Source organism: Paenibacillus sp. G2S3, assembly GCF_030123105.1.
Classification (GTDB): domain Bacteria; phylum Bacillota; class Bacilli; order Paenibacillales; family Paenibacillaceae; genus Paenibacillus_AQ.
On record NZ_CP126095.1, the window covers coordinates 6,457,093 to 6,514,763 of the forward strand.

The window sequence follows — 57,671 nt, forward strand, 5'->3', positions numbered from 1 at the left end:
TGAGAATACAGGCTTATTATAAGTAGGCAAAATATAGCGCGAGATCGTCTCTCGCTCATCCTTGTCGAATAGCAGGCCCAGCTCATACATTCCCCACACCGCTGCAACCAGCCCCTTGGACTGGAGCAATATACTGTGAGGGCCGTTAAAGAGCTGAAGATTCCCTTGCTCCACCGCATAGGCGAGGGCATCGCCGCCTTCATCCACAGCCATCCACTCTTTAGGATATAGAGCGAACATCCGCTCGATCACACGGTCCTCCCCATCCTTGAGAATTCCGTTGTCGACCCACAGATCAAGACAATCCACACACTGGATATCGAGACCACTGTGCTTCACTAATGCTTCTATTGTACCTGAATCTTCAAGATGAGATCCATAAGCCACACAAGCTGCGGTATCTGGACGTTCTACCTGCCAAGCTGCCGCAACTTGTTCCTTCATCCCTTGATTTGGACTCTGCACACCAGCTTGCTCACAGATCCAAGGTGTAGCTATCGATGCCTCCACATAACCTGTTGGGGTATCCGCATTCAGTTCGAGCAGCTTAATCGTCCCATCATGGGCTATGGCAAAGTCGAATCTGGCATACCGACTAATGAGTCCTTCTTCTGGCATTGGGCACCCATCAAGCATCTCCCAGAGCACAGAAGGAATTCCAAGCAGTTCATACAAATCACGCTTTAGATGTACATAGCGAACCGCTCTATCGAGGATAGCCCAGAGTTTTGATGAGGCTTCTTCAAGCTCCTTATAAGTGTCCCTGCGCATTACAGCAATAGCATCCAACCAGTACTCTTCATCCTCAAGATCCGCCCAAGTGAACCCAAGCTCATACAACGCTTTGACCCGCGGACCTCTCTCAAGCTCAGACTGATCTAGAATTTCAAATACACTCTGCTGCTCACTCATCCGCCAAAACCACTCTTGCTTGAGCCTGATCTCGAAGAGGATTTCGAGCCTGAGCTAGATTTAGAGTTCTTCGAAGAGTTTAATCCGCTGGAAGTGCCACCGATTCCGTTCTTTGAAGAAGAACCTCTTCTCGTAATGGAGCCTGTGGAGGAAGTCGATGTTTTGGGCTTTACAACAGAACCGGGAACCTTCTTATTCTGGAACTTCTCACTGCTATAGGTAGGCGGTTTATAAGTTGTTCTGGTGCCTCCATAATAAGTTGGACGGTCCTTAGACCATCCTCTGGAAGAGTAATTGCCACCACTGTTAAACAGCATGTGATACAGCAGCAAGTCATCCCAACCAAAGCCTGAATGATATCCACCATAGTTATTCACTACCGTCGTTCCATTATTGGTTACAACACCTTGCCCTTCCTCTTCTACCTCTTGTGCATCATCCGGATATGGAATATTCCAATCCACATTTTTATCAAAATAGGCTTTAACCTCTTCGGTAGACCAGGACACTAGCTGTGGTTCATCTCCAGAAGTATTTGCACTAGCCCCTGCGCCTCCAGGAATAAACATAGCATTCGCTAACAAAGCTATGCCTAGCGAAGTAGATAATACGCGAATGGGCTTACCATCAGAGGTGAATAATTTGGATACCGCTAATTCCTTATCCTTTTCATCTTTAGACATCGTAAGGTTCTCCTTCCCTTATCTCAATCATTCGTTGTGCATCGGAACAAGCAAAAGCTCCAGCTTGCCTTCATCTACATTCAGCCGTCCTTCAACCGTTTCATACTCAACACTGCCAACGACAATATAATTGACATGCTCTAGTGCTGCGATCATATTCATGCTCCAAGTGCGTTCCTCAATGACTCGCAGCCCGCCTTCCGGCATTTTTTCAAATAAGATTACATTCATCCCATTGTCCATTATTACCATTCCTTCCTTAGTTCTGCTATAGCATCTGATACGTCTTTAATACCTTTTCGTTTCAGTTCTAAGCATGCGTAGACTGCCCAGCTTTACTCTTGGCGTCAGAACGTCTATATAAGAGCAGAATTCCTAACGAACACAAGCTGACGAGGAGCAGTACGCCGTATACATGCTGATATGCTTTTGCAGGAGAGATATCACGCTGAGCATGTAGCAAAAGTCCGCAGACTGCGACTGATACAGAACCTCCAAAGAATTGAACCAGCTGTAAAAGTCCCATGCCAGAACCAATCCAAGTCCTTGGCAGAACTATAGAAGCTTCATTGTTTAAAGATGCCATTGTAGCTGAGAAGGCGGGAGAGAAGCATAGATAACCCAGCATTAGAACCACAGGTGATACAGAAAGATTCAGGGCAAACACAGCCATAACAGCTGCAAGGATACAATGTCCAATCACTAAGAAGCGTATATTACCGTACCGATCAATAAAACGCCCCACATAACGAGTCAAAAATGCAGATAATAGTGCTCCTGGTGCGATAAACAAACCAATCATCAGCGCTGATTTATCGAACAGATTTGCGAGTGCAAGCGGTATCAAGAACAAGTTCCCTAAGTTCAGCACCAGAATACAAAAGCCTATGGCAACCAGCTTCAAGTATCCCGGCATGGTAAGTAGCTGTGGATTAATAAATGATTCCTTGACCTTCTTCAGATGTACGGCATGCACGATAATAGACGCTACACCCAACGCTAGCCATATAAGCGACTGAGTAGTTACAGCTACCAGCAGACTTGCCGCATTTACAACAGTCAGCGCCGCTCCCAGGATGTCAAAGCTTGCAGGCTGTGGCTGTTCCTTAGGCAATAACCGTAGCAGTACGGGCAGCACGATAAGCACAAGGCAAGTAATGCCAAACAATCCGTTCCACCCAAAGTACTGACTGATAACACCTCCGACAATAGGACCCAAGCCAAAGGCCATTGCACTACCGGCCGAGATCATCGCAATAGCAGCGCCGCGTCTTTCAATCGGAACGTAGCGACTGGCGAGTACAAGCCCCAATCCAGCCATGGATCCGGCACCCGCAGATTGTAAGATTCTCGTAATCAATAGCATATTAAAGTCATGTGCGAACAATCCAACCACTGATGCTGTCCCAAGTGTAATTAAGCCGATGGTCAAGAGCTTACGAATCGGCACCAAGTCGGATAACCGGCTATAAATAACCGTCGATAATGCATATCCAATCGAATAGCTGGAAATGACCCATGAGCCTAGGTCAGCAGAAATTTGGAGATCCTGAATAATCGTTGGAAGCGATACATTAAACATTGTTGTGTTCATCACTACAATAAAGAGGCACATCGTCCATAATGGCATGACTATTTTATCATTCATTACTGCTTTCTCGTTCATTCCTGTTCCATCCCTGTCCTAATTTATCTATACGTTCCAAACTAATTTTATGCCTATAAAAAGAGGTTGGCAATTAGAATAAGGAATTACTTGCGCCACATCAATCCACATATCAGTTCGAACAACTCTATATAGTTGCGTGGATTTTTACCCGTCAATGTATGAATGCGGTTAAGTCGGTAGTTCAGTGTATTTCGGTGAATATTCAACTTTTGTACTGTTCGATTATGATCTCCATTCTCCGTAATAAATACTTGCAGTGTTTCAATCAGACCCGTCTTGTCTCCCGACTGATCCAGAAAAGCATAAATCACACCAGGCCGTTCATCGCCTTCATAGTCATAGGATAAATGTATTAGAAATCTCAGTTCTGCATAGGTGTATAGCTTTTTGAGTGGATCAACTCTACTGCCAATATGAATGGCCGCCTGTGCCTGTTCCAACGAATAAGCCGCTAGCTCCTCTGCCTCACCCGAGCCAATTCGTCCCACATCACTGCACGCACTAAGTTTTCCTATCAGCTCTTTATAGAGAAACCCGTCTGTGATGAAAAAAACTGCCTTATCATTCTCCAAATTCCAGTAATGCGGATAGGATCTAAATACGTTTCTGAACTCTTTCCCATTCACGTCTCCATCTACCAAGATGGCCCAGCATTTCTTCTTGAGATCAAGTCCATAGCTACTCGCCCGCTCTAGAAATTCAAGATCATATGCTCCTTTGCGATAAGACAATTCATGATAAAATTTCACACGCTTTACTCTGTCATCCTGTTCCTGCTTATTCCTTGCCTCCTGCTCTATAAGTAAAATGGTAGTAACCCTGACTAGCTTGCTAAACGGCCTAACCACATCCGGATGTCCCGTAATGCCTACCACACCCAAAACTTTATGGTCTATAATAATGGGTTCATTCACCCCTGGCTTCATGCCAATACCATCCTCGTACACTTCAAAGACATGCCCACTTTGAATAGCTATTCTCGCTCCCTCATGTAAGGTTCCAACCCGTTTCAGATCTCCACTCCCTACAATAAAGCCGTTCTCATCCATAACATTAATGTTATATGGAACTACGCTCATCATTTCCTGTGCAATTTGTCCTGCGAGTGATTTCGATATCTTCATCTCTTTACCTCCTGCTCCCGTATATTCTACTCAGAAATCCTCTTCCTTAAAAATAAACAAGAAGAAACGGTTGTCGTCCTTAAAAGACGATAACCGTTTCTCGTAGAATATAAGGATGATGCAATCTCTCCGTCGCTCTCTATAATGATCAGCCTTGTTTCAGCATGACTAACCGGGCCACGTTCTCAGCGGATCTTTCCAGATTCTCCTGCCCTTTCTTCAAGGCATCCTCCAATGTAGCCGCACCGGGCATAATGCCGAAAATAGCATCGATTCCTTTATCATACAGCACTTCTGTCTGGTCGCCGATCCGTCCCGCGAAGGCCAAAACGGGTTTATTATATTTCTTAGCGACCTGGGCAACGCCTAGCGGTGTCTTGCCATATTGGGTCTGGAAGTCGATGCTTCCTTCCCCGGTCCACACCATATCAGCCTGTTGCACCTTTTCTTCAAGTCCGGTGTAGTCAATGACAAGCTCAATGCCCTTTTTCAACACCCCGTTTAAGAACACTACCAGTCCTGCACCAAGTCCACCGGCTGCACCCGCTCCAGGCATATCCATAATATCGATTCCTAGCTGTTCCTTGATGACACTCGCATAATGCTGAAGATTACTGTCGAGCTGTTTGATCATCTCTGAAGATGCACCCTTTTGCGGACCAAATACGTTAGAAGCTCCCGTTGGACCACATAATGGATTCGTAACATCACAGGCCACTTCAACCTGCACATCCTTCAGGCGAGGGTCAAATTCACTCAAATCTATACTTGCTAATCTGCCAAGCTCACCGCCGCCAAATAACAGTTCATTCCCCTCTTCGTCCAGAAGTCTGCCGCCTAGCGCTTGAACCATCCCGGCGCCTCCATCATTAGTGGCACTACCACCGATGCCAATTAGCAGTTTGCTGACACCACGGTCGAGACAGGCCTTGATTAATTGTCCTGTTCCGTAAGTTGTTGTAATCATAGGGTTACGTTCCTCAGGCGATACCAGCTGAATGCCGCTCGCGCTGGCCATTTCCAGTACACCTGTCAATCCATCACCTGTAATTCCGTAGGATGCGCTAACTTCATTGCCGAGAGGGTCTTTAACTTTAGTAATATATACGGTACCCTCGGTTGCATCGACCAAGGACTGCATCGTTCCTTCGCCGCCGTCCGCCATAGGTACATGAATACAATTTATATTAGAATTCACTTTATGAATGCCTCTTTCCATGGCTTCACAAGCCTCTTTAGCTGTCATGCTTTCTTTGAAAGAATCCGGTGCCAGTACGATAACCAGGTCTTTTTTCATAGAATATCCGTCCCTTTCTAGTTAGAGATAATCATTATAGGATGAAGCCGTATAATATAGTAGCGACGATAGCCATCGTCAGACCCACGAGACTTTCATAAGGAATCAGTGACATCCGGTCCTTGATGTTCATCTTAACGGATTCTGCAGTGACGTGGAAGAAGTTACCATGTGGCAAATGGTCAATCACTGTAGCCCCGGTATGCACCATAATCGCCGCATTAAGTGGCGCTGTGCCCATAGATAGAATAGCGGGGCCGAACGATCCGGCAGCCACAATAGACGCCGTAGATGTGGACGCTGTAGCGGCCGCCATCAAGATACCTGCAATCGGAGCTAGGATGGTTCCGGAGATTCCCATAGCTGTAATTGCATCAACAACCGTAGCACTTAAGTCAGACTTTGAGATAATACCAGCGATGGCACCGGCACCAATCAGGATAATGGCTGTACCCGTCATTTTGTTCAGACCGGATGTTGTAAAGGAAATGATGTTCTTCGTCTGTTTCATAGCAATCAGTCCAATAATACCGGCAAGAGGCAAGATGATCATAGAATCGACTTTAAAGGATTTCAGCAATTCGATATTCAGAATGTTTCCGACTGGATTAATGGCCAGAAGCAAAATAGCGACAACCGGAGCGACGATAGCACGGCCAAAGCTTGGTTTAACCTTAGTAGCATCTTCCTCTTTCGTTACAACATCGCCGTCTGCGATTTTCACACCTTTGTTGACTAGGAGATTAGCAATAATAACAGTGACAATCAAACCCGCAATGGCTGGGATGAATCCATGGATCATGACCTGAGCCAAATCTACATCAAAGCCCTTCGCTACGGCGATCGTGTTTGGGTTTGGAGAAATAATATTACCTGCTTTACCGCCACCAACCAGAGCGAGCAGTAAGGCTGTTTTGGAAATACCGATTTTTTTACCCACCGACAAGGCAATTGGAGCGACGATAATGATCGCTACCGTGATGAATACACCAACTGCTGTAATAATCATAGTAGCTAATGCTATAGACAATAAGGCTTTCTTTTCGCCAAGCTTGTCTACAATAGTCTCGGCCATTCGTTCAGCTGCGCCTGATTCAATCAGTACCCCCGCCAGCACACCAGCCGCGAGTACACGTACAACTGCACCCATTACACTATTCGTTCCATCGATAATGTACTGCACCGTTTCTGCAATAGAAGCGCCGCCCAATATCCCACCGGCAATCGCGCCTAAAAAGAGTGCGTAAACCGGATTAACCTTTTTGAAAATCAATACTACGGCTATTATCAGTCCTGCAACAGCGCCCATCCAGTTAATTACTGTGCCTTCCATCTCTAGTTGCCCCCTTAATATAAAAGTATGACACTATAAAGTGTGTGTTTTGATAACGCTTTCTAAACTGAGTATACTGCGCTTACAAACTCAATTATATTGACGGGACAACCTATTTTTTTGTGCATATGCACAAGCTCTAAGTATGAAAAAAAAGGCCAAGCTTAGGTTTATACTTCACCCAGCTTGGCCTTTTATCATGAAACAAATACGTTTAGGAAACTTGAGATTCCTTAGCAAGAACAGGTACGGTGTTATCCTTCACCTGCACATCATCCTTTGTCTTGGAGAGGACAATGTTCAGCACAATCGCTGTAAGCGAACCGGATACGATACCGTTCTGCAGCAGCATCCGAGCAAATTCAGGCAGCTCTGCGAACATTGCAGGAAGTGTTGCTGAACCTAAGCCAACAGCGATACTGCATGCAGCAATCAGTAGATTACCGTCCTTACGCAGATCCACATCGGATAGAATGGATATTCCGGAAACAGCAACCGATCCGAACATAACAATCATCGCTCCACCAAGTACGGCATTCGGTACGATCGTCGTCAAAGCAGCCAGCTTAGGCAATAGTCCTAATACAATCATGATCCCGCCAGCGGCAAAAATAACGTTACGAGTCTTAATACGAGACAGCGAAATCAAACCCACATTTTGAGAAAAGGCCGTGTATGGGAAAGCATTAAAGATTCCGCCCAGCATAATGGCTACTCCCTCAGAACGTAGTCCGTTTACGATCTGCTTCTGTTCAACTTTTTGATCAATTACTTTACCTACTGCAAAATAAACCCCAGTAGACTCCACCATACTAACAATATTAACGATGATCATAGTGAAGATTGCAGTAAGACTGAACTCAGGCCATCCGAAGTAGAACGGCTGTGCGATGCTCACCCAAGAAGCGTCACCTACCGTAGAAAAGTTAACGATACCCATTCCATAAGCAATAGCCGTACCTACCACAAGACCTACCAAAACTGAGATCGAGCGCAGGAATCCAGTGGCGAAACGGTTAACTGCTAAAATGACAAGTAGTGTAATCAGTGCAAGCAACAAATTGCGGGGTTGTCCAAAATCAGCGCTGCCTTCTCCGCCAGCAACGTTATTCATGGCTACTGGAATCAGAGATAGCCCGATAATGGTCACGACAGAACCCGTTACAATGGTCGGGAAGAACTTCAGCAGCTTCCCATAAAGCGGGGCCGCAAGAACAACGAACAAACCGGAAATAATAATCGCACCGTACGCAGTCGCCAGATTATGTGTTGAGGCAATCGCAATAATCGGACCAACCGCTGTAAAGGTACATCCAAGAATAACTGGGAGTCTGCTACCAAAATACTTGGTGCCCATAATTTGCAGTAATGTAGCCAATCCGCAAGTGAACAAATCAGCTGCGATGAGGTAGGCCATTTGAGTCCCATTTAGCTTCAAGGCGCCCCCAACAATCAGCGGTACAATTACTGCTCCTGCATACATGGCTAGTACATGCTGAAGACCTAACGTAAATACCTTTTGCTTGCTTAACATCCCGCACTCTCCTTGATTTTCTCTAATGAGCTTTCGTTATCAATGAAGTGAATTTCACCTGGTGACATAGATGCAATACGGGCCAAGGCATGGACTTCTATGCCTCTGTTCTCCAGAAGGCTCCGACCTTCCTGGAAGCTCTTTTCAATGACACAACCGACGCCAAGGAGCTCTGCTCCCGCCTCTTTCACGATATCAACCAGTCCCACAAGTGCAGCACCGGTAGCGAGGAAATCATCCACAATAAGCACTTTGTCATCCGGTCCAAGATATTTCTGAGAGACACTGACCAGATAATCCTCTTGGCGAGTAAAGGAATGTACAGGCGCTGAGTAGACAGCCTCTGAGAGCGTTACTGCTTTCTTTTTCTTCGCATAAACAAACGGTACACCTAATGCAATCGCAGTAGCCATGGCGAACTGAATCCCACTAGCTTCAATAGTAATTACTTTCGTGATCGGTTGATGACCGAACAACTTTTTGAACTCCTGACCGATTTGCAGCGCTAGCTCCGTATCGACCTGATGATTCAGAAATGAATCTACCTTCAGTACCGTATCTGATAAAATAAGACCCTCTTGTCTAATGCGCTCTTGAAGTACTTTCATCGTGAACTAATCTCTCCTCTTCATTAAAAAAACAAAAAAAGGACAAATCCCTTGAGTCGTTTCTCTCAAGTGAATCTGTCCTTCTGGGCTTTTGTCCCTTAGTGGTGTAACACTACATAGTGTCCGCATCGCTCGGTCCAGACCTTTCCTCCAAAGAAGAAAGCGGAACCCTAGATGCGCTATTTCACTCATAGTCGGATAATTACGATGGTTATCCGGTAGAAACTTATGGGCCATATCCCCAAGATTATATGAGTTGACAAGCATAATGTATAATATGAAACTTATAATTTCTTAAATACTTATAAATGTTCGGTATGAATACCTTGTATATCTTACACGCTCTGTCTGGTGCTTACAAGCAAAATTTTTAGTATTTTGCATACCATTTTCAGGTTATTTTCACGAAATTCAATTGTTTACATTTAGTAGTGGTTACTCCAAGATCTTCTGCGCCGTTTCTTCGGTCGTTACGAGCACATTCATATACCCGCCATTTAGCGCGCCCAAGATCCCCGAAACCTTCTCCAGCGATTCCGCTACACCAATAGCGTACCTCGCTCGCTTGATCTGCTCCAGCTCAATGGTCAACGTTCGGTCCGATATTGCTGTGCGTACAGGCAATCCATTGCCGTCATAAAAACGCGAGCAAATATCACCAGCTACTTTCCCGTTCTCCAGCTCATCAATCACAGCATCGCCATAAAATCCGCGCCATGCCTTTTCACCTTTGATTTCGGGTGATCCGATCCCGAATATAGCAATATCCAGCTGATCCCATGCCTTTGCAATGGTCTGATAATACTGCGAACGCATCAGCTGATCTCTGGTTTCCTTTTGTTCCGTGATGGCAGGGACATCAATCATTAATGAGCGCGCACCCCACTTTAAGGCAGCTTGATAGCAGATATTATTGACATGGTATCCACTCTCCATCTTTCCGGATGGACCACCCACCGTAGGAACACAGGTTACAAAAGGCCTCTGTGCGAGGGTCAGATTATCTACAACGGCAGCTAAGCTGCTTCCCCAAGAGAAGCCTATCGTATCTTTCGGCTGAATCACTTGTTCCAGCCATCTTGCACAAGCCTGTCCAATGGCTTTACGTTTGATCACCCCAGACTGAGCCGGATCTACCTCTACAACAATGGCTTCCTTCAGCCCAAACCTTTCCTTCAGCTCCTGCTCCAGTGTGCAATGATCTCCAATTTCGTAATTGATAGTGATCGTAACGATGCCTTCTTCACGGACTCTCTTCAGCATCCTACTAATAGTGGTGCGATATATGCCAAGTTCATTAGAAATTTCATTTTGCGTTAAATTCTGCTCATAATACATTTGTGCAATCTTAATGAGCAGCTTCTTGTCTTCTTTTCGATCCATGATAGAACTCCTCGCATTTTTCAAGGATTTGACGAATCCAGAACCCCTAGCTATACTGTAGACGATTATTTTGCACATTTTTTATTATATTGCACAAATGTGCTGAATATCAATTTATAATCAAACAATCTAAACATACGAGGTGCTAACCATGAGCAATCTAAAGTGGGCAATCATCGGCCCGGGAAGTATCGCTACTGAATTTGCGACTGCTCTAAATGACATCGGTGGAACTTTATATGCGGTAGGATCACGGACCTTAGAGAAAGCCCAGGCGTTCGCGAGCCAATATGGAGCGGAGAAGGCTTATGGCAATTACAACGAAATGCTGCAAGATCCAGAAATTGATGTCGTCTACATCTCTACACCACATAGCAATCACTACGAATACATCATAGAAAGCCTGCAGAATAACAAACATGTCCTCTGTGAAAAGGCGATCACCGTAAATAGTAAACAACTGCAGGAAATCGCCGAGCTTGCTAAACAAAAAAGCTTAGTCGTCGCAGAAGCTATGACCATCTACCATTTGCCACTGTACAAAAAGCTACGGCAAATCGTGGATGAAGGTAAGATCGGACGCCTCAAAATGGTGCAGGTCTCCTTTGGCAGCCATAAAGAATATGATGTGAACAACCGTTTCTTCAGCAAAGATCTGGCGGGCGGAGCGCTGCTGGATATTGGGACGTATGCCATATCCTTCACAAGATTCTTCCTGTCCAAACAGCCACAGGAAATTCTAACGACAGTGAAACGTTTTGAGACAGGCGTCGATGAACAATCCGGAATCATTCTGAACAACGATGCGGATGAAATGGCAGTCATCTCCCTTACCATGCGCTCCAAAATGCCTAAACGCGGCGTCGTTGCTGGAGAACTTGGCTTTATTACTGTAGACAATTTTCCGCGGGCCTCTACAGCTACAATTCAATATTTAGATGGCACCCTAGAAACGATCGAAGCCGGAGATACATCCAAAGCGCTGCAATACGAAATCGAGGATATGCAGCGCTATATCGCGGCAAAAGGCAACCAGGAAACCCTCAATCTCTCCATAGATGTCATGGATATTATGAGTAATGTTAGAGAACAATGGGGAATCAAATACAGCTTCGAATAAACTGAACACTATAGATCACGCATCAAAGCGTTGGCATTCCCTTCAACTGAAGGAAGCCCGACGCTTTTTTTGCGGATAATATTCTAGAAATGGATGACAATATCTTTAGATGATATCTTATAGGTACTTTTTAGTACCTATAGCACTTTAAAGTACGTACTATACTTAAATGACTCATGCCTTCATAATTGCACTTACCGGCCGGTGATTATCAGAGTGTAGGAGTGAGAGACATGTTGTTAAACCAAAAAAGAAGTACCCTGGCACTCCTGGCTTTAGCCATTAGCGCCTTTGCAATCGGAACGACCGAGTTTATTAGTGTAGGGCTATTGCCTTTAATCGCTGATGACCTGCATATACCGCTGACCACAGCAGGATTAACTGTTACTTTGTACGCTTTAGGGGTAACTTTTGGCGCCCCAATCTTAACGTCGCTGACCACGGCGATATCGCGTAAAACATTATTGCTTATCATTATGATTGTGTTTATTATCGGCAATAGCCTTGCCGCAGCTGCGGACAGTATTACATTTCTGCTAATAGCTAGAGTAATATCCGCACTTTCGCATGGTCTGTTTATGTCGATTGCTTCGACCATTGCCGCCGATCTCGTGCCTGAGAATCGTAAAGCCAGTGCTATTGCGATCATGTTCACAGGACTAACCGTAGCTACTGTTACCGGTGTTCCACTGGGTACCTTTCTAGGGCAACAGTTAGGCTGGCGAGCTGCATTCATCGCCATTATTGCCATCGGGCTTATAGCGCTCATCGGTAATCTGATCTTGGTCCCTGCTACAGGGCTGCGTAAAGGAACCCGAACACCGCTTCGAGAACAAGTCAAACTCGTAACGAACGGACGGTTACTGCTCGCGTTCGCAATCACTGCTTTAGGTTATGGAGGTACCTTTGTAGTCTTTACTTATTTATCTCCACTTCTTCATGAAATCAGCGGTTTCAAAGAGAGTACCGTTGCCATCATCCTTCTTGTTTATGGCATAGCGATCGCCATCGGCAACGTCATTGGAGGCAAAGTAGCCAACCGGAACCCTATGAATGCCCTGTTCTACATGTTTGCTGTACAAGCTGTTGTGCTGTTCGTCTTAACCTTTACCGCTCCCTTTAAAGTGGCCGCACTACTCACAATTTTCTTTATGGGTCTGTTAGCCTTCATGAACGTACCCGGCCTGCAAGTTCACGTAGTTACACTTGCAGATCGATATGCTCCGAGTGCGCGAGATGTAGCATCTGCACTGAATATTGCTGCTTTTAACGCTGGTATTGCCATCGGGGCCTATCTTGGCGGTATCGTCACGGATCATATGGGACTGATTCATACCACTTGGGTGGGTGCTATAATGGTTCTATCCGCGGTACTCCTAACCGCTTGGAGTCGTGCGCTGGAGAAGAAAGATGAGACTCTTCTCCAGTCTGAGGCTGCTTAATCAGCCTTGCATTAACATACCAATCAAACGTTTAAATATCTCAGGAGGTAATTTTATTATGGCTCAACATCTACAGGATACAACTGCATTACACAACAGAGTAAACATGCCTTGGCTTGGACTTGGTGTATTTAAAGTCGAAGAAGGCTCTGAGCTGATCCAAGCGGTCAAATCTGCTATTGCACACGGCTACCGCAGCATCGATACAGCAGCGATCTATCAGAATGAGACTGGCGTAGGTCAAGCGATCAAAGAAGCTTTGCAGGACAACAACCTGTCCAGAGAAGAGCTCTTCGTAACTTCAAAGGTCTGGACTGCAGATATGGGCTACGAAGAAACCATGGCCGCCTACGAAGCTAGCCTAGCTAAGCTTGGGCTTGAATACCTTGATCTATATCTTATCCACTGGCCTGTAAAAGGAAAATATAAAGAGACTTGGAGAGCACTTGAAACCTTGTATAAAGAGGGACGCGTAAAAGCGATTGGGGTCAGCAATTTCCAGATCCATCATCTTGAAGATGTAATGAAGGATGCGGAAATTAAGCCGATGGTAAACCAAGTGGAGCTCCACCCTTATTTGAGCCAGCAAGAGCTGCTTAGCTTCTGCAAGGAACAAGGAATTCAATTGGAGGCTTGGTCTCCATTAATGCAAGGGCAATTGTTGGATCAGCCCGTACTGAAACAAATTGCAGCTAAACACGGTAAATCCGTAGCTCAAGTGATTATCCGTTGGGACCTGCAGCGTGGAATTATTACCATTCCAAAGTCCACTAAAGAAAATCGGATCATCGAAAACGTAGATGTGTTTGATTTTCAGTTAACAGAAGAGGATATGAATCTAATCAACGCCCTGAACCAAGATCAACGGGTAGGTCCTGACCCTGATAATTTCGACTTCTAAGAGATTAACCACTAGGTTAAGTAACAGTTAAAAAGACCCTATCTTTCAGAAATGAAAGAGGGTCCTTTTTGTCTTTACGCCCCTTGCACTAGCACAATAAGGATCGGCAACACAAGAAACGAAGCAAGCGTCGTCCATAAAATACATTTGGATACCAGCTCTGGAGAGGCGTTGAATCGCTCCGCTAATACCACCGCGTTGACGGCAACTGGCATAGAGGCCAGAATCAGCAGCACAGAGAATAAAATACCATCAATATGCAGAATAGATAATCCGAGGTATGCCACTAGTGGAGCTAAGATTAATCGAATAATCAGCCCTGTCCAAAAAGTTGACTGGCTCTTGTGTTCAGATGGCATGGTTCGTACTTTAACCATCTGTGCTCCTAGAATCGCTAGTACGACTGGTGAATAACCTCCAGCAACCATAGAGACCCCTGTAGCAAGCTCAGATGGTAAATAGAGGTCAAATGTTCTAAGAAAAAGTGCTAGTATAGCTGCATAAATGGCAGGGAGAGAGAATACGGACTTTACCGCATTTTTCACCGAGAACTGCGACCTAGCCGCAAAATAAACGCCCACTGTATTCACGATAATCATCTGCCCAATCACATACACAGAGGCCTTATCGAGCCCAAGCTGTCCGAAAGCCAGCAACACCAAGGGAAGTCCATAATTCACACTATTCGTAAATGTCGAGACCAGAGTCAATCCCGATATTTCAGAGGGGCCGAGCTTCAATAACCTCCCGATAATATTTGCAATCGCCCATAAAAAGCACAGATTTAGCAGCGAAAAGGCGAGTGTCTTATAAATATCATCCATAGAAATCTCGGCCGTAGCCAGTGTATTAAGAATAATAGCCGGCGTTAAAAAGTATAAATAGAGCGTCAATAACGGCTTGGTATCCAGATTTTTAAACCTTCCAAGCAGTGCACCGACGATCACAGGAATGGATAATGGCACGATGACTTGATACAACGTTGATAACACACTCTGGATCATGAACAGTACTCCTCTGCTCTAAGTTACTCTAAACTATAAGCGCAACAGAGCAAGACTTCTAAGATATGAAATCAATATACACAATAGCTATTACCTATAATTTAAAAAAGATCCCATCCCCTTATTAATCACAGGGCTGGAATCTTTTTTTATAATACTCAATTACATCATTTTGATTTCAAGCAATTCATATTTGATGATACCCATTGGTGCATTTACACTAACGATATCCCCGACTTTTTTACCCAGCAATTCCTTGCCCAGCGGACTTTCATAGGAAATCTTGTTGTTTAGGACATCTGCTTCAGCAGCCCCTACAATTCTATATTCAATCTTTTCTGAGTATTCGATATCGTTCAGGGTAACGATACAACCCATACTAACCTTTGACAGATCCATCTGACTCTCATCTACGATCTTGGCTTTGGTCAGCATTTTCTCCAAAATCATAATACGAGTCTCCATGAACGATTGATCGTCCTTGGCCGAATGGTACTCGCTATTTTCCTTCAAGTCTCCATAGCTGATCGCCAATTTGAGCCGTGCAGCCAATTCCTTGCGCCCAGGGCCCTTTAATTCCTTCAGTTCTTCCTCTAATTGAGCCAATCCTTCTTTGGTCAAGAACACTTCTTCATTAGACATGTATACAACTCCTATTTTGGATGCTTTATAATATTTTAACCTATATTTCACATTCATGCGACAAGCATAAACGCCTTCGGCGTCCTTGTAAGGACGGTAAGCGTTTAAGCGAGAAATATAAAAATTAAAGTATAGGTGCAAAACCTATACTTTCTTATATTTAAATAAAAATCCCTGCCACAATTGAACATTGGGCAAGGATGTCAATGCTGCATCATTATTCTGGCAAATGCTCTTTACAGAAAAGGAGTAACGCTGCTTCCTCGTCCTCTTCCATATCAAAATCAAGCAACTGGCCTGTTGTTGTCTCCTGTAGATCATAACTCACGATGCTAACTTGATCTTCATCCACTTTAATAATCGCTCTAGCGGAAACTCCATTCTCTACATAGAGCTCATCATCTTCTGGAACATCCAGTTGAACCACGAATTCATACCGTTTACCGGTTAGTATACCAAAAGGATCTTTAACATTCTCCACGTTGTAGCTTGTAAATGTCAACATTGCTCAATCAACCTCTTTTCCTAATACCTGCCACGTCATTGTATCACAAAAAGCTGCATGAAGGGGTCGACCCGTCCCTTAAGCCATAGCCTTCGACTTCTTGATCTGTTTGCTTCGCAATTGTCCGCAGGCAGCATCAATATCTACACCATGCTCCAGACGAGTGCTTACGCTGACGCCCTGTTTCTTCAAGGTATCAAAAAAGGCTCGTACGGTCTCCCGCTCGCTTCTTTGATATTGACTGTGCTCATCGACTGGATTATAAGGAATCAAGTTCACATTGACGAGCTGGCGCCGATCGCCGATTAGCTCAGTCAGCTCAAGCGCATGCTCCTTGCCGTCATTTACATCCTTCATCAGAATGTACTCTAACGTAATTCTGCGATTTGTTTTTTCCAAATAATAATCGATGGACTCCATCAGCTTCTCAATTGGAATGGCCTTGTTAATCTTCATAATCTTCGTCCGCAGCTCATTATTAGGCGCGTGAAGCGATACTGCCAGGTTCACCTGTGTATTCGCATCCGCAAATTCAACGATTTTATTAGCAAGCCCACTCGTCGATACAGTAATCCCTCTTCCTGCGATCGCAAGTCCCTTGTGGTCCTTAATAATCGATAAGAAATTGAGCAGGTTCTTGAAGTTGTCGAACGGTTCGCCAATTCCCATGACTACAACGTGACTAACCCTTTGCTCGAGGTTTGCTGCATCCAGATGCTGCTGAACCTTCATAATCTGCTCTACAATCTCACCGCTGGAAAGATCGCGACTCTTCGCTAACAGTCCACTAGCGCAAAAGCTACAGCCGATATTACATCCAACCTGAGTAGTGACACATACGGACAAACCGTATTTCTGTCTCATGAGCACCGTCTCGATCAGGTTGCCATCCTTTAAACGGAACAGGAACTTAATCGTCCCATCCGCAGACTCCTGCTTCACATGTTCTTCCAACGTATGGATCACATAGTGCTGCTCCAATAATTCTACACAATCTTTATTTACATCGAGCATTTCTGAGAATTCTGTAATCCGCTTCCGATAAAGCCAATCCCAGACCTGCGTAGCTCGAAATTTTTTATGTCCACGTTCTAACAGCCATGCCGCCAGTTGATCAAAAGTTAATCCATAAATGGATTCCATATTCATTCGTTATCCTCTTTTCAAAACATTAAAGTTCAGTCCATCACTACTCATTGTCTCAAATTTTTTTTATTTAAACAAGGGGAGTTGTAGCCAAGCGTCGAAGTTTACACCATTAGAAGTCCGTTCTATGAAATTACATCTGAGGAGAGATCGAATCAAATGAGCTCAACAGCAATAAAAATCATCGGCTTTGCCCTTCTAGCTGCCGTTCTAATCTTTGGCGGCTTTTTACTGTATATTACCATTACCGATTATAAGCCGAAGGAGACTACTCCGCTAATGGTAAACCATAATCAGGAACAAGTGATGAAGCAGGGAGAACCTTTTGCGATAACCACCTTTAATATTGGCTATGCTGGGCTGGATAAGGATCAGGACTTCTTTATGGATGGCGGGACCAAATCACGTTCAAGCAGCGAGGAACAAACGAAGACAAATCTTGAGGCAATAGCTTCTGTAATGACCACTTCAGGCTCGGATCTATTCATGTTGCAGGAGGTGGACGTCGATTCTTCCCGTAGCAACCATATAGATGAGGTCTCCTTGTTATCGAATACCTTCTCTGATTACAGCAACGTATTCGCGACGAACTATAAGGTACCTTGGGTTCCGATTCCGGTTCTTGATCCGATGGGCTCAGTGAATAGCGGTTTATTAACCTTATCTAAATTCGGCAGCACAAGTAACGTTAGATATGATCTTCCGGGAAAAGAAAGCTGGCCTCGTCAACTGTTTGAGCTTGACCGCGCCTTTATGGAGAGTAGATTTCCCGCTGATAACGGCAAAGAACTAATCTTGATCAATCTTCATTTATCGGCCTTTGACCAAGGTGGAACGATTCGTAAGCAGCAATTAGAATATCTCTCAACTTATATTCAGCAAGAGAATGATAAAGGCAATTACCTCATCTTAGGCGGAGACTGGAATCATTCTTTACCGGGCACAACCCCTGAAGCCTTTGAGACTACACAAGCTTGGCCGGAATGGCTACAGCAGTTCCCTGAAGATTTCAAACCGGAGGGCTTTCAATGGGCTGTCGATGCTAAAGTACCGTCCGTCCGGACACTTGATGTAGCTTATTCAGAAGGTGTGAACTTCCGTGCTGTAATTGATGGCTTCCTAGTTTCACCGAATATCACCATAAGTGGCGTTCAGGGCCATGACCTATCTTTTGAACACAGCGATCATAACCCTGTAACAGCTACTCTTATTCTAAAATAAGACCCAAGCATGGATCATTGATGTTATTTAAAAATGACGAATTTCATATTTTTCCCTTGTAGATACTGAATGATAGCAGGCAATGCCTCTACGGTAATCTTCTTTTCGTGAAAGAGATATACAGCACCAGACGGATCAGTATGATGAACAAATTGAATGACATCTTCTGGGGTCTTGCGTCTCCAATCCTCAGAATCACGATTCCATAACAATACCTTCATCTGCTGTTCTGTCACTTTGGCTGCTAACTTATCGTTAATCGCACCATATGGCGGCCGAAAAACAGTAATCGGCGATTGAGTGATTTGCTCTAATGCCTGGTTAGCCTTCGCCAAATTATTCTGATTCTCGTTAACCCCATTGTCGGTCATCTTGCTATGATCCCACGAATGACTTCCAATCGACATCTGATGTTCACTCGCATACTTCACCGCTTCCACATTACGGGCGACCTTATTCCCAACAAATAAAAAGGTGGCTGCCACCTCATGTTCTACTAGAATATCTACAATTTCTTTCGTATACTTCGACGGGCCATCATCAAATGACAAGGCCACGTAACCTTTAGGCAAGCTATATGTGTATTTATTCCCGGTTAATTTAATCTCCTCATACCGCTTTGTCTGTTCTTGAGGAGGCTCTGATGGTTCTGGTGTAGGTTTAGAAGCTTCTGGCGTAGGCACAGACTCATCTTGCTGGATAGGGGTCGGTTCTATCTTGCCAATAGGAGGAATGAACGGTAGAGAGACAATTTGCTCGATTTCCTCAGCGGCCCCAAGCAAGGGACCTTCCAATCCTTCTGCACGGTCCATATCTTGACTACCCATTCGAAGCGACAACAATACAACTACTAAACAAGCGAACATGATACTCTGCAGTCTAAGTCTTCCAACCCGTTTTTTGCTCTTCTTTCTTAGCCTACGTGCTGGAGGTATAGAGGGTGGCGTAGTTTCAACAGTCATCTCTTCCTGTACATGGGGATCGTCCACTTGCTTTAATTGAAGAAGCTGAGACACATAGAATTCAGAGCAGGCAAAATACATGGTTTCGCTGAAGGTTTGGTTCATGATAATCAGTGTGCTGTAATAACTATTGCGAAATGGATCCCACTTCGGATACAATGACAATCTCATTCTTTCCCCGAAATAGGGAGCCAGCGCGTTAAGTTGTTCATATGTAAATTCATCTATGGTTAGCATGCGTCTGGCATACCCGATATCACGGGTTAAACCTATCTCAATCTGATAACCGGCCTGTTCATGCTCAAGCGACAGCAACTCAATCATTAGAACAGTACTCGGTTCATTCATTGCCATGAATCTTATGTATCTCCGTTTTCGTCATTTCGTCCCGCCAGCGTGCTTCCATTCCCAAAAGGGACGGTCATACGATTGGTAAAATCGCTGATCATACCGGAGAGATATGCTTTTTCTTGGCGGATCGTATCGTATTTCTGTCTTAAATGCGCGTTCTCAGTTTCAATCCGTCCGAGCTTCTCTTCCAGATCATTCATCTTCTTGAGCTTCTCTGCATGAGCTTCGTTATGCTTTTGGATCAGATTTACATACTTTTGATGCTCCAGATCAATCGTACTTTTTAATTCTTCAATCTCTGCAGTGAGGGTAGTCTGAAGCTCGCGATAATCCTCCAGCACTTGATCGACTTTCAAATTCTTTTCAATCAATTTATGCTCGAGCTCTCGAACGTTCTTCTCTCTTTCCTCAATCACTTTATTGAGATTCTTCATATCCCGGTTCAAACGTTCAACATGGCTGCTGGAATGCGTCAACCGATCCTGAAGTTCATTAATATTCGTCTCGGCATGCTGTCTGGCCTGAATGATCTGCTCCACGGAGAAGATCAAATCGAGTGATTTTTTATCAAGCGGCGCTTTCCCCGTAGTAACCACTCCTGCTAAAGTCTCGCCAGCCACCTGGTCTTCTACTTCCTCGCCCTGCTCTTCTAATAATTGCACCTTTTGAACCATACCCGGTTTGGACTGCTTATCCACTGAATCTTTCTTTTTAAAAAAGGGAGAAATCATTGATCTTATCACCTCAATTATAAAAAAATGTCAAAAAATGTCGAGTGCCCACGAGTCTATTATAGTTTACTTATCTTGTCTGTAAGTGAGCCTTTATATCTAACTTTTTGAATTGGATCAAAAGACCTAAATTCTTGCCAATAACAAGAAAAAAGCACCCTTGCGGGTGCTCTGGCTTCAATTGAATTTATCAGGGAATTGTTTAACAATACCCTCGGTTAGTAGATCTCCAAACATAATTATATGCTCAAGCCCTTTATCGAAGGCGACGACTTCGGCATCCCAATCCTTCTTAGCTCTAGCTGTCACATCATCCGTAATTAGCTCCAAATGTTCATGCAGCATCTGTTTCAATTGTTCGTACGAATATTTGGAATTGTGTGCGCTAAGGAAGTTAGCAATGTCGTCAGCGTTGTTGTACCACTCATTATTGTATTTTTCCAAATCCGTCTGATTACCTGCTATTACAGCGGCAACGACTTTCCCGGCAATAAGGATATGCTCCCGTAATAATTGAGCTAGCTTATCCCCTACTGCCTCACCGTAATACGGCTTATAAATATTGCCTATCTCCTGCTGATTCTGTAGCAGTCTTGCCAGTACTTTCTCTTTGTCCTCGGAATTCGCAAAGGCGCTAACTATGTAGTTTTTCGTCCATATCACATGGTCGCTCCATCGCATCCTGAGATTATCTTTAAGCTCTATCACAGAGGGCGTAAAGCATTGCTTATGTGAGCTCTTTTTATCTCTAGCTGCAGCGTCGGCAGTTACGGGCATTACACTAACCCCTAGGAACATACACAACAAAATTAGCTTCGCAATCAAAAACTTAGACTTCAATATGACCTATCTCCCTTTTAAACATCTATTAGCTATCTTATATATTGTGTACCGATGCTCTTATTTCATTCCAATCTTCTTCTATATGCATAAAAAAAAAGCACCGTCATTGGACGGCGCCTCTCTTCCTTAAGCTTATCTAAACATCACTTTATCTACATTGTATTTAGATTTCAATTCATTAATGATATACGTTTCGTAGATCTCTCTATGAACAGGACTTTCGATTAAACATACATCAATTCTGGTAACCTCGTCCCGATGCAGCTTGATATCAGATACGGTATCTTCAAAATGTTTTTTGATTCTGGGTCTTAGCTTTCTCGCTTTACCTACAAACAACAACTCATCTTGATCATTGTAGAACATAAAGATACCGCCGTAATCTCTTGGAATCAGGTGGAAATCAGTGAATCCGTAAATGTTGCTTAGCTGCGGGTTAATTTGTTTAGTAATACTAACATCCACATTAGGAATGGTTATGTTGATCATTTTAGCTCACGTCCTCTTTCTATATAGGAGTAAATAGTATCATAAGTTAGCCTTTTATTCTATCTTTCACACCTTTGGTTAAAATACACCATCTCATTCCGGATTAAAAATACAATAAAAGTAAATTTTAAATTCCCGCTGGAAATATTACTAAAAAATATGACATTATTCAGAACCTTCTCGTCAAAAGGTTGTGATTTTCCTCATGAGGGTATTATAAATATTAAGGTAGTGTAGTGTTGTGTTAACTTCATGAAAAGAGCAATTAGCATCTAGGAGGATTTGATTCATGTCAGCAACAGACAGGCAAAAAATTGTAGATAGTGTCCCTCAAACCGGATTTTTTGGCCATCCAAAGGGACTATTCACACTCTTCTTCACTGAATTTTGGGAACGGTTTTCTTATTATGGCATGAGAGCGATCCTTGTTTACTACATGTATTATGAAGTAAGCAAAGGGGGGCTCGGATTTCCAGAAGATATGGCCCTTTCGATTATGTCTATCTACGGATCACTCGTATATATGTCTGGAATTATAGGTGGATGGCTTGCGGATCGGATTTTCGGGACTTCAAAGGCTGTCTTTTACGGTGGCGTATTAATTATGTTCGGGCATATTTTACTAGCCATACCGGGCAATGCCACACTATTCTTTGCTTCGATGATTATGATCGTGCTTGGAACCGGACTACTTAAGCCCAATGTATCAAGTATTGTAGGCGAAATCTACAGCGAACAAGATAACCGCCGCGACGCTGCTTTCAGCATTTTTTATATGGGTATTAATCTCGGCGGATTCATCTCTCCACTGATTGTAGGTGCTGTAGGTATGAATAATTTCCATCTCGGTTTCTCGATTGCCGCGGTGGGTATGTTTATTGGATTAGTTGTTTACATTGTGACTCGCACCAAAAATCTGGGTCTAGCAGGTACAATTGTACGCAACCCGATTCCAGCCGAACAAAAGAAAAAATTGTTTACTTGGATTGGTATTGGACTAGTTGTGCTTGCTGTATTAGTTACGGTCGGCATTTTTACTGGAGCACTTACCTTTGAGACTTTCATTAAGATCGTAGGAGTGTTAGGGCTACTTATTCCTACGATGTACTTTATTGTGATGTACCGCAGTCCCAAAACAACAGCTGTAGAGAGATCACGGATTCTCGCGTACATCCCTTTATTTATCGCTTCGATTATGTTCTGGGCGATCCAGGAACAAACTGCGACGGTTCTAGCGAGCTTTGCTGATAAGCGCACCCAGTTGGATTTTGCAGGTATACACATTTCTCCAGCCTGGTTCCAGTCGCTTAACCCACTATTTATTATCGCCCTTGCACCTGCATTTGCATGGATTTGGTTAAAGCTCGGTAACCGTCAACCAACGATTCCTCAAAAGTTCTCGCTTGGTTTATTGTTTGCCGGTCTGTCCTTCCTAGTAATTCTGGTACCGGCTTACTTCGGTGGAGCCAATTCACTGGTGAATCCATTATGGCTGGTTCTCAGTTACTTTATCGTCGTCATTGGGGAGCTATGCTTGTCACCTGTTGGCCTCTCGGCAACGACCAAGCTGGCGCCTGCTGCTTTTACTGCTCAGATGATGAGCATGTGGTTCTTGTCCAATGCTGCCGCGCAAGCTATTAATGCTCAGATTGTAAAGTTCTATACCCCGGATACCGAAATGCTGTACTTCGGAGTCATCGGTGGAGTTGCCATTGTGCTCGCGGTAATTCTCTTCCTGTTCTCTTCTAAGATTCAGAATTTCATGAAGGGTATACGATAAACATAAAAGGCTGCCGAGAATACTCTCGGCAGCCTTTTTTTGAATCAATAGCTAGATCTACACCAGAAACATAGCAACAAACGTTGTAACAATCAGCCCAATCAGCACTGGTTTAACATTGCGTCTAGCGAGCTCAAATGGACTTACGCCGCAGATGGCGGCGGCTGGAATTAATGCCCATGGGATTAACGTCCCTCCACCAACCCAAATGGCAGATACCTGACCGAGTGCAGTTAAAGTAGCCGCGTCGGAATGTGTAGCAACAGCGAACAATTTTCCGATGGACCCCGCAAGTGAGATTCCCGAGAACCCCGAACCATCAAGGCCCGTAATGGCTCCTGTTATGGTAGCAGTCACAGCACCTACAGCACCATTTAGAGGTACATTATGCGCCAGAGCAACCCCTAGATCATTTACAATACCATGAGATGCGGCGGGTAAGACTTTGCCGAACAATTCAGCAAAGGCCGAATCCCCCAGATAGAAGAATGCTGCAATCGGAATCACTGGGCCGAACACTTTAAAACCAAACGTAAGTCCATCAATCAGATATGAGGTAACTTGCTCCAGTCCTTTATTACGATGTGCGAGCAATGTTACCACAACCAAGATGAATACAGCAGTCCCACCAACTAAGGCAGTTGCATCTCCACCCTGTAAATCTAGCAGAAACATACCTGCTACATCAGCTAGAAACAGGAGTGGGATAATGATCGCCAGCCATTTCTTCAGTGTGGGAGCAATCACCGCTTGACGTTCTACCGCATCACTCTCTACAGCTAGCGCATTCCCGGCATTTTTCCCGGATATTAGTCCGTCACGCCAAGTACCATTCTTCTGATCTCGTCGCATCATCCAATAAGCTGTTACTGTAGTGACTACGCCCATCACTATAACAAGCGGAATACTTGCTTCCATGACACTGCTTACCGGAAGTCCTGCCGCATCTGCCGTTAATTTGGGTGCACCTTGAATGATATAATCACCCGACAGCGCAATTCCGTGACCGAACAGGTTCATCGCCATCGCTGCTCCAAGTGCAGGCAACCCCACGCGAATAGCAACGGGCAGCAGCACCACCCCGACCAGAGCGACTGCAGGCGAAGGCCAGAAGAACCATGATGTCACCATCATAATTAAGCCGATACCCCAAAAGGCTATAAACGGTGTACGTAAAAAACGGGTAAGTGGGGCAACCATCGTCTCGTTAATTCCGGTACGGGTTAATACTCGGCTCATGGCTACAATGATCGAAATAATCATAATCGTACCCATTAGCTCCTTGGTTGCATATACAAAAGAGTTGAATACACCTGTGACCGAACCACTAATCGTTTCTGTCGCGAGCCAGCCTAATACAAAGATGCCTGCAATACAGATCATCGTTGTATCCCGCCGCTTTATCAGAAGTGCCATAATGAACACGATGAATGCCAGATATACATAATGGAGCGCTGTTAATTGGATGCCCATCTCTGAACCACACCCTTCTCCTGCTTACAAGTGCTATATGTTATGCAGGGATGTAGGCTAATGTTCGGTAGAAATGGACGCAAAAAAATCCGCCCCACGCGTAGATTTAATCTGCGCTTGAGACGGCTTTTTTAGTGTTTCCTATTTAGAGATTATTATTTAGCCACGACTCCGCCATCTACTGGCAGCTCAACACCTGTAATGTAAGAAGCTTCATCGGAAGCCAAGAACAATACAGCTTCAGCTACTTCAGAAGCACGTCCAACACGTGGCAATGCAGTCTGGGACATAAAGAAGCTATGCATTCTTTCGTCATTTACAAATTCAGCACTCATTGGAGTTTCGATAAATCCTGGGTGAACAGAGTTCACACGAATGTTATCTTTACCAAAATCTACAGCCGCAGCTTTACTCAGCATACGAACGGCACCTTTAGAAGCTGTATAAGCGCCAGCACCGCTGCTGCCAGTCAAACCTGCGATAGAAGAGATATTGACGATAGAACCACCTTTATTGTTCTTCATTTGAGGAACAACATGCTTCATCCCCAGGAATACGCTGCTTACATTAATGTTCATGACTTTGTTCCATTGATCAACAGTGGATTCAAGCAATTGGACTGGGAACGAGATCCCTGCATTGTTTACCAAGATGTCGATTTTTCCAAACTTGCTAATCACATCTTCTACAACTTTGATCCAGTCTTCTTCGGAAGCTACATTATGTGCATAAGCTGCTGCTTGTCCACCATTGGCTTCGATTTCTTTTACAACCGCTTGTACAGCAGCTTCGTTGATATCAGTTGCTATAACTGTAGCACCTTCTTTGGACAATAAAAGAGCTTCTTCACGGCCCATGCCACTGCCTGCACCTGTAATAATTGCTACTTTATTAGTTAGACGATTCATAATTAAGTCTCCTCTATAATCGTATTGTGATATAATAATTCGAGTGATGATAGTAACACTATCACTGTGATATTTATCATATCACTTTTACGAAACAACTACAACCTCTCCTTGCTTAATCCAATAAACGGTGGATATAATACTAATAATTAAAGAACCTAATTAAAAAATGGAAGGGTCTATCCCTCATGAATCCTAAAGCACGCTACGAAAAAGAACGATCCGACGGTAAACAGCAGCGATTATATACGATTCTCGAATCCGCAGAACGAATATTTTCGCAAAAAGGAATTGAAAAGTCGACAATGCAGGATGTCGCAAGTGAAGCTAATATCGGAATTGCGACGCTGTTTAGATATTTTCCTAGAAAAGAAAAGCTCATCGTGGCAGTGGCCACTCGAATGCTAGAGCCAATGCTCGATCATTTCAAGTATGTAGCTGACTTGCCACTTACCTGTCTTGAAAAGATCGAGATGTTATTCGATTTCTTTATTCAGGATCAAAATCATTTAAGCATTATCTTTATGGTCAATTTTGAAAGCTACGCCTCTCACTTAAATGAGCCTGTTGAAGATGTTCTGGATTTCAATGCATTAAACCGCAAGATTTGGCATGAGTACTCCAGGATCATTCAAAATGGGGTAGAAGACGGTTCTATTCGTGCCGGACTCCCTGTGAAAGAGACCTTAATTACACTGATGAACAGCTTTGCTCTCTTTTCCAGAAAGCTAACGATGAAAAAGAATATCCTTCTGCTAGAATCGGATTTAGACTCCGACAAGCAGCTTGAGCTTCTTAAACAAATCTTTCTAGAGCATTTAAAAGCCTAAAAAGCGCCAGTTTCCTTATGAGGGGAACTTGGCGCTTTTTTGATCTTACATTCGATTGTTAGTGAAAAGGGCAGGTGGCCACAGGTGATCGTTGATAAAGGAAACGAGGGCTGTAATCATATTCTTTCAGCTTACTGTCATGCCAAATCGGTGTAGACGACGGAGACATAGGGGGAATCAGCCATGACCACCGTCCCGAAACCTGACGTCCTTGCCCCTGCTCCTGCTCTTGGAATCTCACAAATTGATCAGCTGCTGTATGATGATCAACGATGCTGACCCCAGCTCGCTTAAAGGAATACAGTACTGCACGGTTCAACTCAAGAAGCGCCCGATCCTTCCAAAGCGTTGTGTTACTGGAACGGTCCAGTCCCATCAGATCAGCTATAGCTGGCAAAGTATTATACCGTCCAACATCCCCAAAATTACGTGAGCCAATCTCGGTCTCCATGTACCAGCCGTTAAAAGGAGCCGCGGGGTATACAATCCCGCCAATTTCCAACTGCATGTCCGAAATGATCGGCACAGAATACCAGCGAAGCTGAAGCTCTGCAAAACGTTCAATTTCGGGATGTGTTAACGGTACCTCTTGAATGAGGTGCTGGGGAATTGGAAATACGTGGGGATTGCCATTACCAATACTGATTACTAGCGGCAACACATCATAATTGCCCCTTGTTCCCTGCCAGCCTAGTTGTTGGCACACTTTCGTAAATTCATCCGATGCCGGATCGCCAGCGCGTTCATGTTCAGCATCACCAGGGTATCCAGCGTAACGAATCAATTGATGGTTCCAAATCCGGATTCTCCGCTCAGGATCTTCCCCGCTGCGGAAGACCGTAATGAGTGGACGGATACGTCCTCCATTATTCGCCTTTTCCATATGTCGTAGCAGAGCTTCAGCAACATCCTCCTCAGTCTCTGCCTGACGTTCATCCATCAGCTCAATGGACTGCCAAAAAAGACGACCAATGCAGCGGCTATTGTGACGCCAAGCCATTCTTGCCCCATGCGCCAGCTCTTCCGTTGTATGTGTGTAACTCCCTGATTGATTGATTTCTTCTCGTACGGCTTGGATGCGACGATCCATCTCAGCTTCAGTCTTATCTAGCTCAGCATAACATTGCCGAATGAAAGCTTCTGCCTGCCGGGTTAATTCTTCGATGTGCATGCCATTCATATCCCTTATCCTCCATCTAAGCCATGCTAGAACTCTCATTCCAGTATACCACCCACACTCCTAAGCTACATCCTTAGGGAAGTAGCACATGAGAACAACCCGTGAAGCTTAGTCGCTTCACGGGTTGTAGCAGGAACATCTAGCGTTCTGAACGTTTCCCTTGCGTTTTCAATGCAGCAAGTCTGCTCTTATCCTCGGCCAGCAGTTCTTCAGCCAACTCCACACCTTGGGGGCCTAACGAGCCCTGAGCTTGCGCTACTGCCTGTTCGGTATGCACCAAACGGTTCTCAGCCTGTGCCAAAGTCTGTTCTGTTGGATGACTAAGCGCCTGAGAGACAGAGAAATGAAGCTTGCCTAAAGCATTTTTGGCTTGAGTTACATTGTCGTTCGCTTGCAGACTGGAATCGGGTTGTTTCATAAATGAAATTCGCTCCCTTCTGAAATGCGCCTGTTCCCTTCTAGCATGGTTTAGGATAAGTAACTTTATGCATTACACCCCTACTGGATGATGGATTGCATGAAAGTAGTCATTTCTTTACTGGCCTTATTCAAACGTTCAATAACCCCGCTGAATTCGGTGACCAGTTCTGCTTGTGCGTGTGAAGAAGCGGAGATCGCTTCAATTTCTAGCTCCATCTGTTTAATGGACTTTTGAACATCGCTAAGTGATTTTTCAATATTATGGGTTGCTTCTTTGGTATTTACGGACAGTTTGCGTACTTCCTTAGCCACAACGCCAAAGCCCGCTCCCAGCTCTCCTACACGTGCAGCTTCGATAGCCGCATTTAGTCCTAGAAGGTTCGTCTGCTCGGAAATCTCACGAATGAAGCCCGTAACCTTATTCACTTCTTGAGACTCCGTAACCGCTCTACGTGTATTATCTAATATTTGCTGCGAGGTCGCCGATAATTCTTCAGATTGTGCAGCTACGCTCTGAACCATATCCATTAGGTGATTGCTTATCCCATTAATCTCGTCTGTAAATACCTCAAGCTTATTCTCGTTCTCCAGTGTGTAGGCAATTGCGAACACGCCTACTACCTCGTTGTCTGTTCCATATATAGGCACACATGTTGAAATCACAGGAGATCCATAAATTTCTGCTGGAATCCGGTTAAAGCTAACCTCACCTTTCAATCCATTTGAAAGCGTTAGGTCTTCAGGCGGAATAGGACTCCCTTTGGCCAGTCCAAAATCAATGGCATTACTCGGAGTATAATACTGGAAGATTTCCCTGTCCGTAATACCGATCATAATATCTTGCGAGTGAAGCTTTTTGAAGTAAGGTGCTGCGAGGACTAAGGCATCGATAATACTCATCTGTTCATCTCCCATTAAGTAAATGTATATGTAAGTTTATCGACACAATGGGTGACATAATGAATATTGTCATATTAAAGTAACAATTCTACCGTAGGATGGATTCATGAATACTAAACCTATTAGCAGACGCCAATTTCTGAAGAAAAGTGCTCAAGTGTCTTTGGGGCTACTTGGAACCGCAAGTGCATCCGGCATTTATTCACACTGGGTTGAGCCCTACTGGCTTGAAGTTAAATATATAGATATAAAGATTCCCAATCTCCCTCCGACATTCGATAGATTTCGTATTGTTCATTTCAGTGATTTACATTTAGGCGTATATTCGAAGTCGGAAGCCTTAACGGAGTTGGTCCAGCAAATTCAACATGTAAGTCCAGATCTGATTTGCTTCACTGGGGATCTACTAGATCATTCTGTCGATTATATTTCAGAGGCTGTAGATTTATGTTCACAGTTGCGGGCTCCCTTTGGACAATATGCTGTGTTAGGTAACCATGATGCATTTGGCACAAGGAAAGCTGTAACGAAAGGATTAGCACAATCTGGTTTCCACGTACTTCATAATGAACATGTAGTCTTAAAAAAAGATGCGGAGGCGCTTTATCTAGCTGGAGTAGATGATCCGTGGGTCGGCAAAGCAGATATTCATCAGGCGCTACGCCATATCCCTGATAAGGCATGCACCCTACTCCTTGCTCACGAACCGGATTTCGCTGATGAATATAGTCATCTTCCCATAGATCTGCAATTGTCCGGCCATAGTCACGGAGGACAAGTCCGACTCCCATTTGTTGGCGCTTTGTATACCCCACCTCACGGCAGTAAATATTCAAGTGGATTGTACCAGCTTCCAGATAGTCGACTCCAGGTTTACACCACACGAGGGATTGGAGTGACTCGTATGCCTATACGTTTTAATTGTCGTCCCGAGCTTACCGTAATGACTTTAAAATCCTCATGATTGTGTCAAAAATTAATAAATGGTTAAAAAGTATATACCTTTTGCACGTCTATGCAACAACACTGTAACCGTGTTTGTAATCAAATCTATTTTGGGCCTAGGTATAATTGTAGGAGTGATAGATAACATCAAAAATCATAATGAACTACATAAGCCCATCATGGGAGAGGAGAAATTAAATCATGAACAAAACTATGAAATGGACGTCTGCTATATTAGCTACTGGAGTATTATTAGGAGGTTCCGGCCTCATCGGAGGAAATTCTGTTCTAGCTGCAACTACCGGAACAAACACAGTCAAACAAGCCGTTCAGCAGCCCTCTGTGGTGCTTAAGTATAAAGGCCAAATCTTAACACAGCAAGGAAAAATCGTAGACGGAAATACCATGATCCCTTTAACCGTATTACGTGACGCCTTCGGTCTTGCCATTAATTATAATTCCACCACAAGGACTTACAGTGTGGGCAGCGATTCGATGAAGCTAAACTTAGAGGTCTCTGACTATGGCGTAAGTACAGATTTGAACGGATATTACATTTATAGTATGACCGGAAATCATGAAGCGAAGATGATCAACGACCGCTTATATGTTCCATTCAAGCTGTTAAATGATTATTTAGGTGTTCAAGGCGTATATAATCCAGCCCAGAAATCACTTGAACTTAGCAAGCTGGTGATGAATGACATTAAGATCACCTCTGTAACCTTAGACAAGAGCAATAAGAATGCTAGTATTAAAATACAATATCCAAAGATCAGCGGTCTGACGGATGAAGTACAAAACACGATTAATGCAGCCTTCAAAAAAGAGGCTGAACTATTCGCGACAGAAAGTGAAAAAGAGTCTAGCCGTAGAGATGGCACGATAGAGAATAAATATGACTACTCTCAAAATTATGTTGTCACCTTTAACCGTGAAGGCGTACTTAGTGTAGTAGTCGATCAATATGGTTATAGTGGTGGTGCTCACGGCGGCACCATGCGCGAGGGACATACCTTCTCACTGAAGGATGGTAAGAAAATAGAACTTAAAGACCTGCTAAAGGCAGAACCTAACTACAAACAAAAACTAGATAAAATGTTGAAGGCAAGCACCAAGGATATAGCTTTTCCGGAGTCAACTGGTGGACTATCAGATAACCCAGCCTTCTTCGTCAGTGAAAGCGGCTTAGCCATCTTCTATCAACAATATGAAATCGCACCTTATGCAGCTGGAATTCCTACCTACACCTTTAATTTCAGTTCAATACTGCCTAAAGGTACTGATCCCTTTGCTTCTTTCAAATAAATACTAACGCAAAACAAAAAGCGCTTCAGCCAATCGGCTGAGGCGCTTTTTGTTATCTATATTATCCTTCTAAACTGCCGGCTGGTCCAAAGAACTCAAAATAAATTCTCTCATCCGGTACCTGCCATTCCTTAAGCGCCTTATATATTGCCTTCATAAAGGGAGTCGGCCCACAAAAATAGAATTCAGAGTTCACATCTGCTATTTCTTGAAGCCAAGAAAGATCAATATAACCAGATCTATTACACTTGTCTCCTTCAGCTGGTGATTCGTAACATACATAGGACCGTAGAACAGGATGAGATTGCTCTAAATCTGCCACCCTATCTTTCATAGCATGCAAGCCTCCATTGATGGCTGCATGAATATAGGTTACCTCGCGTGCTGGCTGTGTAGCAATTATGGTCTCCAGCATACTTACCATTGGAGTTAACCCTACACCCCCACTGATTAGGACCACTGGCGTGTCACTACTCTGATCCAGTGCGAAATCACCCGCTGGAGAGCCTACTTCTAATATAGAGCCCACTTGGATAACATCATGCAGGTAAGTGGATACGACGCCTGCAGGTTTATCTATCCCCTCACCTTCCCGTTTAACAGTGATACGGTAATACGCCTGTCCCGGAGCACTGGATAAACTGTAGTGGCGAATATGGGTATATTCCTCACCCTCTGGCTGAACACGAATCGTGATGTATTGACCCGGAGAATAAGAGGAGACAGCCCCTCCATCCTCAGGAGACAGGTAGAAGGAAGTAATAAGCTCACTTTCTCTAACCTTCCGAGTGACGACAAAATTTCTGAATCCACTCCAACCCCCCGGAGCTTCGGCTGCTTCACGATACTTCTCTGCTTCCACACCAATGAAAGCATCTGCGATCACACCATAAGCCTTGGCCCATGCATCTATAATTTCCGGTGTTGCCGCATCGCCAAGCACTTGCCCAATTGCAGCTAACAAGGTCTCACCCACGATCGGATAATGCTCAGGCAATACGCCTAGTGCTCGATGCTTCTCTGCAATCTGTTTTACCACCGGTAAGATATTCCCTAGTTGATCAATATTCATAGCCGCTGCAAGGACTGCATTAGCAAGCGCTGTCTGCTGTCTACCTTGCCGCTGATTGGCATGATTAAATATATTTAATAGCTCTGGATGGTTTTCAAATAACATGCTATAGAACGTCGTAGTAATGGTTGTTCCGTGAACCTGCAATACAGGAACTGTTGATTTTATAATAGCAATGGTCTGTTGATCTAACATATGAATAACCCTCTCTCCTGCAATTATTTAATGCCTCTATAAAAAGCATATAGAAGCTGCAAATGAGCGAGTGTGCGCTGAATCACTTTAAAATTTAATAAAATGTGAACAAACAGAAAATGCAATGATATCCATCACAATCGAGTGCCCGATCCAAAAAAAGCTGCCCAAGTAGCTCAGGTAGCTACCGGACAGCACTTTAGCTCTTATTTTGCCAGCTCCACAAAGCCTTCTCCGAACACATCTCTTACATCGTGAATGGCGATAAAAGCCTCTTTATCAATCGATCTTACGATTTTCTTAAGTATGGTCACTTCCTGTTTGCTAATGACAATATAGAGCAGCTCTTTAGGTTCTTTAGTATAATACCCTCGGCCATAAATGACTGTGACCCCTCTATCCATGATCCCATTCACTTGTTCAGCAATTTTGTCCTGCTGCTTGGATACAATCGTAACGGCCTTCTTAGGATTCACTCCCTCAATAATGAAGTCCATCACCTTAGTCGCTATATAGAGCATCACGATCGTAAACATCAGACTTTGAACACCAATGATGAAATACGAAGCAAATACCACAACTAAATCGACAAGGAGAAGAGCGTAGCTAACGTTCCAATCCAAAAATTTATGCAGGATTCTAGCGATAATGGTTGACCCTGCGGTCGTTCCACCCACTCGTATGATCATTCCGATACCCACACCCGACAGAATGCCCCCAAATATTGCGTTGATGATCAACTCATCGCTGGCGATATGCCAATTCTTTGTAAGAATCAAGAATAACGAATTAAAGAACACCGCAATAATTGTGTATACCGTCGTCGTTTTGTCCAGAAATTTATAACCGACAATCAATAATAAAGCATTAAGAATTAAGCTAACAATACCCGGTGACCACTGATACAAGTAGTATGTAATCATAGTCAGTCCCGTTACCCCGCCTTCACCGAACTCGTTCGGAATCACAAACAAGTTAACAGCCAAGGAGAACAGCAATGCTCCTACAATGATGGAAACAATATCCGAAATACGCTTTTTCATACCATGCCCCTTCTATCCTCTGTCTATATCTACCATCCACAAATACTAACACCGCTTCGATATAGTTGTAAACAATCCAGAAGAAACCAGCAGTCTATATATGACGAAACCGAATACCCCGCCGCAAGTATTTAAGATCAGATCATCCACGTCAAAGGTGCCGATATACAATACTAATTGTGTAACTTCAAAGCTCAGACTGAGCGCAAAAGAGAGCATAAAGACCTTTTGGAATAACCTTACTTTTTGCGAAAACAGCATAGGGATAAAGACTCCAAACGGAATAAACGCCAGAATATTGCCCACCAAATTTAGCGATGAAAAAGGATCTGAAAGTGACAGATGCTCTATCCCCCGCGAGATCTCTTTAAAGGGTGTATAATTGCCCTGTCGATTAAAAATTCTGTCGGGCTGCTCGAGCATACGCCCCGCTTGTTCCCAAAGTGATTGCAAGCTAAAAGGTGCGCCTTTAAATAAAATAATCCGAATCAAGAAATACATATAGACGATGAAGACGGCTGCCAGCAATAATTTCATATTAGACTTGTTCTTAGGCTCTGTACTCATCGAAATGTAGTCACAATTACGCCATCCATATTATCGCCCGACGTTTTATATTGCCCTTCCTTTGGAATCTTAATACTTGTATATCCTGATACTGGATAATAGCTTACTGTATATGTTTTGCCGTCTACAACCGTTGAAATTTCACTATTCTCCTTCAATAGATCTAAGTATTGCTCCAGCACAATCCCCTTCTCATGAATGATCGCACTGTGCGGTAACCCTACATAGCGGAAATGCCAAGGTTCATATTTAATCCCCGTGATTTCCGTTTTGTCTTTCGGATAGCGTAGAATAAAGCCGTATTTCCAAGCATTCTTTTCCAGCCATTTACCTTCAGCTGCTTTGCTCATTTCCGATTGAGACGATCCGATGTCTAGAGATAATCCTAAATTATGTTCGCTATATTGTGCTGGTAAAGCATAGTCTGAACCTTTTTCCTCATACAATTGCTCTTGCTCCTCAAAGTCCCTGTACCCACTGCTAATTAAAAAATGATTCACGCCATCCTTCTCAGCAGCCTTGATCATCTTATTGAATGTATGTGCTACACTTTCAGATAGCCGAATAGAGTTATCTAGTAGTCCATAGCCCTGAATCAGATCCTTCTGATCAGATAAGGTCACAATATCAGACTTCACACTGTCCTCATGCACCGGATATTGTTTGTTCACCAGCAATAAATCCCCTTGATACACCTGATCTTGCGTAACTACCTTTAAACTATCGCTATCTCTAATCGATCCATTCCGGATCTTATCATTCTTATCAGCTAAATTACCCGTATCCGGTAAATAACGAGCTGCTGCGTAACCAAGAAATAACACAACAATCACTAAAAAGCCCCACTTTTTCATCCGTAATATCCTCCCATTTCCTTAAGGCGTTTATGCTTGATAGAAATAGAATAACGAAGACACTTTAAAGAAAAAGCGGGACAATTATAAAGTTTTTCTTAAAATGTATATGAGCTCAGTGGCCTTACCCAGTAAAAGTATATCCTACGCCCCAGATCGTCTTAATAAATTTGTTCTTATTAATGTCTTCACCGAGCTTTTTACGCAAGGTACGGATATGTACCATAACCGTGTTGCCGCTCTCATAATAGGCCTCTCCCCACACCTGTTGGAAAATACTCTCTGCGCTAAATACCTGCTTGGGATGGCTCGCCAATAAATGCAGGATATCAAACTCTTTTGGAGTTAGATCTATTACCTCGCCGTAAAGAGTAACGGTATGTTCATCTGGTGAAATCGTCAATCCACCTACTTCAAGGACCGATTTAAGAATGGCTGCGGGCTGACTGAATTGTATAGAACGCCGAAGTTGAGAATTAACACGGGCCACTAATTCCATTGGATTAAACGGTTTGGTCATATAATCATCTGCGCCCATGACAAGTCCCGTGATCTTATCGAGATCAGAAGTCTTCGCACTTAAAAAAATAATCGGCAGATGATGCTGCTCCCGAATGTGACGGGTTACCTCATAGCCATCCAGCCCCGGCATCATAATATCCAGAATCGCCAAATCTATCGTTTGGGACTCAATAGCTTGTACCGCTGCCCGCCCATCGGATACTTTAATGATATGATACCCTTCTTTTTGCAAATGTAAGGCCACCAAATCGGCAATCTCCGCCTCATCATCCGCAATTAAAATCGTAATGCGCTTCATCTATATTTCACCCCTGTAGGTTTGTGCTATATGATCTACATCCATTATACCCCAAACTTAAAAACCACTCCTAGGATGGAGTGGTTTCGATGAAATCTATGAGGAATAAATTGAACTCGTATAATATTATAGAAAGGTCGGATTAGAGTTCAGTACTACTGGCTTGCCGATACAGCTCTCGACTCTTATAACCAGCCCGTAAAATCATCTTCATTTCCTCTTTACGTTTAGCTCTTGTTGCCTCTTGTTTAGCACTATAGACATATCGAGCCCAATCTTTGCGATATCCCGGGGTAAGCGATTGAAAGACGGTAAGAAGCTCCGGTGTATCTTTCAGATCTTCTTCCACCTTTGGAATGAAAGAAATATAATCATCTACAGATTGACTTGGGGTATTGGAAGGCTGGCCTTTGCTCTTAGCATCCTCTTTTAACCCCACAACTGTAAAGACATCATCCAATCCTACCATGCGTGCAAATTTAATATTGCTCGTCCCAATGTAGCCATTCTCATCACTGCCCAGACCCTCTAGTAAGTCATCACGATGAATAAAGGTCGGATACACTTTGTTTCCCTTTTTAGGATATGCCACAAAGAGATAGCCGTTCTTATGAAGATGCTGTTGCTCTATCACACGGTTCACTAGTTCCTGTAACGACGCCATATCTAGTACAAAAGCAAATATAAGATCATACGCCCCTTCGAGCGAAGTATCATAGTTCGTCAATTCGGCTAAATAATCGGATCCTTCGGGTTTATTCAATATCGCAACTTGGTTGTATTTTTGCAAGTTAAGCTTTTCTACGATTGTTTTAGTCACTATGCTTCATCCCCCAAATGTATTCGGATGCTTCTTCATCGTGATCATTATAGCTTAATCGCTATCCAATCTAAAACATTCTACGGGCCGTCACGAAACGCTTCTTCCACTTCTCACTAAAATCTTCATAATGCACGCCAAGTTCCTTCGAATACGTATGCAATATCTGATTATTCCCCGCATACATGGCAACATGACCAATGTCGAGACCACGGGCACTAAAGAACAACAAATCCCCTTTACGCAGCTCGTTGATCCCGACTTCCTTCCCTTCTTTGGCTTGATTATAAGAGGCACGTGGCAGATCCACCGACAATACGTTCTCAAATAAATGCCCTACGAAAGAAGAACAGTCAAAGGTAGACGTTTGGTTCGTTGCTGCACCAAATTCATAAGGGGTTCCCAGATACTTCTCTCCGTAAGCAAGCAGCGCGTTTCCCTGCTTCTCAGCGAGAGACTCACTAGTATAATCGCTATATTTCGGTTTAGCAGATATGTATCCCGTCTTGTTGTCTTGCGTCCGCACTTCTAACCAGAGAGCATCCACTTCTCTAACGATATGGACTTTATCGCCTACGGACAACATTTGCTGGACACCTGATTGATCCGATGAATTCGGCGAACTGCGCAGGTTAACCCCATAACGAATCGTTGTATCGTAATTCATCGCTGAGTAGATGCGGACGGTCCGAGTGTTGGCCTCCCACTTCACGGTGCTGCCTAGAGCCTCGCTGACAAAACGCAGCGGCATCATCGTATTACCACTGACAACCTGACCTGGAACGGCTAAGCTTAAGGCTTGTCCATTTTTGTTCGCGGTTAAATCTCCTATTTGATAAGTCAGCACCAGATTTCCCTTAGTGGCCTTAACAGTTTTGGTATCGTTGTTCCAGTTGATCTTTGCTCCCTGTTCTTCAAACAGCTTGCGCATGGGAACAAGCGTTGTACCGTTTATGAGCAAGGGTTGAACCTCTAATTCAAGCTGCCGATCATCCAGAAAAACGCCCGTAACCTGTTTCTCAGGCATCACTGCCGCATGGGCTGGAGCTGTGTAGAGTATAGATGTAAGAAGTAGAAGTAGTAGTATCGCTTTCTTATGAATTCTCATGATGTCATCACCTCGTTGATTGATATGTTCAATTATTATTACTAAAATTAGGGTAATTAGTTTTGTTACAATTATTGGGGTTGCCGTCTAACTACAGTTCAAACCATGTAAAAAGAGGACTGCGGTCACCTTTCGGTGCCACAGCCCTCTTTTTAATCCACTTCAAAAATAGAATCGATAATGATCGGAAGATTATCTCTTACAGAAACAGCGCCCAATACAGAACGAGCGTGACTGCCCTTGTCTCCGAACACCTCCAGCATTAAATCAGAACAGCCATTGAGTACTTTATGATGTTCTTCGAATAAGGCATCTGCATTCACAAAGCCTTGAATTTTGACTACTCTCTTTACTTTATCCAAGGAGCCTAAAGCTGACTCAAGGACGGCAAGAATCTCTATACCAGTCTGACGTGCAAATTGGTAGCCTTCTTCGGTGGTGAACTCCTGTCCTAGCTTTCCTTTAGGATGCCCAGCGGGTCCTTTTCCCGACACAAAACATAATCCATTAACAATGACGTAGTTAGCATACTTTGCCGCCGGTTCACTAGCACTAGGCAGGACAATCCCTAATGCCTCAAGTCTATTCGCTATGATTCGATCTGTCACTTCAGTCTTCTCCTCCAATTCACAATAGCTTCAATAAATTGGTAAGATCATACTGGTTAATCTAAAAAGGGTCAATACTATTTTGCTTCAACCTCTGCTTCCCATCTCGATATCTCAGCTCGAACAATTGGCGCTACCTCAGTACCCAATAGCTCAATGGCTCTCATTACATCCTTATGAGGCATCGTACCTAGCGGTACATGCAGCATAAAGCGTGTAATGCCTACGTGTTTGCGTAGGTGAATGATCTTCTCAGCAACAGTATCTGGATCTCCTACATACAAGGCACCTTCAAATCTGCGCGCCGCATCATAGCTTGCCCGACTGTAATGACCCCAGCCGCGCTCCCGGCCAATCACATTCATGCTAGCCTGCGTAGAGGGGAAGAACATATCGGCCGCAAGCTGATTATCCTCTGCAATAAAGCCGTGCGAGTGCGAGGCAACCGGAAGCTTCGATACATCATGTCCTGCTTGGGCCGCCGCTTTCTTATAGAGCTTCACCAGTGGAGCAAACTGCAGCGGACTGCCTCCGATAATCGCGAGCACAAGTGGTAGCCCGAGCAGGCCCGCACGAATCACAGATTCCGTATTGCCTCCACTGCCAATCCATACGGGCAACGGATTCTGAACCGGGCGCGGATATATCCCCAGATTATTAATGGCCGGACGGTGATTTCCACTCCAGGTTACTTTTTCGGATGCCGTTATTTTTAACAATAAGTCCAGCTTCTCATCGAATAACTCATCGTAATCATTTAAATCGTATCCAAAGAGCGGGAAAGATTCGATAAAAGAACCCCGGCCTGCCATGATTTCTGCCCGTCCATTTGAGATTCCATCGAGTGTCGCAAAATCCTGAAATACACGTACGGGATCCGCAGAGGACAGCACAGTTACTGCACTGGTCAGCCGAATTCGTGTCGTTTGTGAGGCCGCCGCAGCCAGCAAAACTGCTGGAGAAGATGCAGCATAATCCTTTCGATGATGCTCACCCACACCGAATATATCTAAGCCTACCTTATCTGCAAGAACAATCTCCTCTACTACCTCGCGCAATCGCTGTGCATGACTTATTAACTCACCCGTTTGAACATCCGGTGTTGTTTCTACGAATGTACTGATACCTATTTCCACTTACGATTCCCCCTTAACTATAATTTTCTCTTCGAGTTGTTTGTTTGATTATAACACAAGTTACGTTCAAGCATAGCTAGGTATTAATGCCTAGCTCCAGCTTGTCCAAACAATGATTCTTAAAATTTGCAGAACACGTCTGACAAATAGAGGATTTTGATGAAATATGTTGAAATGATCTAAAACAAGTAGCTCTCATGCTTGATATAGGAGGGACATATGCTTCAAAGAAACAAACACAAACATTCCATATCAAAACAAACCTTCAACCCTGTTCGGGGTTCCTTAAAAATCGCAGTAATATATTTTATTGTAGGTTGCTTATGGATCCCCATAACAGATAAGGCCGTTTCCACTTTTACGCGAGATCCGGAGTGGATAAGACTTATTAATATAATTAAAGGCTGGTTCTTTATTCTCATAACGGCTTTGCTTATCTTTGCATTAATTCTAGGTACTCTGAAACGGATTAAAAGGATTGAAAAGAAACTCGATCTTGCCTATAGGGATAGGGTGAGCGCACACGAAAATCTAGAAGCCGCCTATGAGGAAATCACAGCTACAGAAGAAGAACTGAGACAGCAATATGATCAGCTCATTGAGAATCAAGAGAAGCTAGCCTTGAATGAAGAAAGGATGCATTACCTGGCTTATCATGATCTATTAACCGGCTTGCCCAACAAATTAGCTTTTTATGAGATTGGGCCTCGCATTTTGGGACTGAACAACACCGCTGCCTTAATGTTCATCGACATTGATTACTTCAAATATGTAAATGATACGATGGGCCATGAATTTGGTGATCGGCTAATTGTTAAGGTTAGTGAGAGGTTAGTCTCTCTTGTTGGAAGTAGTGGAGAAGTGTATCGTTTTGCCGGGGATGAATTCATCGTTTTTTTATATTCTATTAAGAACAGTCAGTGCATAACTAGTGTAGCCTCTCACATTATTGCCGGTTTTAAAGACGCCATTGAGATGGATGACAGTCTGCTGCATGTTAGCCTAAGCATCGGTATCAGTACTCACCCCGAACATGGAAGTAATATTATGGAACTCCTTAAATGCGCAGACATCGCTATGTATAAGGCCAAAGATGCTGGTAAGGGCCAAATTATTGTCTTTGATCAACCTTTGAATGATACCTTTACTGAGCGAATGAACATTGAGAAGCAGTTATATAATGCTTTAGACAAAAATGAGCTGGAAGTATTCTATCAACCCCAGATTGATCTGACTCAGAACAGGGTGACGGGACTAGAGGCTCTTATGCGCTGGAACAACCCTATACTAGGAATGGTCCCTCCGGATAAGTTTATCAAAATAGCAGAAGATTGCCATCTTATCATTCCTCTTGGAGCGTGGGTGCTCAGAACGGCCTGTACCTTCCTGAAAAGTCTTCACGAACAAGGATTATCACATCTGACGATGTCTGTTAATATTTCAATGCTGCAGCTACTGCAAAGCGACTTCAATGAGTTAGTTCTAGACACCTTGCAAGCCTCCGGGCTAGAACCTGAATACTTAGAGCTAGAGATCACAGAGAGCGTTCTAGTTGAATCTTACGAATATGTGAGCACTAAACTGACTGAACTCAGAGCTCACAACATCAAAATTGCATTGGACGACTTTGGTACCGGTTATTCCTCCTTAAGTTATCTTACTCATATGCCGATCTCGACTTTAAAAATAGACAAGTCCTTTATTGACTCCATTCGAACAGGGACACATCAAGCCGTTCTCGTTGAACAAATTATAATGATTGGTAAACGTATGAATATGTGTGTTATTGCAGAAGGTGTGGAGCGAACGGTACAACTCGACTATCTTCAGGAGCAAGGCTGCGATAAAATTCAAGGTTACTTGTTCAGTAAGCCACAGTCCGCACAAAGCGTAAAAGAGCTGCTAACTGAGTGGGAGAAGGTTTCGAGCTTAAATGAATAAAGATGAACCTATTTTTTTATATAAGAAGGTGTTACCGGATTGAATGTCATGACATGGATTGACTTATCATTATTCTTCGTTCTGTTCGTTCTATTCATCTACATATTTTTTTCCGTAACAATTACTAACTTACATAAGGTGTACTTGACCTTTCATTTCACTATGATGTTATGGCCCTTCTGTCAATTTGCTCTCAAAACTACAGCGGATCCTGATGTTCAATTGTTTTATGTGAAGCTCGCTTTTATTGACTCGATACTGTTAACGATTGGATGGCTTCTTTTTACGATATTTCTCACTGGCAAATCATATCTCCTTCGAAAAAAGAAAACGCTGATCCTATACATTGTCGCAGCATTCATCTTAATCGGAGTGATCGTCAATCCAAAGCAAAGCTTTGTGCTCCCTATGCATGGTGGATATGTTGAAAGATCTTATGGTCCGCTTTTTTGGCTGTTTATTCTCTTCTTGATCTGCACCATTATTATTTCTTTGTTTATCATCTATTCAGCGCTGATATCGAACGCTACACAGCGGATCAAAAAGCAGGTTACTCATGTACTAAAAGGTGTGCTAGTGCTGACTGTATTTGTATTACTAGATGTCTTTCTTAATGTGGTACTGTTTAAATCTCAGCCGGTCATTCCAGGGATGACCTCCCTAGGGATACTAATCTCTGCCATCTTTTTCGTCATTGCCATCCATCGTGATAAAATATTCGATCTCGTAACCATCGCCCATCAGGATATCATTGACACACTCACACTAGGTATTCTTGTACTGGATGATAACGAGACTGTGGTAGAAATCAATAAAGCGCTCTTGCCAAAAATCAACCTACAGATCGGCGATCCCTTCGACTTGTCAACACTAACACCCATGGAGCAGACTGCCAGCGCTTTCCGATTGTTTCAACATACATATCTTAAACAGCCCATGGAGAGAACGGAAGTTGAAGTATTCTATACCTCGCTGAATGCATACATCAACATTACAGCAGAGCCAATTATCGTAGGCGAAATCATGGTTGGACGGATTCTCACTTTTCAGGATAGAAGCGAGCTACATCGCCTCATAGCTGAGACTAATCAGCAAAACGAGATCCTGCAGGAGCGTAATTTAGCATTAATTCAAATCCAGAATGAGCTTTCTCAGACCAACCAAAAACTCAAGCAGATGGCCATAACCGATAGCTTAACAGGCTGTTATAACCGTCATTACTTAACGCAGTACCTAGAGCAAGAGATCATTGAAAATATGAAATTAAAGCAGTCTTTTGCCATCATTCTGCTGGATATCGACTTTTTCAAAACGGTGAATGACAATTACGGTCATTTAGTGGGCGATGTCGTGATTTGTAGTACGGTAGAGGTTATTAAGCAATCATTGCGGGAGACGGATATTTTGGCACGTTATGGCGGGGAAGAGTTTATCGTCTATTTGCCCAATACCAACTACACACAAGCAAACCGCTGGGCAGAGCATATCAAATTCATGATAGAAGCGAATAAAGTACATGTGGATGAGGTTGCTCATTCTTTATCCATCACGGTTAGCATGGGACTACTATCCATTAATAATTTTACAGAGCAGTATGCAGAAAGCCCTTCAAATCAACTAAATGATTTATTCGAATCTGTGGACAAAGCCTTATATCAAGCAAAAAATGCAGGCCGAAACCAGATTGTTAAGATCATAAGATAATGCGCCTTCGAATGCTCAAAAAAAAGAATCAGCCCTGCTTCTCTCGAGGTAGGCTGATTCTTTCTTTTTATATCTTTTTAACAAATTCGGATTTTAATTTCATAGCTCCAAACCCATCAATTTTGCAATCAATATCATGATCTCCGTCCACTAAACGGATGTTTTTGACTTTGGTACCTATCTTCAGAACGGATGAGCTTCCTTTTACCTTAAGGTCTTTGATTACAGTTACTGAGTCGCCGTCGTTTAGTACATTACCATTGGCATCCTTGATAACCTTTTGACCTTCACTATTCTCAGACTCTGATTCTAATGTCCACTCATGTGCACATTCCGGGCAAACTAGTAGACTTCCATCTTCATAAGTGTACTCAGAATTACATTTCGGGCAGTTCGGTAAATTAGACATCGTTTCATTTTCTCCAATCGTAGTTCAAATTCTAGCTGTCTTGCGGCTGACCTTTAAAAGTATATTTCATATTCATAAAGGATTCCACTATATCCGGATAGTAAGTTTGTTCCACGTTTTCTGATTTCCGCTTAAAAAACAAACTTCTAAATATTATCTTGTATATATTTTCACAATTGTCTATGATAATAATGTAAAATTTTCATATAAATACATAGGAGAGTGAACAATGATTAGTCAAAGGAGTGTCGCATTTTCCATTATATTGTCATTAATTACATGTGGAATATACGGAATATTTTGGTTTATTGTTCTAACGAATGACGTAGGCAAGCTAAGTGGAGACTACACATTTACAGGAGGAAAGCATTTTCTTCTGACATTGATTACTTGCGGGATATGGAGCCTGGTTTGGGCCTACCAGATCGGTAAACATGTAGCAGAAGCTCAAAGACAACGTGGCCAGATCGTATCCGATAATTCAGCTCTTTATGTGATCCTCACAATCTTTAGTTTTGGTATTGTCACATACGCTTTGGTGCAATCAGATGTTAACAAATTGGTATAATTTAACTATTTATAAGAGGACACACCCTAGACTATTTTGGAGTGTGTCCTTAAGTCTCCTTGGCTTACTGTATTTCACTGTATGGATGCCATTAACCAATATGGGTATACCTTGTCTATTTCATGAATGGACTGGATTTTATTGTCCGGGATGTGGAATCACAAGAGTTATTCTCTCCTTGTTAAAGTTCGACTTCGTTCAGGCGTTTAGATTTAATCCGTTGCTATTTATTCTAGCACCTCTGTATATGTTGTACTTGATTACTGAAAAGAAGCATATTAAACCGCTTAGCCATGGAATTATGGCTGTGATGTTGATCCTGACCGTAACATTTGGAGTACTGAGAAATTTTCCAATGTTTGATTACTTGGCACCAACAGTAATTCGTTAGCATCAACTATGTTTACATAATAGCTTGAAGTCGCACAATCGCCTGAGCCCGGTCTACCACCTCTAATTTGCTATAAAGATTACTAATATAGTTACGCGCTGTCCCCTCTGCAATATGCAGTGTATCGGCAATTTCGCGATTGTTAAGTCCCCGGATAATGAGCTGCGCCAGCTCCTCTTCCCGTTCTGTCAGACTCATACGATCTACATTGGATCTTTGCCAATGTTCGTACTCCTCCGTCAATCTATTCATCCTCGTCGCCAATTTGGCTGCTACCGGGGCTGGCAGGATAAATTGCCCAGATATCGTATCACGGATCGAGGTAATCATTTTGTCTGCATCCATATCCTTCAGCATATAGCCGCTTGCTCCGAATGCCATCCCCTCAACAATATAATCAGTCTCTATAAAAGTGGTCAAAATCAGAATGAATATATCCGGACGAATCTGCTTGATTCGTTTTAGTGCACTGATCCCATTCATAATCGGCATTTGAACATCAAGCAGTACCAGATCGGGCTGGAATGCTTCCACCATCTCGCAGGCCTCTTCCCCGTTCTTGGCAGCGCCGACCACCTCCATGTCATCCTCCAGATCCAGAATGGTACGAAGTCCTTCACGCGTCAACAATTGATCGTCGGCAATTACAATCTTTATCTTACTCATTTTCTATTCCCAACCCTTCGCATTGGCAGATCGATTTCCAGTAGACAGCCCTCATTCATTTCTGAATCGATGGATAAGCTACCTCCCAGTTGCTCCACCCGTTCTTTCATCGTCCTAAGTCCAAAACCCATCACTATATGACTATCTCCTGACCCACGATCTTTGAGCCTAAACTGCAAATTCGCTCCGACAGACTCTAGACTAAAATGGAACTCTGTACTCTTACCGTGTCTGATTCCATTCGTTAGTCCCTCCTGCAAAGCATGATAAATGGCCTTTTTATAGGCTGTTGACATGGCCTCCGGCAGATCATAAATAATGGCATGGACGACAACGCCTGCATTACGTTCAGTATCACGTATTAGTTGCTTCAACATGACCGTGAGATCGGAATACTTGTCCTCCTTCAGCATATGAACTGAGCCGCGGATTTCATTCAAGCTATGCCGAACAAGATCCTGTGCCTCAACCAGTCGTTGAACGCCACTATCTATATCTTTCTTCTGGAGCAGACGCTTTCCGGCCTCAATTTGAAGAATCGTCGATGTGAGTGTATGCCCAACAATGTCATGAATCTCCTGAGCGATACGATTTCGTTCCTCGTAGACTGTGGCTTCAGCCAAAGCTGCGGACGTCTCACGCATCGAACGCTCCAGGTCACGGGTTCTTTCTGTCACTTGATCCTCTAGATTTTTCTTAAGATATTGAATCCCCGAATATAGCTTGGCATTGGCAATAGAGATAGCACATTGAGAGCCAAGCAACTTGAGCACGTCAAGCCTACTCGGTGTAAATACACCTGGTGATAGGTTGTTTTCCAAATAGAGCAAGCAAACCAATTTATTCTGATTCATGATAGGAAGACAAAGAACCGATTTCAGTCTATTCTTCCTAACGTAAGCGTTACGTGCAAAGATTCCCTCACTGAGCGCATCATGTAATACAACCTGCTCCTGTGTTCTTGCCGCGTAGGCTATAATCGCTGCCGGAACAAGATCTGACTCTTCCCCGAGAGGAACAGATTCGATATGCAGGGCTTCCGATGTCCCGTGGGCCTCAACCATCCATCTTCCTTCATGATCGAAAATAACCGCCCCATATTCGGCTCCAGCATTGTGGAGCATAATCCGCATCAGCGTGCCCAGTAATCGACTCATTTCCATCTCGCCCGACAAAGCTTGTGCTGACATCACCACAGAAAGGGAATCGACCCGATCGAGTCCGGGCTCACGTTTAATATGCAGCAGATTGCTGTGCTGCTGCTCAAGGTCAGCCGCTTTAGCCTTTGCGCCCCATTGCAGATAAGCCTCGTAGGCTTCAGTCATATAGATTCTTGCTAGATGCAATTTGCCATGACGAAGCCCATACTTGCCGTAGCACTCCGCCACCATCGCTAAATCGTGAATATGGCCGTTGATACGAGCAACCTCAATAGACTGCTCATACAAGGCTTCAGCTTGTCGTGGATCTCGCGATAGGCGAGTCAGCTCAGCCTTCATCAACAGATATTTATGCTCATAATTTACCGGGCAACGCCTAGCAAGCTTTTTCATTTTCTTCAGGCAACTGTGCATTTTCGCCCGATATATACGTTGCTCTCCAGCGTTATATTCCTCATACAACTGAGCCCAGACTAAACATTCATACATGGTCTGCATGGGACTGTCTAAGCCATCTTCACGTGATTTTATAATGGCAGCTGATTTCGCTAATGCCTCACTGGCTTTGCGGTACTCCCCAAATACATAACCTGTCAAATATTGATATATCCAGACCAATTCTTGTATAAAATCAAAGGTATCTCCATGAACCGACTGTGCAAAATCAGGTTCGCTAATCTCGGCGATGTTAAATGGATCATCTACAGAACGATAACCTGTTAATCGGACTAGAATAGCCACAGCTATGATAGCCTGCTTACAATGAAGACTGTTGTTATGGCGCAGCAAATCTCCGGAATGAATAATTAACCGATCATAGATATCGCCTAACGGATGACCAAATTGCAAAAGGGAGGCACAGTTGATCAGCACATTCTGGTTACCCTTCCATAGGTCACCTGATTCCAGTCCCACTTTACCCGCTTTCTCGGTAAACATAAGGAGCATAGCTGGATCATAATGCCGCCAGCTATCGTAGCACAATGCGAACGAGGCTAAGGTTGTCATATGCACTTTCGGATAGGGTTCCGATAAGCTGCACGCCAGCATGGCCCATTTAAATGTTTCTTCATCATTACGGAAGTAATAGTATTGAAACATTGCATAGCCTATGAATCCAATGGATGCCTCCGGAGTCATCCCATAATCGAGCGTTAATTCAATCATGGTGAAGGAAGAAGCGAGCCACCCTTCGCGATTGACATAGAAGCAGGCATTGCTCGTATGATCTAAGGTGGACATTGCGACTCTACGAGCTTCATCCGTCATTGGCGGTAAAAGATTAAGCGATTCCAGTGAGACCTTCTGTAGTCTGCGCCGCAATCTTAACCATTGAAGCGTCAGTTGAACATAGCTAGGATTAAATTGATGGCTCACTTTCAGTAACGATAAGGTATGTCGACCTAAGGAGATAACTTCTTCATGGTTATCATTACTTGCTTCCAACTGAACCTTCATCGCGTAGATGTAAGCCTTATCTGTATTTGTCGCAGCTTTATGGATTAGCAGATGGAATAATTCATTCGCCTTGTCAAAATGTGAACATAAGTATTCGAGCTCGGCCCTCTCGCGAAATACGCGGAAGGTCAGCTCATAATGCGCCTCCCAACTCCGCTCCTCTAATAGTGCTGTTGCCTTAAGCATATATTGCAAGGAGGTCTCATGAGCGGTTGATTGCTTTGCGCTTATCCCTGCCCGTAAGTTCAGTTCTACCAGTTGAAGCCTCTGTTCCGGGCGATCTATCCACGCAAGCGCCTGATTCAAATGATGGACAGCTTCAAATAGGACTGTGCCTTCACTAACAGGGTTACGATCCAGCAATAGTGACCCAATCCTCCAATGCAGCTCTGGGCGCTCCTCTTCGGGAACAAGAGCATAAGCCGCCCGATGAATGTGGTTGTGCTGGAATTTAAAATGTGTATATTCCTCCCCGTTAACAGGTTGTAGCAAGCGTCCATTTACTGCGACTGCCAACGCTTCGGTCAATGTCTCTGCCGGAATTTCCGTAATTTCGACAAGCGTCCCCACATCGAATATGCTTCCCAGTAAAGCGGCTCTACTAAGTGCATACACCGTCTGATCAGGAAATTGCTGTAATTTACTTGAAAGGTATGCTGCTGCATTATCCGGAACATTCAATTCAGTAATGCGCTGGAGATCCCATTTCCAGCTTCGAATATCCTCGTCAAATTCCACTCGCTGATCATCAATCAAATCCTGAAGGAATTGCTTAATAAATAATGGATTCCCATCTGTCTTATGCAGAAGTACCCGCGCTAGCTTGTCCAAGTCAGCAGCCTCGTAACGCATAACATCCAGTAGCAGTTGTTTTAAATCGGTGAGCTCAAGCGCTTGTAGAGAAATTCTACTTATCACTACGTTGCGGTCTATCAAATGCTTTTCCAGCCTACTGAGTGGGTGCAGCCTCGTAATTTCCCGATCTCGATAGGAAAGAACGATTAGCATATGACTCGTGGCTGTGTCCTCTATAAGTGAAGTGAGATATTGCAGCGATGTTTCATCGGCCCATTGCAGATTGTCCAATATCAAGATCAAAGGATGATCCTCATGAGGAAAAAGTTGAATAAATCGGCTCATGATTAACTGAAATCGATGCTGAGCTTCCAGCGGCGGCAACGGGGGTACGGAAGGCTGGGGGCCAATCAAGAGCTCAAGTTTAGGAACGAGTTCAATCAGCAGTTGCCCGTAAATGTCTACAGCTTCTAAAATACGTAGCTTCCAAACCTCCACCTGCAGCTTCGTTTCCATCAGCAGTTGACTAACCAATTCTTCTATAACTTGATGCCAGATGCCATAAGGGAGTGAGGTATGTAGAGATTCGAATTCGCCTCTGGCGAAAAAACCATCCAAAGAAATCGAATTTCTAAGCGTTTCTTTTATAAAGGTTGTTTTGCCGATACCACTCTCGCCACTAAGCCAGACCGTCTTTACAGCACCTTGTGATGCTCGTTTCAGTGCTTCTCGTAAGCTTAGTTTCTCAAAATGCCTTCCGTAAAATCGTTCCGATACCATCCAGCGTTCCGGAACATCCCAGCTTCCTAACAGGAAAGGCTCGATATACCCGTATTGTTGCAGGTGGGAAAGACATTCTTCAAGATCCGACTTGATTCCAAAGGCGCTGGCATATCTTGCATCAGGCATTTTCTCCATGCATTTGCCAACAATGTCAGAGACAGATAGAGGGATAGCGGGAAACCTGCGATGTAAAGGCTCAGGTGTATCTGCAAGATGACGATATACAATATCAACAACATCATGAAGCTCAAAAGGGCGACGGCCTGAGAGACATTCATACATAATCACTCCAAGCGAATAAAAGTCAGAACGATAGTCCGGGTTCAACCCAGTTCGACCCGTTTGCTCTGGCGATATATAAGGGAGCAAGGCATCCGGTCGCCCGCTTAGGGGTGACAATGGACTGGTATCATTTTCAGTGGAGCACATTCGTATATCAATAAATTTTGTTTCAAAAGTAATTGGATTGACGATTAGATGAGCGGGGGTTAGTTCATTTAGTGTTATTTTCTCACGATGAATTTGCATAAGGCAATCGGCAACAGCGATAGCGATCCGAAGCAGCACTGGAAGCTCCAGTGAATCAGGCGTACGCAGTATCTGATCCAGCGTACGGCCCTCCATATCTTTTAAGAGAAGGACTGGCCGATCCGGCGTGATTTCCAGACTGTATGCCTCGATTGCTCCACGACCGCTAAGTTGCTTAAGCATGTCATACTCATAACGAAAAGCATCAACCATAGTAGATCCCGGGTACTCGCCTGCAGTTGTCTTGGCGATAACCCTAAGGCCATCTTCTTGACGTAGGAGTCTGTACAGCCTGATATCTGAGGTAGTCTCTATCAGATCTAAAGTTTGGTATCCTGGCAACTCAAACATGAACAGCACTCCCTAGTTACAATTAGGTAGACAGAATAAGCCATATCGCAAAGTAATTATACTCATTATATCATCTGATCCCGCCGTGCTACTCTATGTTATATCGAGCTCTACCATCAGTTGTTTGATATAACCTCCTAAAACTTTAGGAGGTGTCCCAAAAGCTATGAACTGGCTGCTGGGACACCTCCTCGTATATAATGCTAATGAACTATTTTACTCATAAGACATTTCATATTTCGTTAGCCCTATCGCGTTTGCATACAGTGCCGCCTGTGTCCGATCATTAACCTGCAGCTTCGCTAAAATCTGGCTGACATGCTTCTTCACCGTGAATTCACTGATAAAAAGACGTGAGGCAATCTCTCTGTTGCACGCACCTTGTCCAAGTTCAATCAGTACTTCCTTCTCTTTCGGCGTCAATTCATCCGTCGAACTACTGCCGTTAATACGCATCTTTTCTTCCATTAGACCAGGATCATAATACTTTCTCCCTTTGTGTACCAACTGGATAGCAAAGAGTAATTCCTCCGGCAATGCCTCTTTCAGGACATATCCATCCACCAGTACTTCTTCAGCCCTCAAGAAATCCTCTCTGCTCGCAGAGGAGGTCAACAGAATGAACTTACTGACTATGCCGTGAGCACGTGCTGTCTTAATAACATCCAATCCCGATTCATCCACAAGCTTAAGATCAATGAGTACAATATCTGGCTTTGTTTCTTTAATCACATCAAGCGCCTCTCGACCATTCGTAGCTTCGCCAGCAAATTGCAAATTCGGTTGCATTGAAATTACAGATGCCAGTCCTCTTCGAACTAAAGGATGATCATCAACAATGACGATTTTCACAGAAACATCTCCCTCTAAAATTCATGCATTCTTTCATTCTCTGAAGTAAATCCTCTTAGGATACCGTCCAATGAACATCTGCCCGTTTAGCGCCCTCCATCTTGAGCAAGATTTCTGACTTAAATCCAACAGCCCCTGCAAGTAAAAGATTAGGAAACGTACTTATCATCGTATTATAGCTTGTCACATTTTCATTATAGAAACGTCTACTAGCAGATAGATTTTCCTCTAAGATATTGATACTTTGTTGCAATTTGATATACCGATCGCTCGCCTTAAGCTCTGGATAATAGTCTGCCTGAATATTGATCGAATGAAGATACTTTTCCATCTCCACATATCTAGTCAGCTTCTCAACCGGAAAATGATGATCTCTTAAACCCTCACGCATTCTATGTACTATCGCCAACGTTTCTTGTTCATGTGTGGCATAAGAAATAACCATCTTCGCAACTTCTGTTAATGCCTCAAACCGATTTTGTAAATAAACTTCTATGGTAGCAAAAGATTCCTTCACACGATTACGCATGCTGACCAATCGAGTGTAAGCAGCCATTAAATAAACTCCGATTATAACCACGATGATCAATCCAATTCCTAACATCTGCATCACCTCTAGTGTATTTGATTGAATGGGCTGGAAGAGTTGGGCCATCTGATTCATTATAATTAAAAGACCTATGCGGTTATAGTGAGCGTTGTCATCACTTCTGTCATATTACAAAATGGATAATTTTATAATATAAGCATGAAAAAGGATTTTCATTAGAGTGCTACTGTTTCTCCAGATTCCCACATAATCTAAGGCAACCTAATTAACCAAGGATGTGTATGCCCGTGAGCAGTGCTGCAGAATCATCACGCTATTTAGAGAGACCCAATTTTCTTGTACTTCTCGTAGATGAGGAGCGATATGCCCCCATTTATGAAAACCCCGAAATTAGAGAATGGCGACGACAGAATCTAGTCACACAGCAATTATTAAAATCCCATAGCCTTGAGTTCCACAGACACTACATTGGAACTACCGCCTGCTGCCCCAGCCGGGCAACGCTGTTTACAGGTCACTATCCATCGCTCCATGGTGTCAGTCAGACCGTAGGAATTGCCAAAGAATCCTTTGATTCCAATATGTTTTGGCTGGATAGGAACACTGTACCTACAATGGGTGACTACTTCCGGGAAGCCGGTTACCAGACCCACTATAAAGGGAAGTGGCATATCTCCAATGAGGATATTATCATTCCCGGGACCCACGACAGCTTGCCCAGCTATCATTCGGTGACAGGCGTCCCTGACAGACATCTTGAAGAGATATATTTACGAGCGAATCGCTTAGACAACTTTGGTTTCTCTGGTTGGGTGGGTCCTGATCCGATTGGAAAAAACCCGCGAAACTCCGCTTCCTCTGCTGCTATCGGATTAAGTGGACGCGACAAGGTCTACGGAGCAGAAACCGTGCAACTCATTCAAGCGCTGGATCGCCAAAAAAACCAGAACAAAAATACTCCACCCTGGCTGCTCGTCTCTTCCCTTGTAAATCCACATGATATTGTTCTATACGGAGCCCTCACTGCACATTTACCTAATTTTAGGTTTGAGGTCGAGCCTATGCCTGCAGTTGCTCCCTCTCCGACGCAAAACGAATCGTTAGCTACCAAGCCGCGTTGCCAAGCCAGCTACCGGGACCTCTATCCAAAGGCTTTGCAGCCTATTATTGACCAACCTTTTTATCGCCAACTGTATTACCAGCTGCAAAAAAATGCTGACCAGCAAATGCTAAAGGTGTTTGAGGCTCTTACTCGTTCTTCTTTCTATGACAATACCATCGTCATCTTTACCTCCGATCATGGAGATTTATTAGGAGCTCATGGCGATCTTCATCAAAAATGGTACTCTGCTTACGAGGAATTTTTGCATGTCCCATTTCTCATCCATAATATACACTTGTTTCCCCAGTCTCAGAATATTCATGCCCTAACAAGCCATGTAGATCTAATTCCTACTATGCTGGGGCTTGCAAATGTGAACATCACAGACATTCAGAGCCGTATGCAAAATAGGTTCAGTGATGCCCGCCCCTTTGTGGGCCGCAACCTTGCACCTCAGATCCTTGGACACAGCCCATCCGCAATCGCTGATACGCCCGTATATTTCATGACCGACGATGATGTTACACGCGGCCAGCATCAAACCAATCCCTTGGGACAACCGTATTCTTCCGTCGTTCAGCCGAACCACATTGAGACGGTTCTAACGTATATTCATAGAAACGGTCGGAAAGAGCTGTGGAAGTTCTCGAGATATTTCGATAACCCTCAATTTTGGAGCCAACCCGGGGTACAGGATGTCACGCTTCAGCCTGTGGAAGGATCAACCGGTGAATTTACCACAAGGGTCAAAACAGAACCCGTACCTGAGGAATTTGAGCTCTATAACTTAACCGAAGACCCATTGGAGACTTACAACCTTGCTCACCCTACTCTGGCAACACAGCAGAGCAGAAGCATTCAGCAATGGATGAACCGTCTGCTTGCAGAGCAACGGAGCCAAAAGCGCTTAACGCCGACCCAGACAGCTACTAAATAAAAACAGGCGAATCATGGTTGAACACACCATAATTCGCCTGTTTTCTTTTGCCTATGGGATTTAATTGTTATCAATAAAAGAAATCAATTGCACGAGATTACCTGCAACTTGGTAAGTTAACCCCAGCATGTAAGTTCCCTTCTCCTCGTTCGATAGATCTATGGTGAATACATCCGGATTAGCTGCCCATTCATTCATATCAAACATGATTTCTTTAGATGTTCTAGTGTTTCTGACCCCAGCTGAATTAGGGATCACTTTACTACCATCGAGCCCTTTCACCGGATTGGTCAATTCAACCACAGGTCCCTTTAATTGTCCTACCTCTACCACTTGAGGGTCAGCCAATAAGCTTGTTAGTTTAGTTAACCCTTGTAATGGGGAGAAATCTGTAATTTCATTTCCAGTAATATCAAGTGTCTCTAGGTTCTTGGCGTACTGTAGCCCTTCCAAGGATCTAGCTCTTCCGGTCTCACTCGTTAACATTGTAAGGTTATACATATCACCTAATGTTAATTCTCCAGTTACACCTAAAGTGGTCTTGATCGAAGCACTTAAATACCGGTCTACAATAGTAATGACTTGCGTAAGATCTATTTCGGTCAGACCCTCTATTGCTTGTTGTAACGCTGCCACGACTGCATCTACTTCACTTTGTGTGACAGAAGGATTAGCCAATGCTGCTTCTGCACCCGAGAGGCTGGCCGTAAATGCCGCAATACTCTCAGGTGTGAAGCCTTCTAGAGAAATTGCTTTCGCCGCTGCAATGGCTTGTTCCAGATCTCCAGTGAATAGGTGATCTCCATTCGCGAAATGTAGTTTAGTTCCTCCCCAAGTAGCATGGTCAGATCCGTTGCCATTTCCGCCGTCTGTAACGACTAGTTTCAGCTCTTTTGCTCCGTTAATACCCAATTCGATGAATTTCTGCGGATCTCTGGAGCCCATAACGCCACTATCGAATTTCTTCTCTCCATCCACAAACACTTCAAAGCTCACCGAACCGACCGTACCATACATTTGTCGATCTACACCCACATAGGAAGTGAAGTAGTCCGCGTTCTTATCGCTTAGATCGTATACAATCGTCGAGTTGGAGTGCGCTCCAATCCCTCTTTCGTAGGACACTACTTGATTGCTCTCATCGGTTAATCTCAGCGTATTAGCACTAATAGATTTGTCCTTCAAAGGCGCAGTATAGCTGTTCTGAGTAGAATTCCAGTCGTAGTCCGTCAGATACGTAAAGTCCGTCATGTCTACTACGGCAATGGTTCTAGTCTTCGTGGTCGTATTTCCATCACTATCGGTTACAGTATAAGTGATCGGATACTTTCCAGCTCTATTGAATTTAACTTGATCTTGTCCTGAGACCTTCACTTGAGCCGTCAGGTCACCATCTTCCGAATCTATAGCCGAATAACTTTCATTAATATCAATCGCTTGGCCCACTTTGGTAGATACTGATTTAGCTATGGTAAGCTCTGGTGTACTGTTCAGAATCATAAACTTTGCATCCGCGAAATCGCCGTGATCTGAAGCATTTCCGTTGCCTGCATTATCTAACACCAATTTCAGTTCACTTACACCCTTCACAGGGATTTGAGCTAGTTTAGCTTCCGTGCCAAATTTCATCAGTCCGCTATTATACACTTCTACCCCATCGGCGAAAATTTTGAAGATCACACTGGAGTTGTTTTGCTCTGGGATATTTCTATCAACCCCTACATATGTTTCAAAATATTCGAAATTAGCACCCGCCAGATTATACACGATCTCGGAGTTAGCATGCGTTCCTAAACCCTTAGCGAACTCTTTGGTTACGCCATTTACAAGTAGTTTAATCGGATTGTTAGAGCTTGCCTTATCCTTACGAACAACATTGTAATCCGTTCTTGCCGACTGCCAAGCTATATCACTCAGATATTTACTAGCGCTGTATACAACGATCGTTCTGGTCTGTACCGCTGTATTGCCATCACGATCTGTAACTGACAGTTCTACGTTGTAAGTGCCTGTTTTACTTGAAGTGAACCCGTTCTTTTTTACTTCAACCGCTTCAATCAAATTACCATCTTCCGTATCAACGGCAGTAACATCGGTCAAAACATCAAATTCACTGTTCAATTTCACGAAGGTTGTCTCTTCCGGCACTGTGATGGTCGGCTTGCTTGAAGTATTCGTAAACTTTGCATCCGCCCATACCGTATGGTCTGAAGCATTGCCATCTGTAGCATCTGTGGTAACCAGCTTTACTTCGCGCGCGTCAGTCACTGGTATTTTTACAAATTCATGCTCTGTACCTGCCTGGAAAACATCACTCGAGAATTTCTTCTCTCCATCTATATACACTTCAAAGGTTGCAGAGGATGGTTTTCCTTTCATCGCTTGATCAATTCCGATGTAGCTTTCAAAGAAATCATAACCTTTACCCTCAATATCATAAACAACCTCAGAGTTCGCATGTACACCGATTCCCTTGGTATAGGTCGCAGCTAACCCTTGTCGAACAAGGGTTATGACTCCACCAGAGACGGCTTTGTCTTTCTTTAATTCACCCCAGCCAACAACGACTGACTTGGCATTAAGATCCGAAAGATAAGCATAGTCACTCGTTACCGTAACCTGTGTGGTCTTGGTTTCTGTAACCCCTTCGTTCTTCACTTCATATACCACTTCGTAGTCACCTTTTTGCGTTACATCGACGGTATTCGCTTTCAGGGTGACATTAGCAGTAATATCATTCCCTTGATAGTTAGTCGCTTTTACATAGTTCATCGGATCAAAGGGTTGATTTAGCTTTAACGTAATTTGATCTTCAACAGACAGCGCTGGCTTAAAGGCTTTAACCTGTACTGGCTTCAGTGGGTTCAGCTTCTTATCATAGCCAACAATCTTGTACGTATAATTGATGCTGCTGTCTACACTCTTGTCCACGAACTGATCAGTGCCTGTAAACCCTACTAACTTATCGTCTCTATACACTTCATATCCTAAGAAATCTTTCTTAAGATCCTTATTCATACTGAAGCTTAAGGTGTTTGATTTAGCAGTAGCGTTAGGCGTGATATTAACCTTAATCGCAACATTCTTATCTGCTATTCCTGTTCCCTCATAATGAACCACTGAATTGTTTAAATACCATAGCTTTTTCGGTGCTGGGTATTTAGCTAATTTCTCTTTCGTTTCAGGATTCACAGTGAAGCCATGTCTGGCAAAATAGCTACTTAAGTCTAACCCCAGCACTTCAGAGGAGAACTCCACCAAATACTGCTGCTTGGAATTGTCACCGTTCGGAAGGGAGACCTTCCGCTCGCGGTACATCCTTGTCAATTCTGTCCAGTATCCCGGATGCGCCAACTCCAACTGCCAATAGGCTCCCAGCTGAGCAAATAAGCCCTGCTGATTCATAACCACTTTATTTTCTTGGATCACATATTTATAAATATCACTTTCAAAAGGAATACGAGTATCCATCGAGTCCGCATGGACTGACATCAGCATAGACACCATATTATTGGTTACTTCGCCATATTCTCGTTCACCCATAGCCAAGCGATGCCCAATTTCATGATTCAATCCCCAGCCTGGATAGACTTTGTTAAAATCACCTAA

At 43.6% G+C, this 57,671-nt stretch carries 51 protein-coding genes and 1 riboswitch (2 of these 52 only partly in view); of the genes, 13 read left to right on the top strand and 38 right to left on the bottom strand.

What is annotated here, in order from left to right; all coding sequences use genetic code 11:
* The 10 genes from QNH28_RS28540 to QNH28_RS28585 all read right to left on the bottom strand — a co-directional run.
* On the bottom strand, positions 1-912 hold the 5' portion of the coding sequence (locus QNH28_RS28540) for a glutathionylspermidine synthase family protein (protein WP_283909490.1). 291 nt of this gene lie to the left of the window's left edge; the window shows 912 of its 1,203 coding nt (coding positions 1-912); its start codon is at positions 910-912; its stop codon lies beyond the left edge, outside the window.
* Positions 909-1,595 carry a hypothetical protein gene (locus QNH28_RS28545; RefSeq protein WP_283909491.1) on the bottom strand — a complete coding sequence of 229 codons (687 nt, stop codon included), beginning with the start codon at positions 1,593-1,595 and terminating at the stop codon, positions 909-911. Before QNH28_RS28545 ends, QNH28_RS28540 begins: the two co-directional genes overlap by 4 nt.
* A gap of 27 nt (positions 1,596-1,622) precedes the next feature.
* The gene (locus QNH28_RS28550; RefSeq protein ID WP_042192779.1) at positions 1,623-1,838 is read right to left on the bottom strand and encodes a hypothetical protein; all 216 of its coding nucleotides are present in this window, start codon (positions 1,836-1,838) and stop codon (positions 1,623-1,625) included.
* Between the two features lie 67 nt (positions 1,839-1,905).
* A complete protein-coding gene (locus tag QNH28_RS28555; protein ID WP_283909492.1) occupies positions 1,906-3,261 on the bottom strand; it encodes an MFS transporter in 1,356 nt (451 codons plus the stop codon).
* 86 nt (positions 3,262-3,347) lie between these two features.
* On the bottom strand, positions 3,348-4,388 hold the full coding sequence (locus QNH28_RS28560) for a CdaR family transcriptional regulator (RefSeq protein WP_283909493.1): 1,041 nt from the start codon (positions 4,386-4,388) through the stop codon (positions 3,348-3,350).
* A gap of 148 nt (positions 4,389-4,536) precedes the next feature.
* Positions 4,537-5,685, bottom strand: coding sequence for a glycerate kinase family protein (locus QNH28_RS28565; protein ID WP_283909494.1), 1,149 nt, complete (start codon positions 5,683-5,685; stop codon positions 4,537-4,539).
* A gap of 34 nt (positions 5,686-5,719) precedes the next feature.
* Positions 5,720-7,018: a GntP family permease gene (locus QNH28_RS28570; RefSeq protein ID WP_283909495.1), complete on the bottom strand. Its 1,299-nt coding sequence runs from the start codon at positions 7,016-7,018 to the stop codon at positions 5,720-5,722.
* Positions 7,019-7,232: 214 nt separating this feature from the next.
* A complete protein-coding gene (locus QNH28_RS28575) occupies positions 7,233-8,552 on the bottom strand; it encodes a nucleobase:cation symporter-2 family protein (RefSeq protein WP_283909496.1) in 1,320 nt (439 codons plus the stop codon).
* Positions 8,546-9,160 carry a xanthine phosphoribosyltransferase gene (locus QNH28_RS28580; protein WP_076284939.1) on the bottom strand — a complete coding sequence of 205 codons (615 nt, stop codon included), beginning with the start codon at positions 9,158-9,160 and terminating at the stop codon, positions 8,546-8,548. Before QNH28_RS28580 ends, QNH28_RS28575 begins: the two co-directional genes overlap by 7 nt.
* A gap of 171 nt (positions 9,161-9,331) precedes the next feature.
* A riboswitch (purine riboswitch) is annotated at positions 9,332-9,435 on the bottom strand.
* Positions 9,436-9,595: 160 nt separating this feature from the next.
* Positions 9,596-10,543 (bottom strand): sugar-binding transcriptional regulator, encoded by a 948-nt coding sequence (locus QNH28_RS28585; protein ID WP_283909497.1) that lies wholly within the window; start codon positions 10,541-10,543, stop codon positions 9,596-9,598.
* A 151-nt stretch (positions 10,544-10,694) separates the two neighbouring features.
* On the opposite strand from QNH28_RS28585, the gene QNH28_RS28590 reads away from it, so the two are divergent.
* The 3 genes from QNH28_RS28590 (at position 10,695) to QNH28_RS28600 (ending at position 14,006) form a co-directional block, all read left to right on the top strand.
* The gene (locus tag QNH28_RS28590) at positions 10,695-11,663 is read left to right on the top strand and encodes a Gfo/Idh/MocA family protein (RefSeq protein WP_283909498.1); all 969 of its coding nucleotides are present in this window, start codon (positions 10,695-10,697) and stop codon (positions 11,661-11,663) included.
* Between the two features lie 233 nt (positions 11,664-11,896).
* Positions 11,897-13,105: an MFS transporter gene (locus tag QNH28_RS28595; RefSeq protein WP_283909499.1), complete on the top strand. Its 1,209-nt coding sequence runs from the start codon at positions 11,897-11,899 to the stop codon at positions 13,103-13,105.
* A gap of 58 nt (positions 13,106-13,163) precedes the next feature.
* Positions 13,164-14,006 carry an aldo/keto reductase gene (locus QNH28_RS28600; RefSeq protein ID WP_283909500.1) on the top strand — a complete coding sequence of 281 codons (843 nt, stop codon included), beginning with the start codon at positions 13,164-13,166 and terminating at the stop codon, positions 14,004-14,006.
* Positions 14,007-14,080: 74 nt separating this feature from the next.
* Here the strand turns inward: QNH28_RS28600 and QNH28_RS28605 are convergent, their stop codons facing one another.
* The 4 genes from QNH28_RS28605 to rlmN form a co-directional block, all read right to left on the bottom strand.
* Positions 14,081-15,010 carry an AEC family transporter gene (locus tag QNH28_RS28605; protein WP_283909501.1) on the bottom strand — a complete coding sequence of 310 codons (930 nt, stop codon included), beginning with the start codon at positions 15,008-15,010 and terminating at the stop codon, positions 14,081-14,083.
* Positions 15,011-15,172: 162 nt separating this feature from the next.
* Positions 15,173-15,652, bottom strand: a complete 480-nt coding sequence (gene greA, locus QNH28_RS28610; protein WP_042131553.1) for a transcription elongation factor GreA — start codon at positions 15,650-15,652, stop codon at positions 15,173-15,175.
* A 217-nt stretch (positions 15,653-15,869) separates the two neighbouring features.
* Entirely contained in the window at positions 15,870-16,157 is a 288-nt protein-coding gene (locus QNH28_RS28615; protein WP_042192802.1) for a DUF6509 family protein, read from the bottom strand.
* A gap of 78 nt (positions 16,158-16,235) precedes the next feature.
* Positions 16,236-17,306 carry a dual-specificity RNA methyltransferase RlmN gene (rlmN, locus tag QNH28_RS28620; protein ID WP_283909502.1) on the bottom strand — a complete coding sequence of 357 codons (1,071 nt, stop codon included), beginning with the start codon at positions 17,304-17,306 and terminating at the stop codon, positions 16,236-16,238.
* A 156-nt stretch (positions 17,307-17,462) separates the two neighbouring features.
* Between rlmN and QNH28_RS28625 the strand changes: the two genes are divergently transcribed.
* The gene (locus QNH28_RS28625) at positions 17,463-18,524 is read left to right on the top strand and encodes an endonuclease/exonuclease/phosphatase family protein (RefSeq protein WP_283909503.1); all 1,062 of its coding nucleotides are present in this window, start codon (positions 17,463-17,465) and stop codon (positions 18,522-18,524) included.
* Between the two features lie 23 nt (positions 18,525-18,547).
* Here the strand turns inward: QNH28_RS28625 and QNH28_RS28630 are convergent, their stop codons facing one another.
* From QNH28_RS28630 to QNH28_RS28645, 4 genes are all read right to left on the bottom strand, one after another.
* On the bottom strand, positions 18,548-19,840 hold the full coding sequence (locus tag QNH28_RS28630; protein WP_283909504.1) for a polysaccharide deacetylase family protein: 1,293 nt from the start codon (positions 19,838-19,840) through the stop codon (positions 18,548-18,550).
* Between the two features lie 5 nt (positions 19,841-19,845).
* The gene (locus QNH28_RS28635; RefSeq protein WP_283909505.1) at positions 19,846-20,568 is read right to left on the bottom strand and encodes a hypothetical protein; all 723 of its coding nucleotides are present in this window, start codon (positions 20,566-20,568) and stop codon (positions 19,846-19,848) included.
* 177 nt (positions 20,569-20,745) lie between these two features.
* The gene (locus QNH28_RS28640) at positions 20,746-21,408 is read right to left on the bottom strand and encodes a glycosyltransferase (protein WP_283909506.1); all 663 of its coding nucleotides are present in this window, start codon (positions 21,406-21,408) and stop codon (positions 20,746-20,748) included.
* Between the two features lie 135 nt (positions 21,409-21,543).
* The gene (locus QNH28_RS28645; protein ID WP_060626127.1) at positions 21,544-21,900 is read right to left on the bottom strand and encodes a nucleotide excision repair endonuclease; all 357 of its coding nucleotides are present in this window, start codon (positions 21,898-21,900) and stop codon (positions 21,544-21,546) included.
* 289 nt (positions 21,901-22,189) lie between these two features.
* Here QNH28_RS28645 and QNH28_RS28650 point away from each other — a divergent pair, with 289 nt between their 5' ends.
* The gene (locus QNH28_RS28650) at positions 22,190-23,680 is read left to right on the top strand and encodes a peptide MFS transporter (RefSeq protein ID WP_283909507.1); all 1,491 of its coding nucleotides are present in this window, start codon (positions 22,190-22,192) and stop codon (positions 23,678-23,680) included.
* A gap of 57 nt (positions 23,681-23,737) precedes the next feature.
* Here QNH28_RS28650 and QNH28_RS28655 read toward each other — a convergent pair whose 3' ends face one another.
* Both QNH28_RS28655 and QNH28_RS28660 read right to left on the bottom strand, forming a co-directional pair.
* Positions 23,738-25,153 carry a hypothetical protein gene (locus QNH28_RS28655; RefSeq protein ID WP_283909508.1) on the bottom strand — a complete coding sequence of 472 codons (1,416 nt, stop codon included), beginning with the start codon at positions 25,151-25,153 and terminating at the stop codon, positions 23,738-23,740.
* A gap of 155 nt (positions 25,154-25,308) precedes the next feature.
* Entirely contained in the window at positions 25,309-26,061 is a 753-nt protein-coding gene (locus tag QNH28_RS28660) for an SDR family NAD(P)-dependent oxidoreductase (RefSeq protein ID WP_283909509.1), read from the bottom strand.
* 188 nt (positions 26,062-26,249) lie between these two features.
* On the opposite strand from QNH28_RS28660, the gene QNH28_RS28665 reads away from it, so the two are divergent.
* Complete coding sequence (locus tag QNH28_RS28665) at positions 26,250-26,891, top strand: TetR/AcrR family transcriptional regulator (RefSeq protein ID WP_283909510.1); 642 nt, start codon at positions 26,250-26,252, stop codon at positions 26,889-26,891.
* A gap of 58 nt (positions 26,892-26,949) precedes the next feature.
* On the opposite strand, the gene QNH28_RS28670 is transcribed toward QNH28_RS28665, so the two are convergent.
* The 3 genes from QNH28_RS28670 to QNH28_RS28680 all read right to left on the bottom strand — a co-directional run bounded on the left by QNH28_RS28670 (position 26,950) and on the right by QNH28_RS28680 (position 29,391).
* Entirely contained in the window at positions 26,950-28,071 is a 1,122-nt protein-coding gene (locus QNH28_RS28670) for a nitric oxide synthase oxygenase (protein ID WP_481858343.1), read from the bottom strand.
* A gap of 139 nt (positions 28,072-28,210) precedes the next feature.
* A complete protein-coding gene (locus tag QNH28_RS28675; protein ID WP_283909511.1) occupies positions 28,211-28,489 on the bottom strand; it encodes a hypothetical protein in 279 nt (92 codons plus the stop codon).
* 80 nt (positions 28,490-28,569) lie between these two features.
* The gene (locus QNH28_RS28680; protein WP_283909512.1) at positions 28,570-29,391 is read right to left on the bottom strand and encodes a methyl-accepting chemotaxis protein; all 822 of its coding nucleotides are present in this window, start codon (positions 29,389-29,391) and stop codon (positions 28,570-28,572) included.
* Positions 29,392-29,497: 106 nt separating this feature from the next.
* Between QNH28_RS28680 and QNH28_RS28685 the strand changes: the two genes are divergently transcribed.
* Entirely contained in the window at positions 29,498-30,355 is an 858-nt protein-coding gene (locus QNH28_RS28685; protein ID WP_283909513.1) for a metallophosphoesterase, read from the top strand.
* A gap of 182 nt (positions 30,356-30,537) precedes the next feature.
* Complete coding sequence (locus QNH28_RS28690; protein WP_283909514.1) at positions 30,538-31,644, top strand: PdaC/SigV domain-containing protein; 1,107 nt, start codon at positions 30,538-30,540, stop codon at positions 31,642-31,644.
* A gap of 61 nt (positions 31,645-31,705) precedes the next feature.
* On the opposite strand, the gene hmpA is transcribed toward QNH28_RS28690, so the two are convergent.
* The 9 genes from hmpA to QNH28_RS28735 all read right to left on the bottom strand — a co-directional run bounded on the left by hmpA (position 31,706) and on the right by QNH28_RS28735 (position 39,867).
* On the bottom strand, positions 31,706-32,911 hold the full coding sequence (gene hmpA, locus QNH28_RS28695) for an NO-inducible flavohemoprotein (RefSeq protein ID WP_283909515.1): 1,206 nt from the start codon (positions 32,909-32,911) through the stop codon (positions 31,706-31,708).
* A 206-nt stretch (positions 32,912-33,117) separates the two neighbouring features.
* Positions 33,118-33,954 carry a YitT family protein gene (locus QNH28_RS28700; RefSeq protein WP_283909516.1) on the bottom strand — a complete coding sequence of 279 codons (837 nt, stop codon included), beginning with the start codon at positions 33,952-33,954 and terminating at the stop codon, positions 33,118-33,120.
* Positions 33,955-33,999: 45 nt separating this feature from the next.
* Positions 34,000-34,521, bottom strand: coding sequence for a VanZ family protein (locus tag QNH28_RS28705; protein ID WP_283909517.1), 522 nt, complete (start codon positions 34,519-34,521; stop codon positions 34,000-34,002).
* Positions 34,518-35,375, bottom strand: a complete 858-nt coding sequence (locus QNH28_RS28710) for a M15 family metallopeptidase (protein WP_283909518.1) — start codon at positions 35,373-35,375, stop codon at positions 34,518-34,520. The genes QNH28_RS28705 and QNH28_RS28710 overlap by 4 nt, the downstream gene beginning before the upstream one ends.
* 124 nt (positions 35,376-35,499) lie before the next feature.
* Complete coding sequence (locus QNH28_RS28715; protein WP_283909519.1) at positions 35,500-36,195, bottom strand: response regulator transcription factor; 696 nt, start codon at positions 36,193-36,195, stop codon at positions 35,500-35,502.
* Positions 36,196-36,337: 142 nt separating this feature from the next.
* Entirely contained in the window at positions 36,338-37,015 is a 678-nt protein-coding gene (locus QNH28_RS28720) for a YdeI/OmpD-associated family protein (protein WP_481858344.1), read from the bottom strand.
* A gap of 70 nt (positions 37,016-37,085) precedes the next feature.
* Positions 37,086-38,123, bottom strand: a complete 1,038-nt coding sequence (locus tag QNH28_RS28725) for a C40 family peptidase (RefSeq protein ID WP_283909520.1) — start codon at positions 38,121-38,123, stop codon at positions 37,086-37,088.
* Positions 38,124-38,275: 152 nt separating this feature from the next.
* Positions 38,276-38,731 (bottom strand): RidA family protein, encoded by a 456-nt coding sequence (locus tag QNH28_RS28730; RefSeq protein WP_283909521.1) that lies wholly within the window; start codon positions 38,729-38,731, stop codon positions 38,276-38,278.
* A gap of 77 nt (positions 38,732-38,808) precedes the next feature.
* Positions 38,809-39,867, bottom strand: coding sequence for an LLM class flavin-dependent oxidoreductase (locus QNH28_RS28735; RefSeq protein WP_283909522.1), 1,059 nt, complete (start codon positions 39,865-39,867; stop codon positions 38,809-38,811).
* Between the two features lie 513 nt (positions 39,868-40,380).
* Between QNH28_RS28735 and QNH28_RS28740 the strand changes: the two genes are divergently transcribed.
* Both QNH28_RS28740 and QNH28_RS28745 read left to right on the top strand, forming a co-directional pair.
* Positions 40,381-41,808 (top strand): putative bifunctional diguanylate cyclase/phosphodiesterase, encoded by a 1,428-nt coding sequence (locus tag QNH28_RS28740; protein ID WP_283909523.1) that lies wholly within the window; start codon positions 40,381-40,383, stop codon positions 41,806-41,808.
* 48 nt (positions 41,809-41,856) lie between these two features.
* Positions 41,857-43,512, top strand: coding sequence for a histidine kinase N-terminal 7TM domain-containing diguanylate cyclase (locus QNH28_RS28745; protein WP_283909524.1), 1,656 nt, complete (start codon positions 41,857-41,859; stop codon positions 43,510-43,512).
* A 67-nt stretch (positions 43,513-43,579) separates the two neighbouring features.
* Here the strand turns inward: QNH28_RS28745 and QNH28_RS28750 are convergent, their stop codons facing one another.
* The gene (locus QNH28_RS28750) at positions 43,580-43,921 is read right to left on the bottom strand and encodes a zinc ribbon domain-containing protein YjdM (RefSeq protein WP_283909525.1); all 342 of its coding nucleotides are present in this window, start codon (positions 43,919-43,921) and stop codon (positions 43,580-43,582) included.
* Between the two features lie 229 nt (positions 43,922-44,150).
* On the opposite strand from QNH28_RS28750, the gene QNH28_RS28755 reads away from it, so the two are divergent.
* Entirely contained in the window at positions 44,151-44,489 is a 339-nt protein-coding gene (locus tag QNH28_RS28755) for a DUF4234 domain-containing protein (RefSeq protein ID WP_283909526.1), read from the top strand.
* Positions 44,490-44,532: 43 nt separating this feature from the next.
* Positions 44,533-44,880 (top strand): DUF2752 domain-containing protein, encoded by a 348-nt coding sequence (locus tag QNH28_RS28760; protein WP_283909527.1) that lies wholly within the window; start codon positions 44,533-44,535, stop codon positions 44,878-44,880.
* A gap of 12 nt (positions 44,881-44,892) precedes the next feature.
* Here the strand turns inward: QNH28_RS28760 and QNH28_RS28765 are convergent, their stop codons facing one another.
* The 4 genes from QNH28_RS28765 to QNH28_RS28780 all read right to left on the bottom strand — a co-directional run bounded on the left by QNH28_RS28765 (position 44,893) and on the right by QNH28_RS28780 (position 52,137).
* Positions 44,893-45,546, bottom strand: coding sequence for a response regulator transcription factor (locus tag QNH28_RS28765; RefSeq protein WP_283909528.1), 654 nt, complete (start codon positions 45,544-45,546; stop codon positions 44,893-44,895).
* Positions 45,543-50,621 (bottom strand): AAA family ATPase, encoded by a 5,079-nt coding sequence (locus QNH28_RS28770; protein ID WP_283909529.1) that lies wholly within the window; start codon positions 50,619-50,621, stop codon positions 45,543-45,545. The genes QNH28_RS28765 and QNH28_RS28770 overlap by 4 nt, the downstream gene beginning before the upstream one ends.
* 216 nt (positions 50,622-50,837) lie before the next feature.
* The gene (locus tag QNH28_RS28775) at positions 50,838-51,473 is read right to left on the bottom strand and encodes a response regulator (RefSeq protein WP_283909530.1); all 636 of its coding nucleotides are present in this window, start codon (positions 51,471-51,473) and stop codon (positions 50,838-50,840) included.
* Positions 51,474-51,528: 55 nt separating this feature from the next.
* Positions 51,529-52,137: a LemA family protein gene (locus QNH28_RS28780; protein ID WP_283909531.1), complete on the bottom strand. Its 609-nt coding sequence runs from the start codon at positions 52,135-52,137 to the stop codon at positions 51,529-51,531.
* A 173-nt stretch (positions 52,138-52,310) separates the two neighbouring features.
* Here QNH28_RS28780 and QNH28_RS28785 point away from each other — a divergent pair, with 173 nt between their 5' ends.
* Positions 52,311-54,062 (top strand): sulfatase family protein, encoded by a 1,752-nt coding sequence (locus QNH28_RS28785; protein ID WP_283909532.1) that lies wholly within the window; start codon positions 52,311-52,313, stop codon positions 54,060-54,062.
* 60 nt (positions 54,063-54,122) lie between these two features.
* Here QNH28_RS28785 and QNH28_RS28790 read toward each other — a convergent pair whose 3' ends face one another.
* Positions 54,123-57,671, bottom strand: partial view of an NPCBM/NEW2 domain-containing protein gene (locus QNH28_RS28790; RefSeq protein ID WP_283909533.1) — the 3' portion only. Its footprint extends 1,593 nt past the window's final position; 3,549 of the gene's 5,142 nt are visible here — the last part of the coding sequence; the start codon falls outside the window, past its right edge; the stop codon is at positions 54,123-54,125.

What these genes read in the sequence shown, in the direction of transcription:
- QNH28_RS28545 (WP_283909491.1), bottom strand. Translation starts at nt 1,595, where the DNA reads ATGTCTAAAGATGAAAAGGATAAGGAATTAGCGGTATCCAAATTATTC.
- QNH28_RS28550 (WP_042192779.1), bottom strand. Translation starts at nt 1,838, where the DNA reads ATGGACAATGGGATGAATGTAATCTTATTTGAAAAAATGCCGGAAGGC.
- QNH28_RS28555 (WP_283909492.1), bottom strand. Translation starts at nt 3,261, where the DNA reads ATGAACGAGAAAGCAGTAATGAATGATAAAATAGTCATGCCATTATGG.
- QNH28_RS28560 (WP_283909493.1), bottom strand. Translation starts at nt 4,388, where the DNA reads ATGAAGATATCGAAATCACTCGCAGGACAAATTGCACAGGAAATGATG.
- QNH28_RS28565 (WP_283909494.1), bottom strand. Translation starts at nt 5,685, where the DNA reads ATGAAAAAAGACCTGGTTATCGTACTGGCACCGGATTCTTTCAAAGAA.
- QNH28_RS28570 (WP_283909495.1), bottom strand. Translation starts at nt 7,018, where the DNA reads ATGGAAGGCACAGTAATTAACTGGATGGGCGCTGTTGCAGGACTGATA.
- QNH28_RS28575 (WP_283909496.1), bottom strand. Translation starts at nt 8,552, where the DNA reads ATGTTAAGCAAGCAAAAGGTATTTACGTTAGGTCTTCAGCATGTACTA.
- QNH28_RS28580 (WP_076284939.1), bottom strand. Translation starts at nt 9,160, where the DNA reads ATGAAAGTACTTCAAGAGCGCATTAGACAAGAGGGTCTTATTTTATCA.
- QNH28_RS28585 (WP_283909497.1), bottom strand. Translation starts at nt 10,543, where the DNA reads ATGGATCGAAAAGAAGACAAGAAGCTGCTCATTAAGATTGCACAAATG.
- QNH28_RS28590 (WP_283909498.1), top strand. Translation starts at nt 10,695, where the DNA reads ATGAGCAATCTAAAGTGGGCAATCATCGGCCCGGGAAGTATCGCTACT.
- QNH28_RS28595 (WP_283909499.1), top strand. Translation starts at nt 11,897, where the DNA reads ATGTTGTTAAACCAAAAAAGAAGTACCCTGGCACTCCTGGCTTTAGCC.
- QNH28_RS28600 (WP_283909500.1), top strand. Translation starts at nt 13,164, where the DNA reads ATGGCTCAACATCTACAGGATACAACTGCATTACACAACAGAGTAAAC.
- QNH28_RS28605 (WP_283909501.1), bottom strand. Translation starts at nt 15,010, where the DNA reads ATGATCCAGAGTGTGTTATCAACGTTGTATCAAGTCATCGTGCCATTA.
- greA (WP_042131553.1), bottom strand. Translation starts at nt 15,652, where the DNA reads ATGTCTAATGAAGAAGTGTTCTTGACCAAAGAAGGATTGGCTCAATTA.
- QNH28_RS28615 (WP_042192802.1), bottom strand. Translation starts at nt 16,157, where the DNA reads ATGTTGACATTTACAAGCTACAACGTGGAGAATGTTAAAGATCCTTTT.
- rlmN (WP_283909502.1), bottom strand. Translation starts at nt 17,306, where the DNA reads ATGAATATGGAATCCATTTATGGATTAACTTTTGATCAACTGGCGGCA.
- QNH28_RS28625 (WP_283909503.1), top strand. Translation starts at nt 17,463, where the DNA reads ATGAGCTCAACAGCAATAAAAATCATCGGCTTTGCCCTTCTAGCTGCC.
- QNH28_RS28630 (WP_283909504.1), bottom strand. Translation starts at nt 19,840, where the DNA reads ATGGCAATGAATGAACCGAGTACTGTTCTAATGATTGAGTTGCTGTCG.
- QNH28_RS28635 (WP_283909505.1), bottom strand. Translation starts at nt 20,568, where the DNA reads ATGATTTCTCCCTTTTTTAAAAAGAAAGATTCAGTGGATAAGCAGTCC.
- QNH28_RS28645 (WP_060626127.1), bottom strand. Translation starts at nt 21,900, where the DNA reads ATGATCAACATAACCATTCCTAATGTGGATGTTAGTATTACTAAACAA.
- QNH28_RS28650 (WP_283909507.1), top strand. Translation starts at nt 22,190, where the DNA reads ATGTCAGCAACAGACAGGCAAAAAATTGTAGATAGTGTCCCTCAAACC.
- QNH28_RS28655 (WP_283909508.1), bottom strand. Translation starts at nt 25,153, where the DNA reads ATGGGCATCCAATTAACAGCGCTCCATTATGTATATCTGGCATTCATC.
- QNH28_RS28660 (WP_283909509.1), bottom strand. Translation starts at nt 26,061, where the DNA reads ATGAATCGTCTAACTAATAAAGTAGCAATTATTACAGGTGCAGGCAGT.
- QNH28_RS28665 (WP_283909510.1), top strand. Translation starts at nt 26,250, where the DNA reads ATGAATCCTAAAGCACGCTACGAAAAAGAACGATCCGACGGTAAACAG.
- QNH28_RS28670 (WP_481858343.1), bottom strand. Translation starts at nt 28,071, where the DNA reads ATGAATGGCATGCACATCGAAGAATTAACCCGGCAGGCAGAAGCTTTC.
- QNH28_RS28675 (WP_283909511.1), bottom strand. Translation starts at nt 28,489, where the DNA reads ATGAAACAACCCGATTCCAGTCTGCAAGCGAACGACAATGTAACTCAA.
- QNH28_RS28680 (WP_283909512.1), bottom strand. Translation starts at nt 29,391, where the DNA reads ATGAGTATTATCGATGCCTTAGTCCTCGCAGCACCTTACTTCAAAAAG.
- QNH28_RS28685 (WP_283909513.1), top strand. Translation starts at nt 29,498, where the DNA reads ATGAATACTAAACCTATTAGCAGACGCCAATTTCTGAAGAAAAGTGCT.
- QNH28_RS28690 (WP_283909514.1), top strand. Translation starts at nt 30,538, where the DNA reads ATGAACAAAACTATGAAATGGACGTCTGCTATATTAGCTACTGGAGTA.
- hmpA (WP_283909515.1), bottom strand. Translation starts at nt 32,911, where the DNA reads ATGTTAGATCAACAGACCATTGCTATTATAAAATCAACAGTTCCTGTA.
- QNH28_RS28700 (WP_283909516.1), bottom strand. Translation starts at nt 33,954, where the DNA reads ATGAAAAAGCGTATTTCGGATATTGTTTCCATCATTGTAGGAGCATTG.
- QNH28_RS28705 (WP_283909517.1), bottom strand. Translation starts at nt 34,521, where the DNA reads ATGAGTACAGAGCCTAAGAACAAGTCTAATATGAAATTATTGCTGGCA.
- QNH28_RS28710 (WP_283909518.1), bottom strand. Translation starts at nt 35,375, where the DNA reads ATGAAAAAGTGGGGCTTTTTAGTGATTGTTGTGTTATTTCTTGGTTAC.
- QNH28_RS28715 (WP_283909519.1), bottom strand. Translation starts at nt 36,195, where the DNA reads ATGAAGCGCATTACGATTTTAATTGCGGATGATGAGGCGGAGATTGCC.
- QNH28_RS28725 (WP_283909520.1), bottom strand. Translation starts at nt 38,123, where the DNA reads ATGAGAATTCATAAGAAAGCGATACTACTACTTCTACTTCTTACATCT.
- QNH28_RS28745 (WP_283909524.1), top strand. Translation starts at nt 41,857, where the DNA reads ATGACATGGATTGACTTATCATTATTCTTCGTTCTGTTCGTTCTATTC.
- QNH28_RS28750 (WP_283909525.1), bottom strand. Translation starts at nt 43,921, where the DNA reads ATGTCTAATTTACCGAACTGCCCGAAATGTAATTCTGAGTACACTTAT.
- QNH28_RS28755 (WP_283909526.1), top strand. Translation starts at nt 44,151, where the DNA reads ATGATTAGTCAAAGGAGTGTCGCATTTTCCATTATATTGTCATTAATT.
- QNH28_RS28765 (WP_283909528.1), bottom strand. Translation starts at nt 45,546, where the DNA reads ATGAGTAAGATAAAGATTGTAATTGCCGACGATCAATTGTTGACGCGT.
- QNH28_RS28770 (WP_283909529.1), bottom strand. Translation starts at nt 50,621, where the DNA reads ATGTTTGAGTTGCCAGGATACCAAACTTTAGATCTGATAGAGACTACC.
- QNH28_RS28780 (WP_283909531.1), bottom strand. Translation starts at nt 52,137, where the DNA reads ATGAATCAGATGGCCCAACTCTTCCAGCCCATTCAATCAAATACACTA.